General features: G+C 62.1%; 52 protein-coding genes, 2 pseudogenes and 1 riboswitch (2 of these 55 only partly in view). Of the genes and pseudogenes, 23 read left to right on the forward strand and 31 right to left on the reverse strand.

Features of this window, described 5'->3' with window-relative positions:
- Window positions 1–460: the 3' portion of a TRAP transporter substrate-binding protein gene (locus KI237_RS25110; RefSeq protein WP_212797506.1), read on the forward strand. Its footprint begins 536 nt before the window's first position; only the last 460 of its 996 coding nucleotides appear in the window; its start codon lies off the left edge, out of view; its stop codon occupies window positions 458–460.
- A 242-nt stretch (window positions 461–702) separates the two neighbouring features.
- A complete protein-coding gene (locus tag KI237_RS25115; protein WP_212797507.1) occupies window positions 703–2,607 on the forward strand; it encodes an alkaline phosphatase D family protein in 1,905 nt (634 codons plus the stop codon).
- 135 nt (window positions 2,608–2,742) lie between these two features.
- On the opposite strand, the gene KI237_RS25120 is transcribed toward KI237_RS25115, so the two are convergent.
- From KI237_RS25120 to KI237_RS25145, 6 genes are all read right to left on the reverse strand, one after another.
- Window positions 2,743–3,243 (reverse strand): methylated-DNA--[protein]-cysteine S-methyltransferase, encoded by a 501-nt coding sequence (locus tag KI237_RS25120; protein ID WP_212797508.1) that lies wholly within the window; start codon window positions 3,241–3,243, stop codon window positions 2,743–2,745.
- A gap of 195 nt (window positions 3,244–3,438) precedes the next feature.
- Entirely contained in the window at window positions 3,439–6,174 is a 2,736-nt protein-coding gene (locus KI237_RS25125) for a winged helix-turn-helix domain-containing protein (RefSeq protein ID WP_212797509.1), read from the reverse strand.
- Between the two features lie 385 nt (window positions 6,175–6,559).
- Window positions 6,560–7,924, reverse strand: coding sequence for a DUF1329 domain-containing protein (locus tag KI237_RS25130; RefSeq protein ID WP_212797510.1), 1,365 nt, complete (start codon window positions 7,922–7,924; stop codon window positions 6,560–6,562).
- Window positions 7,925–7,949: 25 nt separating this feature from the next.
- A complete protein-coding gene (locus tag KI237_RS25135; RefSeq protein WP_212797511.1) occupies window positions 7,950–9,806 on the reverse strand; it encodes a DUF1302 domain-containing protein in 1,857 nt (618 codons plus the stop codon).
- 331 nt (window positions 9,807–10,137) lie between these two features.
- The gene (locus tag KI237_RS25140; RefSeq protein WP_212797512.1) at window positions 10,138–11,820 is read right to left on the reverse strand and encodes a fatty acid--CoA ligase; all 1,683 of its coding nucleotides are present in this window, start codon (window positions 11,818–11,820) and stop codon (window positions 10,138–10,140) included.
- 156 nt (window positions 11,821–11,976) lie between these two features.
- Window positions 11,977–12,606 (reverse strand): LysE family translocator, encoded by a 630-nt coding sequence (locus KI237_RS25145; RefSeq protein ID WP_212797513.1) that lies wholly within the window; start codon window positions 12,604–12,606, stop codon window positions 11,977–11,979.
- Window positions 12,607–12,812: 206 nt separating this feature from the next.
- Here KI237_RS25145 and KI237_RS25150 point away from each other — a divergent pair, with 206 nt between their 5' ends.
- The 3 genes from KI237_RS25150 (at window position 12,813) to KI237_RS25160 (ending at window position 15,667) form a co-directional block, all read left to right on the forward strand.
- Complete coding sequence (locus KI237_RS25150; RefSeq protein WP_212797514.1) at window positions 12,813–13,778, forward strand: 2-hydroxyacid dehydrogenase; 966 nt, start codon at window positions 12,813–12,815, stop codon at window positions 13,776–13,778.
- Window positions 13,779–13,823: 45 nt separating this feature from the next.
- Window positions 13,824–14,822, forward strand: coding sequence for a methyltransferase (locus tag KI237_RS25155; protein ID WP_212797515.1), 999 nt, complete (start codon window positions 13,824–13,826; stop codon window positions 14,820–14,822).
- A 49-nt stretch (window positions 14,823–14,871) separates the two neighbouring features.
- A riboswitch (yybP-ykoY riboswitch) is annotated at window positions 14,872–14,994 on the forward strand.
- An 88-nt stretch (window positions 14,995–15,082) separates the two neighbouring features.
- Window positions 15,083–15,667: a TMEM165/GDT1 family protein gene (locus KI237_RS25160; protein ID WP_003197879.1), complete on the forward strand. Its 585-nt coding sequence runs from the start codon at window positions 15,083–15,085 to the stop codon at window positions 15,665–15,667.
- Window positions 15,668–15,793: 126 nt separating this feature from the next.
- Here KI237_RS25160 and KI237_RS25165 read toward each other — a convergent pair whose 3' ends face one another.
- On the reverse strand, window positions 15,794–16,609 hold the full coding sequence (locus KI237_RS25165; protein ID WP_212797516.1) for a M48 family metallopeptidase: 816 nt from the start codon (window positions 16,607–16,609) through the stop codon (window positions 15,794–15,796).
- Window positions 16,610–17,912: 1,303 nt separating this feature from the next.
- Between KI237_RS25165 and KI237_RS31130 the strand changes: the two are divergent.
- Together KI237_RS31130 and KI237_RS31135 are read left to right on the forward strand one after the other, a co-directional pair.
- Window positions 17,913–18,107: pseudogene (locus KI237_RS31130) on the forward strand (HAMP domain-containing protein); the annotation flags it as partial.
- Window positions 18,108–18,221: 114 nt separating this feature from the next.
- Window positions 18,222–18,965, forward strand: coding sequence for a methyl-accepting chemotaxis protein (locus KI237_RS31135; RefSeq protein ID WP_502937139.1), 744 nt, complete (start codon window positions 18,222–18,224; stop codon window positions 18,963–18,965).
- 330 nt (window positions 18,966–19,295) lie between these two features.
- Here the strand turns inward: KI237_RS31135 and hisC are convergent, their stop codons facing one another.
- The 10 genes from hisC to KI237_RS25220 all read right to left on the reverse strand — a co-directional run bounded on the left by hisC (window position 19,296) and on the right by KI237_RS25220 (window position 27,271).
- Complete coding sequence (gene hisC, locus KI237_RS25175) at window positions 19,296–20,348, reverse strand: histidinol-phosphate transaminase (RefSeq protein WP_212797518.1); 1,053 nt, start codon at window positions 20,346–20,348, stop codon at window positions 19,296–19,298.
- Between the two features lies 1 nt (window position 20,349).
- Window positions 20,350–21,687 carry a histidinol dehydrogenase gene (hisD, locus tag KI237_RS25180; protein ID WP_212797519.1) on the reverse strand — a complete coding sequence of 446 codons (1,338 nt, stop codon included), beginning with the start codon at window positions 21,685–21,687 and terminating at the stop codon, window positions 20,350–20,352.
- A 123-nt stretch (window positions 21,688–21,810) separates the two neighbouring features.
- A complete protein-coding gene (gene hisG / locus KI237_RS25185) occupies window positions 21,811–22,446 on the reverse strand; it encodes an ATP phosphoribosyltransferase (RefSeq protein WP_212797520.1) in 636 nt (211 codons plus the stop codon).
- A gap of 129 nt (window positions 22,447–22,575) precedes the next feature.
- Window positions 22,576–23,841: a UDP-N-acetylglucosamine 1-carboxyvinyltransferase gene (gene murA / locus KI237_RS25190; protein ID WP_212797521.1), complete on the reverse strand. Its 1,266-nt coding sequence runs from the start codon at window positions 23,839–23,841 to the stop codon at window positions 22,576–22,578.
- Between the two features lie 22 nt (window positions 23,842–23,863).
- Window positions 23,864–24,103, reverse strand: a complete 240-nt coding sequence (locus KI237_RS25195; protein WP_007953556.1) for a BolA family protein — start codon at window positions 24,101–24,103, stop codon at window positions 23,864–23,866.
- Window positions 24,104–24,218: 115 nt separating this feature from the next.
- Complete coding sequence (locus KI237_RS25200) at window positions 24,219–24,524, reverse strand: STAS domain-containing protein (protein ID WP_212797522.1); 306 nt, start codon at window positions 24,522–24,524, stop codon at window positions 24,219–24,221.
- 8 nt (window positions 24,525–24,532) lie between these two features.
- Window positions 24,533–25,186: an MlaC/ttg2D family ABC transporter substrate-binding protein gene (locus tag KI237_RS25205; protein WP_212797523.1), complete on the reverse strand. Its 654-nt coding sequence runs from the start codon at window positions 25,184–25,186 to the stop codon at window positions 24,533–24,535.
- Between the two features lie 11 nt (window positions 25,187–25,197).
- Window positions 25,198–25,665 (reverse strand): outer membrane lipid asymmetry maintenance protein MlaD, encoded by a 468-nt coding sequence (gene mlaD, locus KI237_RS25210; RefSeq protein ID WP_003178020.1) that lies wholly within the window; start codon window positions 25,663–25,665, stop codon window positions 25,198–25,200.
- Window positions 25,665–26,462 carry a lipid asymmetry maintenance ABC transporter permease subunit MlaE gene (gene mlaE / locus KI237_RS25215; RefSeq protein ID WP_186708834.1) on the reverse strand — a complete coding sequence of 266 codons (798 nt, stop codon included), beginning with the start codon at window positions 26,460–26,462 and terminating at the stop codon, window positions 25,665–25,667. Before mlaE ends, mlaD begins: the two co-directional genes overlap by 1 nt.
- Window positions 26,462–27,271 carry an ATP-binding cassette domain-containing protein gene (locus KI237_RS25220; protein ID WP_212797524.1) on the reverse strand — a complete coding sequence of 270 codons (810 nt, stop codon included), beginning with the start codon at window positions 27,269–27,271 and terminating at the stop codon, window positions 26,462–26,464. The genes mlaE and KI237_RS25220 overlap by 1 nt, the downstream gene beginning before the upstream one ends.
- Window positions 27,272–27,544: 273 nt before the next feature.
- Between KI237_RS25220 and KI237_RS25225 the strand changes: the two genes are divergently transcribed.
- From KI237_RS25225 to KI237_RS25270, 10 genes are all read left to right on the forward strand, one after another.
- The gene (locus KI237_RS25225) at window positions 27,545–28,519 is read left to right on the forward strand and encodes a KpsF/GutQ family sugar-phosphate isomerase (RefSeq protein WP_153387659.1); all 975 of its coding nucleotides are present in this window, start codon (window positions 27,545–27,547) and stop codon (window positions 28,517–28,519) included.
- Window positions 28,520–29,044, forward strand: a complete 525-nt coding sequence (locus KI237_RS25230) for a KdsC family phosphatase (RefSeq protein ID WP_014336638.1) — start codon at window positions 28,520–28,522, stop codon at window positions 29,042–29,044.
- Window positions 29,045–29,051: 7 nt separating this feature from the next.
- The gene (lptC, locus tag KI237_RS25235; RefSeq protein ID WP_212797525.1) at window positions 29,052–29,621 is read left to right on the forward strand and encodes an LPS export ABC transporter periplasmic protein LptC; all 570 of its coding nucleotides are present in this window, start codon (window positions 29,052–29,054) and stop codon (window positions 29,619–29,621) included.
- Entirely contained in the window at window positions 29,608–30,156 is a 549-nt protein-coding gene (gene lptA, locus KI237_RS25240; RefSeq protein ID WP_212797526.1) for a lipopolysaccharide transport periplasmic protein LptA, read from the forward strand. The genes lptC and lptA overlap by 14 nt, the downstream gene beginning before the upstream one ends.
- Window positions 30,156–30,881, forward strand: a complete 726-nt coding sequence (gene lptB / locus KI237_RS25245) for an LPS export ABC transporter ATP-binding protein (protein WP_018614004.1) — start codon at window positions 30,156–30,158, stop codon at window positions 30,879–30,881. The genes lptA and lptB overlap by 1 nt, the downstream gene beginning before the upstream one ends.
- A gap of 164 nt (window positions 30,882–31,045) precedes the next feature.
- Window positions 31,046–32,539: an RNA polymerase factor sigma-54 gene (locus KI237_RS25250; protein WP_212797527.1), complete on the forward strand. Its 1,494-nt coding sequence runs from the start codon at window positions 31,046–31,048 to the stop codon at window positions 32,537–32,539.
- A gap of 76 nt (window positions 32,540–32,615) precedes the next feature.
- Window positions 32,616–32,924 carry a ribosome hibernation-promoting factor, HPF/YfiA family gene (hpf, locus tag KI237_RS25255; protein ID WP_212797528.1) on the forward strand — a complete coding sequence of 103 codons (309 nt, stop codon included), beginning with the start codon at window positions 32,616–32,618 and terminating at the stop codon, window positions 32,922–32,924.
- A gap of 12 nt (window positions 32,925–32,936) precedes the next feature.
- Window positions 32,937–33,401, forward strand: a complete 465-nt coding sequence (ptsN, locus tag KI237_RS25260) for a PTS IIA-like nitrogen regulatory protein PtsN (protein WP_003197847.1) — start codon at window positions 32,937–32,939, stop codon at window positions 33,399–33,401.
- Between the two features lie 3 nt (window positions 33,402–33,404).
- On the forward strand, window positions 33,405–34,262 hold the full coding sequence (gene rapZ, locus KI237_RS25265; RefSeq protein ID WP_003197845.1) for an RNase adapter RapZ: 858 nt from the start codon (window positions 33,405–33,407) through the stop codon (window positions 34,260–34,262).
- A gap of 15 nt (window positions 34,263–34,277) precedes the next feature.
- A complete protein-coding gene (locus KI237_RS25270; protein ID WP_212797529.1) occupies window positions 34,278–34,553 on the forward strand; it encodes an HPr family phosphocarrier protein in 276 nt (91 codons plus the stop codon).
- A gap of 176 nt (window positions 34,554–34,729) precedes the next feature.
- Here KI237_RS25270 and KI237_RS25275 read toward each other — a convergent pair whose 3' ends face one another.
- From KI237_RS25275 to pmbA, 6 genes are all read right to left on the reverse strand, one after another.
- On the reverse strand, window positions 34,730–35,620 hold the full coding sequence (locus tag KI237_RS25275; protein ID WP_212797530.1) for a ZIP family metal transporter: 891 nt from the start codon (window positions 35,618–35,620) through the stop codon (window positions 34,730–34,732).
- Window positions 35,621–35,639: 19 nt separating this feature from the next.
- Window positions 35,640–36,263: a superoxide dismutase gene (locus tag KI237_RS25280; RefSeq protein ID WP_212797531.1), complete on the reverse strand. Its 624-nt coding sequence runs from the start codon at window positions 36,261–36,263 to the stop codon at window positions 35,640–35,642.
- A 2-nt stretch (window positions 36,264–36,265) separates the two neighbouring features.
- On the reverse strand, window positions 36,266–36,706 hold the full coding sequence (locus KI237_RS25285) for a DUF2753 family protein (protein WP_212797532.1): 441 nt from the start codon (window positions 36,704–36,706) through the stop codon (window positions 36,266–36,268).
- Window positions 36,707–36,733: 27 nt separating this feature from the next.
- Window positions 36,734–38,110, reverse strand: a complete 1,377-nt coding sequence (locus KI237_RS25290) for a class II fumarate hydratase (protein ID WP_212797533.1) — start codon at window positions 38,108–38,110, stop codon at window positions 36,734–36,736.
- A complete protein-coding gene (locus KI237_RS25295; protein ID WP_212797534.1) occupies window positions 38,103–38,498 on the reverse strand; it encodes a FagA protein in 396 nt (131 codons plus the stop codon). Before KI237_RS25295 ends, KI237_RS25290 begins: the two co-directional genes overlap by 8 nt.
- A gap of 178 nt (window positions 38,499–38,676) precedes the next feature.
- Window positions 38,677–40,023, reverse strand: a complete 1,347-nt coding sequence (pmbA, locus tag KI237_RS25300) for a metalloprotease PmbA (protein ID WP_212797535.1) — start codon at window positions 40,021–40,023, stop codon at window positions 38,677–38,679.
- A gap of 152 nt (window positions 40,024–40,175) precedes the next feature.
- Between pmbA and yjgA the strand changes: the two genes are divergently transcribed.
- Window positions 40,176–40,700, forward strand: a complete 525-nt coding sequence (gene yjgA, locus KI237_RS25305) for a ribosome biogenesis factor YjgA (protein ID WP_014336624.1) — start codon at window positions 40,176–40,178, stop codon at window positions 40,698–40,700.
- Between the two features lie 42 nt (window positions 40,701–40,742).
- Here yjgA and tldD read toward each other — a convergent pair whose 3' ends face one another.
- From tldD to mreB, 8 genes are all read right to left on the reverse strand, one after another.
- The gene (tldD, locus tag KI237_RS25310; protein ID WP_060739166.1) at window positions 40,743–42,185 is read right to left on the reverse strand and encodes a metalloprotease TldD; all 1,443 of its coding nucleotides are present in this window, start codon (window positions 42,183–42,185) and stop codon (window positions 40,743–40,745) included.
- A gap of 5 nt (window positions 42,186–42,190) precedes the next feature.
- Complete coding sequence (locus KI237_RS25315; RefSeq protein ID WP_212797536.1) at window positions 42,191–43,054, reverse strand: carbon-nitrogen hydrolase family protein; 864 nt, start codon at window positions 43,052–43,054, stop codon at window positions 42,191–42,193.
- A gap of 161 nt (window positions 43,055–43,215) precedes the next feature.
- A complete protein-coding gene (locus KI237_RS25320) occupies window positions 43,216–47,019 on the reverse strand; it encodes a YhdP family protein (RefSeq protein WP_212797537.1) in 3,804 nt (1,267 codons plus the stop codon).
- A 60-nt stretch (window positions 47,020–47,079) separates the two neighbouring features.
- Window positions 47,080–48,537: a ribonuclease G gene (gene rng / locus KI237_RS25325; RefSeq protein WP_018613976.1), complete on the reverse strand. Its 1,458-nt coding sequence runs from the start codon at window positions 48,535–48,537 to the stop codon at window positions 47,080–47,082.
- Window positions 48,538–48,592: 55 nt separating this feature from the next.
- Window positions 48,593–49,189, reverse strand: a complete 597-nt coding sequence (locus KI237_RS25330; protein ID WP_212797538.1) for a Maf family protein — start codon at window positions 49,187–49,189, stop codon at window positions 48,593–48,595.
- A gap of 37 nt (window positions 49,190–49,226) precedes the next feature.
- A complete protein-coding gene (gene mreD / locus KI237_RS25335) occupies window positions 49,227–49,715 on the reverse strand; it encodes a rod shape-determining protein MreD (protein ID WP_003197820.1) in 489 nt (162 codons plus the stop codon).
- Window positions 49,712–50,872 (reverse strand): rod shape-determining protein MreC, encoded by a 1,161-nt coding sequence (mreC, locus tag KI237_RS25340; RefSeq protein ID WP_212800694.1) that lies wholly within the window; start codon window positions 50,870–50,872, stop codon window positions 49,712–49,714. Before mreC ends, mreD begins: the two co-directional genes overlap by 4 nt.
- Before the next feature lie 140 nt (window positions 50,873–51,012).
- Window positions 51,013–52,050: a rod shape-determining protein MreB gene (gene mreB, locus KI237_RS25345; RefSeq protein ID WP_002555108.1), complete on the reverse strand. Its 1,038-nt coding sequence runs from the start codon at window positions 52,048–52,050 to the stop codon at window positions 51,013–51,015.
- Between the two features lie 214 nt (window positions 52,051–52,264).
- Here mreB and gatC point away from each other — a divergent pair, with 214 nt between their 5' ends.
- The 5 genes and pseudogenes from gatC to KI237_RS25370 form a co-directional block, all read left to right on the forward strand.
- Window positions 52,265–52,552: an Asp-tRNA(Asn)/Glu-tRNA(Gln) amidotransferase subunit GatC gene (gene gatC, locus KI237_RS25350; protein WP_003197816.1), complete on the forward strand. Its 288-nt coding sequence runs from the start codon at window positions 52,265–52,267 to the stop codon at window positions 52,550–52,552.
- 16 nt (window positions 52,553–52,568) lie between these two features.
- Window positions 52,569–54,020 (forward strand): Asp-tRNA(Asn)/Glu-tRNA(Gln) amidotransferase subunit GatA, encoded by a 1,452-nt coding sequence (gene gatA, locus KI237_RS25355; RefSeq protein WP_212797539.1) that lies wholly within the window; start codon window positions 52,569–52,571, stop codon window positions 54,018–54,020.
- A gap of 10 nt (window positions 54,021–54,030) precedes the next feature.
- Window positions 54,031–55,476 carry an Asp-tRNA(Asn)/Glu-tRNA(Gln) amidotransferase subunit GatB gene (gene gatB / locus KI237_RS25360; RefSeq protein ID WP_212797540.1) on the forward strand — a complete coding sequence of 482 codons (1,446 nt, stop codon included), beginning with the start codon at window positions 54,031–54,033 and terminating at the stop codon, window positions 55,474–55,476.
- A 194-nt stretch (window positions 55,477–55,670) separates the two neighbouring features.
- A complete protein-coding gene (locus tag KI237_RS25365) occupies window positions 55,671–56,048 on the forward strand; it encodes a septal ring lytic transglycosylase RlpA family protein (RefSeq protein WP_212797541.1) in 378 nt (125 codons plus the stop codon).
- 49 nt (window positions 56,049–56,097) lie between these two features.
- Window positions 56,098–56,744 (forward strand): annotated as a pseudogene (locus KI237_RS25370) (calcium/sodium antiporter); it runs 413 nt beyond the window's last position.

Here is a 56,744-nt window from a genome sequence, read left to right on the forward strand (position 1 = left end):
GTTCCAGGCAGTGGGCGCCAAAGCGCAACCGATGATTTTCTCGGTGGTGTACCAGGCTTTGCACACCGGTTTGGTCAACGGCACGGAAAACACCTATTCGAACTTCTACAACCAGAAACTCAATGAAGTGCAGAAATACGTCACTGAGTCCGACCACGGCATACTCGACTACATGCTGATCACCACCTCGGATTTCTGGAACGGCCTGCCGCCGGATATCCGCAGCGAACTGGACAAGATCGTGGTCGAGTCCACCGCCTATGCCAACCAGGAAGCGGAGCGATTCAACCAGCAGGACAAGCAGCATGTACTCGACGCCAAGACCACCGAAATCATTACCCTCACTCCGCAAGAGCGCAACGCATGGCGTGACAAGATGAAACCGGTGTGGGCCAAGTTTGAAAATCAAATCGGGCCGGATTTGATCAAGGCGGCGCAGGCTTCCAACAAGGCGCAATGATGTAACAAGGTTCAACACGGTCCCGCTGGGCCTGTAGGAGCTGCCGAAGGCTGCGATCTTTTGATCTTTCGCTTGAGACTCAAGTGTTTGGGGACAGATCGCAGCCTCGTTGCACTCGACAGCTCCTACAGGCACCTTGGGAGCACGCTTGCTCGCCACAAAGGCGGGAACCTACCTCCCCTGCGACAAAGCACATTGCGTTATGATCCCCGCCTCTCCCTGAACAGAGCTTTTACCCGCGAATGCTGCCGTCCGTTCCCGACACCTGCGCCCTGCCCCCCGTCCTGGTCGGCCCTCTGTTGCGACGGCTGGAGCCCACGCGACTGGTGATGTGGCTGGTGGGCACACAAGCATTGGCGTTGACGTTGCGCGTAGCCGGCGTGGGCGATCTTGCACTGGATGCGACGCGCTGCACCGTGGTGCCGGTGGGACAGCAGGCGTTTGTGCACCTGATCGATGTGCGGCTCGACAGCCCACTGCCCCAAGACGTGACAATCGACTACGACGTGCTGGTAGACGGGGCCCCCATGGCCGAATGGGCGCCGCATCTGCTGTATGACGGCGCACAGTGCCCCAACTTCATGCTGCACTCGCGCATCGAGCAACTGGTCCACGGCTCTTGCCGCAAACCCCACTACCCGGCCAACGACGGCCTGCTCTGCGTCGACCGGCTGTTGGCGCAAGCCCCGGAGCAGCGCCCGGCATTGCTGATGATGAGCGGCGACCAGGTCTATGCCGACGACGTCGCCGGCCCCATGTTGCGGGCGATTCATGCGTTGATCGAACGTTTGGGGCTGTTCGAGGAGTGCCTGGACGGTGCCGTGGTGCAAGACAGCGCCAAGCTTTATCAGCACCCGGCCAGTTACTACCATCGTGCCGATTTGTTGCCCGCACTTAAGAGTAACGAAACCCTGCGCGAGCGATTTTTCGGCGGGGCGCGCAAACCGATTTTCACCAGCAGCAGCGCCGACAATCACCTGGTGACTTTCGCCGAGGTGATGGCGATGTACCTGCTGGTGTGGTCGCCGGTGCCCTGGACCCTGATCGCCGTGCAGCCACCCGAACTGACCGTGGAACGGCGCCAGCGCTACGACCTGGAACAGCAACGCATCGATGCATTCAAGATCGGGCTGGGTGGCGTGGCGCGGGTGTTTGCGCACTTGTCGTGCCTGATGATTTTCGATGACCACGACATTACCGATGACTGGAATCTGTCCGCGCAATGGGAGGAAACGGCCTACGGCCATCCGTTCTCCAAACGCATCATCGGCAATGCGTTGATCGCCTACATGCTCTGCCAGGGTTGGGGCAACAACCCGGATGCCTTCGCTGACGTGCTCGCGCAAACCTTGGCCCTGAGCGACAGCGCCCGGGACCGTTACCTCGACAGCGAACCCCAGGACCAACTGATCGACACCCTGCTGGGTTTCCAGCAATGGCATTACGTACTGCCGAGCACCCCGGCCCTGGTGGTGCTCGACACTCGCACCCGCCGCTGGCGCAGCGAGAACAATCTCAAGCAACCTTCCGGCCTGCTGGATTGGGAAGCCCTGAGCGAGTTGCAGCAGGAGTTGTTGGATCACCCGTCGGCGATCATCGTTTCACCGGCGCCGATCTTCGGTGTGAAGCTGATCGAGACGGTGCAGCGCGTGTTCAGTTGGTGCGGTTATCCGCTGCTGGTGGATGCCGAAAACTGGATGGCCCATCGCGGCGCTGCCCAGGTGATCCTGAACATTTTCCGCCACTCGCGTACGCCTGGTAATTACGTGGTGCTGTCCGGGGACGTGCATTATTCCTTCGTTTACGAAGTATTGATCCCACACCGCAAGGGCGGTCCGCGCATCTGGCAGATCACCAGCAGCGGCATCAAGAATGAATTTCCCCCTGCGTTACTGGAATGGTTCGACCGCCTGAACCGCTGGCTCTATTCGCCGCGCTCGCCCCTGAACTGGTTCACCAAGCGCCGCAGCATGCGCATCGTCCCCCACACCCCGGAACACGCCGAAGCGGGCGAACGATTGTGGAACAGCGCAGGTATCGGCCAAGTGTTTTTCAATGAACAGGGCCAGCCCGCACAGATCTACCAGCACAATGCCAATGGCCAGCCACCGACGAGGATGCGGCCTCCCGAATCCCCATCAGCCTGATAGCCTCTGTGCTGTGACCTGTGGTCCTGTGTCCTCTGTGGGAGCGAGCTTGCTCGCGATAGGGCCAGGTCAGTCAACTCAGATGCTGGCAGATCCACCGCTATCGCGAGCAAGCTCGCTCCCACAGGTGGTAGGTCAGAACACCAATTGCAGGGACTGCTGACCTTCAAGGCCCAGGAGGAACTGTTTAGCCGCCAGGCCACCAGCGAAGCCAGTGAGGCTGCCGCTGCTGCCGATGACCCGATGGCACGGGGCAATGATCGAGATGGGGTTGCGGCCATTGGCGGCGCCGACGGCCCGGACCGCCGTCGGTTGGCCGATCTGGAGGGCGATGTCGCGGTAGCTGCGGGTTTCTCCGAAGGGGATGGTCAACAGGGCTTGCCAGACCCGGATCTGGAAATCAGTCCCCGCAAAGTCCAGCTCCAGCTCGAAATGACGACGCTGCCCGGCGAAGTACTCCAGCAACTGACGCTCGGTTTCCTTGAGGAGCGGATGCTGGGTGTCCTCCTCCAAAGGTCCCAGCCGCACCCGATTGAGCCGCTCGTTTTCCCAGAGGATGGCCGCCAATCGCGTCTGTCGGGCGACGAGGATCAGTTGGCCCACGGGGGATGGGATGGTTTTGTAGAGGGGCAACATCGGGGAATTCCTTATCACGGGTTGACCGCGCTTGCGGCACGACGCCTTTGTGGCGAGGGAGCTTGCTCCCGCTGGGCGGCGAAGCAGCCCCAACTGATCATCTGACACACCGCGGTGCCGGGCTACAGGGTCGCTTCGCAACCCGGCGGGAGCAAGCTCCCTCGCCACAGGGGCTCACCGGCCCGGGAGTTTTGCTCAGCCCAACAACCCCAACGCCTTGGCCCGCGCCACCGCTTGGGTGCGGCGCTCGACGCCGAGTTTGCTGTTGATGTGGCTGGCGTGGGTCTTGACGGTGTGCAGCGAGATAAACAATTGCTCGCTGATTTCCTGGTTCGAGCACCCTTGGGCGATCAACTGCAACACCGCCCGCTCGCGACTGCTGAGGGTTTCGATCGGCGCCGTTGGGTCGGCAGGCAGGACCACAGTCGAGGGCAGGCGTTCGAGCAGATGCTCGCGCAGGGTACTGGGCGGTACCTGCAGCAGCTGTTCGCGCAACCATTCACGGTGCTCGCCGAACAACCACTCGAAGGGCTGCAATACCCCGCCGCTGGCGGCTTCGAAAGCCTGGGCCAGGGTACGACGGGCTTCGGGTTCACGCCCGATGCTCAGCAGCAAGGCGACTTTCTGGTTGAGCGCCATCACGCTGAGCATTTGCCGGCCACTTTGCTGACCGTGTTCAAGCAAAGCATCGAGCCGCCCTTGCGCGAGTAGCGGTTGGCCCCGGATGGACTCCAGCACCGCCTGTTGCAACTCGACATGCAGCGGCAGTTGCGGGTGGAATTCCGGTGGCGCGGCGGCCCGTTCGCCCGTGTAGGTCTGGCCCAGCCGCGCCAGCCAGGCTTCGGCCAGGTCGGTGCGCCCCTGGGCCAACCAGAGTTCGCATTTGACCAGGGTGATCATTGCCAGGTAGTAGATCGGCGGAACGTCCCAGATGTGCATCAGCCGCTCGGCTTCCGCCAGCTCGGCGAAGGCCCGGGCGAACTCGCCGCCGTAGCCTTCGATACGCGCGATCACGCAATGGCCGATCAGCACGCTGATGTCGCGGCAGGCGCGGGCTTCGGTGAGGCCCGCCTGCAGCCGCGCAAGGCCGGCCTGGGGCTGCATGCGCAAGGTCAGCAAAAAACCTTCGTACATGATCAAGCGCGCCCGCACCGCATAAAGCCGCTGGGGCGACAGCTTGTGCAAACGTTGCAGGCCCTGGTGCACTTCATCCAGCGCCCGCAGGATCTCTCCCCGCGCCTGCAGGACCCGGGCACGATCGTAATGGGCCAGGGCCTCGAACAGTGGATTACCGACCCGCTGCGCCAGCTCCAGGGAATCACGGTTCAGGTTCCGCGCGCGCCACAGGTCGCCGTCGGCAATCGCCAGGTTCGACAGTGTGGACAGGCACATCAGGCGCTGGCCGTAGCGTTTTTGCGGCAGGCTCTCCAGCGCTTCGCTGCAATACCGCACGGTGGCCTCGCGATCCCCGCGGCCACGGGCGACGATCCCGCTCAGGGCCAGCCATTGGGCGAGCATGGATTTTTGCGCAGTGGCCGAGGGCGCCGGCAGGAAACGACTCAAGTGCGCCGCCAGCTCTTCGGCCGCGTCCAACTGGCAGGCCAGCCCCAACGCCCAGCTGTAGAGCACGATCAGCCGCGGGGTACTGATGAGCAGGCTGTCGGGCAAGTCCATTTTCCAGCGCAGCAACATGCCGACGTTCTGCTCGGCCAGCAGTTGCTCCTCCGAGAGGTTTTGCACCAGGTTCGCCGCCACGTCCAGGTGCCCGGCCCGCAGCGCCTGTTCCACCGCTTCGTCGATCAGGCCCTGGGCGTTGAACCAGCGGCAGGCTCGCAAGTGCAGGGTCGCGGCCGGGACCATGGCCGGTGCGCTGGGGCGACTGCGCAGCAGGTCGGAAAACAGGTGGTGGTATCGGTACCAATGGCCATGCTCGTCCAGCGGTACCAGAAACACTTGGTGGGCCGCCAGGTAACGCAGGATTTCGGCGCTGTCATGGCCCTCGCGCACGGCGTCGCACAGCTCGCTGCAAAAGCGCTCCTGAGGCGCCGTGTCGTAGAGAAAGGCCTGGACCTCGGCGGGCAGGCAGTCGATGACCTCTTCGAGCAGGTAATCGCGAATCAGCCCTTCGCCGCCGTGCAAGGCCTGGGGCAGCAGGCCTTCGGGGCCGGCTTCGGAAGCGGCGAGCAACCAGAAGCGCAACCCGGCCACCCAACCTTCGCTGCGCTGGATAAGATTTTCCAGCGCCTCACCGCGCAACGAACTGCTGTGATGCTGAAGCAGGGTCAAGGCTTCGTCATGGGTCAGGCGCAGGTCCTGTTCATTGAGTTCGAGCAGTTGCCGCGACAGGCGCAAGCGCGCCAAATGCCAATCCGGGCGCTGGCGGCTGGTGACAAGGACCAGCAACCCGTCGGGCAGGTGATTGAGGAAAAATTGCAGGCAGCGATCCAGCACTGGGCTTTGGGCCAGGTGGTAATCGTCGAGCACCAGCAGCAAGGGCTCATGGGGCGATAAGTGCGTGGACAGTTCGTCCAGCAGGCCGTCGAGCCATTCCTCGAAGGCAAAGGGTTGATGACGCTGGCGCATTTTCAGCAGCCCCAGGGCCCGACCGCCCAGTTGCGGAAAAAAGGCCTGGAGCCCTTCGAGCAACCGTTCCAGGAAGCGGCCTGGATCGTTGTCGCGGGCGCTGAGCCCCAGCCAGAGGCTCTGCCAATGGGCCGGCAGGCTCTGGCAGAACTCCACCGCCAGGGAGCTTTTACCGAAACCCGCCGGGGCACTGACCAACAGCAACCTGCCTGCGAGCCCTGCGCTCAAACGCTCGCACAACCGCGGCCGCAGAACATGGCCGTCGGGCAAGGGCGGGCGGTAGAAACGCCCGTCCTGTACCGCGATGGCTGCGCGGGCTGAATCCGGAAGTGAAGACAAATCAGTCATGGCCGGCTCTTGTTGGAATGCGGGTGGCGGCGTTGCAGATGTCCGCAGACTAGCGGTAAACGAGGAGGTATTGAAGGGAGTGCTACAAATGGCTACAAAAAGACTACAAGCCGATTCAACTTGAAAGCGGTGCCAGGGATCACTGTGGCGAGGGAGCTTGCTCGCGCTGGTTTCTTGTAGGAGCTGGCGAAGCCTGCGATCTTTTGATCTTTCGCTTGGGGTTCAAGCGTCTGGGGAAAGATCGCAGCCTCGTTTCACTCGACAGCTCCTACATAGCTCATACACAGTTCCTACACAGCTGCCATGGGGGATTTGTGTTGCTCAAAAACAACGCCCCGAACCAGTCGGGGCGTTGTTTCGAGGATGCGGCCTCGGGTAAAGCGGTTTAGCGGATGCCGTCCTGACGCAGCGCGTTCGGGGTGAAATCGGCGGTGGTGGCGGTGAAGCCGAAGTCATAGGCCTGTTTCTCTTCGTTCTTCATGCCCAGCGCCAGGTAGCGGCCGGACTGCAGGTCGTAGAGGGTTTCCAGGGCGTACCACGGCACTTGCTTGTCGTAGTAGTTCTCGGCATGGGCCTCGGCCACGCGCCACAGTTGGCCACGGCCGTCGTAATGGTCGATTACCGCGGCTTGCCAGGTGTCTTCATCGATGAAGAAGTCACGCTTGGCGTAGATGTGGCGCTGGCCTTCCTTCAGGGTCGCGGTCACATGCCAGACACGACGCAGCTCATAGCGGGTCAGATCCTGGTTGATGTGGCCGGCCTTGAGGATGTCGGCGTACTTGAGTTGCGGCGAATCGATCTTGTAGCTGTTGGCGGCAATGTACAGCTCTTTCTTGCCTTCCAGCTTCCAGTCGTAACGGTCCGGTGCGCCGTTGTACATGTCCAGGTTGTCGGAGGTACGCAAGCCGTCGGCGGCGGTACCCGGGCCGTCATAGGACACTTGCGGTGCACGGCGCACGCGGCGCTGGCCGGCGTTGTAGACCCACGCCGAACGCGGTTCCTTCACCTGGTCGAGGGTTTCGTGGACCAGCAGCACACCACCGGCCAGGCGTGCCGGCGCGGTCACTTGCTGCTTGAAGTAAAACAGGATGTTGCCAGGGTTGGCCGGATCGAAATCCTTCATCTTGTCGCGGAATACGAACTGGTCGCGGAAGTACACCAGGCTGTAGGAGCCGTTGGGCTGCGGCGTGGCCTGGGTCACCAGGCGCGTCACGCTGCCGCCGCGATAGCGGGTGATGTGGTTCCAGATCACTTCCACGCCGCTCTGCGGGATCGGGAACGGCACGGCGTTCTCGAAGTTCTCCAGGCCGTTGCCGCCGGACACAAGCTTGGTGTTGACCGCGTTTTTCTTGATGGAGGCGAACACCTCGTCCGGCACGGTGGCGCCACGATGGGTCGGATAGACCGGCATCTTGAAGGTGTCCGGATAACGCTTGAACATCGCGTACTGGCCCGGCGCGAGCTTGTCCTTGTACTGCTCGACGTTCTGCGCAGTGATGGTGAACAGCGGCTTTTCAGTCGGGAATGGATCGGCGAGGAAGCCCTTGCTGTCTACGGAACCGGCATTCTTGGCCATGGGTTTCCAGGCCGAGATCGAGCCGTCGGCATTGCCAGCCATCTCGGCGCCCATCGGCGTCAGGCTCTTTCCGAGCTTGTCGGCCTCGGCCGCGGGCACTGCCGCCATGACACTGGCGGCCAAAAGGGATAGCCCCAAAACACCGGCCTGCAACAAATTCTTTGTTATTTTCATAGTGTGTCGTCCTGAAATACGGTGCTTAGAAGGTCACGCCGACGCTGAGCGCCAGGAAGTCACGATCGTTCACGGTGCTGAAGTCGCCACCAAAGAAGTTGGTGTAGGCCAGGCTCGCGTTGTAGGTGTTCTGGTATTCGGCATCCAGCCCGAGGCTGACGGCCTTGCGGCCTTCCTCGAAGTTGCCGCCAGGGCCTGGCGAGTAGCCTTTGACGTCATGGGACCAGGCCACGTTGGGCTTGAGGTTCACGCCGGCGAAGACGTCCGGGTATTCCCAGATGGCGCGTGCGCGGTAGCCCCAGGAAGTGGCGGTGGTGAAGCCGTCGTTGTTGCAGTTGCTGTTCACGTCGTTGATGGTCTGGCCGCCCCCCGCCGCAGTAGAGGTATTGAGCGAGTTACAGAAACCGTTGGGTAGCTTGCCCGGCCCGAATACCGGGTCACGACCATAGCGGGCCTCGGATCTGCTTTCCAGGCCACCGACATGGGTCACCCCGACTTCGCCCACCAGGGTCAGGCGGCTGGCGCCCATGACCTGGTCCAGGAAGTGAGTGAATGTGGTCTGGAACTGAGTGATCTCTTTACGACGGTAGCCATGCAGGTCCTGGCCCGGCGTGCCCTGGAGCACCGACGCGTTGCCAAACCCGGGAAGCGGTGTTACGCCAGCGAAGAGAATGTCGGTGGTGCTCAGTTGTACCGGTGCATTTGGACGGTAGCTGAGCTCACCGCTCCACGCCGTACCGGTGGGCAGCGTCGTGGAGAAGCTCAAGCCATACAGGCGGATGTCTTCCGGGTACTCCACGAAGTAGTTGGAGTTACCCGCCACGATCAGAGGGCGAAGTGCCGCGATAGGCCCAGCGGTGTAAAACTGCTGCGCAGCACCCTGGGCGCTGAAAATCGGCGCACGGCTATGGTAGTTCATGAAGTAAGCACCGAACTCGGTGTCCAGCGGTTCAAACATGTACTTCAACGATGCGCCCCACTGGCCGCTATCGCGAGCGTCGCGGTCCGGACCACGACGTACCAGCACGCCTTCTTCGTTGATATCGACACCCTGGCCTTCCAGCAGTGGCAGAACTACGCCAGGAAGCGGGATGCTTGAACGCTTGTTCAACACCCGAAGGTTATTGTCACAACCATCGGCAATCACATCCGGCTGGGAGAAGAACGTACCGCAGTTATCCACCACGGTCTGGTCCCACTCCAACTGGTAGAACGCCTCGGCCGACAGGTTGTCGGTCAGGCTCTGGGACACGTAGAACATGTTGACCGGGATCAGGCCTTCCTTGATCTCGGCACCGGGGCGACGGAACGCGGACACGTCGACCGGGTTGATGGAGTTGATGCCGCCCTGGATGAAGGTACTTTCACCCCAGCTGACCACCTGCTTGCCCAGGCGGACCGAGCCCGGCTGATCGGCAATGGCGTAGTTGTGGTAGACGAATGCGTCGAGGATCTGCCCGCCGGAGGACTTGGCGCCTTCCTTGCGGTTGTTGTCGCTGATGTCCTTGTACAGGCGGTTTTCGTCCTTGAGTTCGAAGTCGTACCAGTACTTGCCACGCACGAACACGCCGGTATCGCCGTACTTCAGTTCCAGGTCATGGATGCCCTTGAAGATCTTCGAGAAGGTTTCCCCTCGCTTGAAGTTCAAGTGGCCGTCATCGGAGGTCTGCGACAAACCCTTGCCGCCATTGTTGACACCGATCAGGTCCTTGTTGGCGTTGGCCGTGGACCAGCTCGCGCCGACCGACAGGGACGAGTCGAACTGGCCTTCGATTTCACCGATGTTGAAGCTGACGCCGAAGGCTGGGCCGGCGAGCGAAGAGGCGAGACTGACCGCCAGAGGCAATTTTGCCCGGCGCCAGAACGTGGTTGCTGAGGTCATCGACGCTACTCCATGTGCATTATTGTTATGGCAGTGGACATTTCGAGAACACCTCGATGACTGGGAGCGGCAGCGTCCCGACATCCATCAAGGTCGCATCGCCCTTTCGTGCGTGCGCCCCGTTCTTGAGAATCCGTGAGCGGACTATAGCCAGCAGGTAGTACGGCTTGATCCCTCTAAAGTGTGATTTGCAGCCCTCAACCACTCTGGAACAGTCCTTTCGCCAGGCCGACAAATGCCGGCACGGCAAGGATGGCTGAAATTTTCGGTTTGACAAGGCAAGCGCTTGCTTGGTGGGGCTGCCGTGCCCTTTCGGGCACGGCAAAAAGGCCTAAAGCGTGGAGAGGAAGGTGCTGTTGTTGCTCTGCCATTCGGTGATGTCGACGCGGATGCGCTTCTTGTCGAGCTTGCCGACGCTGGTCTTGGGAATTTCAGTAACAAGGGCGATCTGGCTCGGGATCGCCCACTTGCTCAAGTGCCCCAACTCGACGAACGGTTTGAGGTGTTCCTTGAGTTCGCGAGCCCCGATCTGATGCCCTTCGCGAACCACCAGCAAGGCAAACGGCCGTTCACCCCATTGCGGATCGGGAATGCCGACCACTGCTACTTCGCGTACCGCCACGTGACGGCTGATGAGGTCTTCCAGGTCCAGGGAGGAGATCCATTCGCCACCGGTCTTGATCACATCCTTGATGCGATCACGGATGTCGATGAAGCCCATGTTGTCCAGCGTGGCGACGTCACCGGTGTGCAGCCAGCCGCCGGCCCAGAGCTCGGCGCCCTTGTGCGGCTCGTTGAAATAGCCCTCGGTGAGCCACGGCGCGCGCAGCACCAGTTCGCCCTGGGTCTCGCCGTCGGCCGGCAGGAAGCGCCCCTCGGCATCGACAATCGCCGCTTCCACCAGCGGGCCCGGCACGCCGGCCTTGATCCGGTAGGTGGTGCGTTCGTCTTCGCTGCCGGCCATCAGTTCATCGTTGAGGTGGGCACAGGACACCAGCGGGCCGGTTTCCGACATGCCATAGGCGGCAGTGAGCTGGATGCCCCGGGCCTTGGCCGCTTCGTACAGGCTGCGGTTCAGGGCGCTGCCACCGATGACGATTTTCCAACCGCCGAAATCGGTGTCCTGGGCGCCCTTGGCATTGAGGAGCATTTGCAGGATGGTCGGCACGCAATGGGAAAAGGTGACCTTTTCCTTGCGCCACAGCTGGACCAGGAATTCGGGATCGTAGCGACCCGGGTAAACCTGCTTGAGCCCGAGCATGGTCGCCACGTACGGCAAACCCCAGGCGTGGACATGGAACATCGGCGTGATGGGCATGTACACGTCGTTGGTGCCCAGCAGTCGCACGCTGTCGATGGAACCCATGATGGTGGCCACGCCCATGGTGTGCAGCACCAGTTGGCGATGGGTGAAGTACACGCCCTTGGGGTTGCCCGTGGTGCCGGTGGTATAGAACGTGGTGGCGACGGAGTTTTCGTCGAAATCCTGGAAGTCGTAGGTGGGGGCGGCGGCGGCCAGCAGTTGCTCGTATTCACCCACCAGGTTCGGCAGCTCAGCGGTTTTTTCCGGCAGGTCGGTCAACAGCAGGGTCTTGTCCACGGTGGTCAGGTGCCCGGCAATCGCCTGGTACAAGCCGACGAACTCGCTGTTGACCAGCACGAAGCGGTCCTCGGCGTGGTTCATGGTGTAGAGGATCTGCTCCGGTGACAGGCGCACATTGATGGTGTGGATCACCGCGCCGATCATCGGGATCGCGAACATGCATTCCAGGTAGCGATGGCTGTCCCAGTCCATCACCGCCACGGTATCACCGGCCTTGACCCCTGCCTCGGTCAACACGTTGGCCAGCCGCGCGACCCGCTCTATCAGCGTCGGATAGCTGTAGCGCAACTGGTCACGGTAGATGATCTCGCGGGTTTTCTCGTAACGCGTGCCGGACATCAGCAGCCGCTTGATCAGCAGCGGGTATTGATAAGCGCCTTCGGCGGGAGGAATAACGCGAGTCTGCAACATAGGAGTCCCTTTTCTGACTGCACGGTCTTGGCTGGAAGTACGCACTCTAGAGCGCTTATACACCGATCAAATCAGCCAAAGGAATGATTTGATCGGCGCGCCAATACTAGCCTTGAGCCATGTCCGGGACCGTAGGAGCTCCTACACAGAGCGGGATCAGTGCGCCTCGGTAAACGCCAGCTTCACGCCGATGGCGACGAGCACCGCGCCCATGGTCCGGTCGAACCAGTGGCCCATGCGTGCGAAACCGGCGCGCACTCGTTGCTGGCTGAACAACAGCGCCACCAGGCAGAACCAGGCGGCCGTCGCAATCGCCAGGTACACGCCGTAACCGGCCTGGACGGCCAACGGCGTGTGTGGGTTGATCACCACGGTGAACAGCGACAGGAAAAACAGCGTTGCCTTGGGGTTCAGGCCATTGGTGACGAAGCCCGAGGTGAATGCGCCGCGGGCGGTACGTTCACCGGCCTCCTTGTGCAGGTTGTCCTCGGTCGGCTTGGCCGGTTGCGCCCGCAGTGCCTTGAAGCCGATGTACAGCAGGTACGCGGCGGCGGCCCACTTCAGCGCGTTGAACAGCACGATCGATTGCGACACGATCAGGCCAATGCCCAGCAACGAATAGCCCACATGCAGGAAAATCGCCGTGCCGACGCCCAGCGCCGTCCAGGTCCCGGCACGCCGGCCATGGGTCACGCTTTCACGCACCACCACGGCAAAATCCGGCCCGGGGCTGGCAACGGCCAACAGGTGGATCAGGGCGACGGTGAGGAATTCGGTGAGGTACATGGTGGAGCTCCTTGGCTAACGCAATCTCAAAACAAACATCAACTGTGTAGTGAGGGGGCTGTGTGGGAGCAAAGCTTGCTCGCGAAACAGGCGACTCGATTCCTGGAAGACCGCATCGTCGGTGTCGCGAGCAAGCTTTGCTCCCACAGACATCTGATAGGCTCGCCACATTACGCCTTCGATTCTTGAGATAAAAGGTACAGCTGATGACGAACACCGCCCGCGCCGTTTTCCTCGACCACCCTTCCCTGGACCTCGGCGACCTGGACCTGGGCCCGCTGCGCAACTGCTTCAGTGACTTGCAACTGTTCGCCCGGACCACGCCGGACCAGGTGATCGAGCGGCTCAAGGGCGCCACCGTGGCGATCACCAATAAAATCGTGATCGATGCCCAGGCCATGGCGGCCAGCCCCGAACTGAAGCTGATCCTGATCAGTGCCACCGGCACCAACAACGTCGACCTGGACGCCGCCCGCAACCATGGCATCACAGTGTGCAATTGCCAGGGCTACGGCACACCGTCGGTGGCCCAGCACACGATCATGCTGTTGCTGAACCTGGCAACGCGCCTGGCCGATTATCAAAAAGCGGTGGGTGAAGGTCGCTGGCAGCAGGCTTCGCAGTTCTGCCTGCTGGACTATCCGATTGTCGAACTGCAAGGCAAGACCCTGGGCTTGCTGGGCCATGGCGAACTGGGCAGCGCCGTCGGGAGGCTGGCCGAAGCCTTTGGCATGCGTGTGCTGCTGGGGCAAATCCCCGGGCGCCCTGCCCGCCCCGACCGCTTGCCATTGGAGCAGTTGTTGCCGCAAGTCGACGCCCTGACCCTGCACTGCCCGCTCAACGAACACACCCGCAACTTCATCGGTGCCCGCGAACTGGCACTGCTCAAGCCCAGTGCATTCGTGGTTAACACCGCCCGTGGCGGCCTGATCGACGAACAGGCCCTGGCCGAGGCCCTGCGCAGCGGTCACTTGGGGGGCGCCGCCACCGACGTGCTCAGCGTGGAGCCACCAGCCCAAGGCAACCCGCTGCTGGCCGGCGATATTCCACGCTTGATCGTCACACCGCACAACGCCTGGGGCAGCCGCGAGGCACGGCAACGGATCGTCGGCCAAATGAGCGAGAACGCCCAGGGCTTTTTCAGCGGTACAGCACGGCGTGTCGTCAGTTGATAAACTGCCGCACTTTTTTTACCCGCTTTCTTCAAGGAACAGACCATGGATCCGCGCAGTGAAGTACTGCTTCGTCAGGCCGAGCTATTCCAGGGTTCGGTGTTGTTGGCCGGCCTGCCCGCCGACGATCTGCTCGGCCGTTTGCCAGAGGCCCATGGCTGGTGCTGGCATGCCGGCGACCAGGCGGCGCTGGACGCTCGTTTTCCCGAGCGCAGCTATTTTGGCGTGAACGTGCCCGAGGCTGGGTTCGACACCGCCGTGGTGTTCCTGCCCAAGGCCAAGGACCTGACCGACTACATCCTCAACGCCGTGGCGGCGCGCCTGGTCGGTCGCGAGGTGTACCTGGTGGGGGAAAAGCGCAGCGGCATCGAAGGGGCGTCCAAACAGCTCAACCCGTTCGGCAAGCCGCGCAAGCTCGACAGCGCGCGGCACTGCCAGCTGTGGCAAGTCACGGTCGCCAACGCGCCCGAGGCCAAGCCCCTGGAAAGCCTGGCCCAGACCTACGAATTGCCCCTGGCCGAAGGTTCGCTGAAGGTCATCAGCCTGCCGGGGGTGTTCAGCCACGGTCGCCTGGATCGCGGCAGTGCGCTGCTGTTGGAACATCTCGATAAGCTGCCCAGCGGACATTTGCTGGACTTCGGCTGCGGTGCCGGGGTGCTGGGGGCGGCGGTCAAGCGGCGCTATCCGCACAACACCGTCACCCTGTTGGACGTGGACGCCTTCGCCGCCGCCAGCAGTCGCCTGACCTTGGCCGCCAACGGCCTGGAGGCCGAGGTGCTGACCGGTGACGGCATCGACGCCGCACCGATGGGCTTGAGCGCGATCCTGAGCAACCCACCGTTCCATGTCGGCGTGCACACCGATTACCACGCCACGGAAAATCTGTTGCGAAAAGCAGCCAAACATCTGAAAAACGGCGGCGAACTGCGGCTGGTTGCCAATAGCTTCCTCAAGTACCAGCCACTGATCGAGGAGCATTTGGGCGTCTGCGCCATCAAGGCCGAAGGCCAGGGCTTTCGCATCTACCGGGCCAAGCGCGGTTGAGGCCTTTGGGCAAACAGTACTTGCTCAATCGGGTTTGCCTAGGCAGAATCCGCTCCGTCCTAGGGGAGTAGTCTCCAGCGAGCGCCATGCTCGCCCGGCATACGTCAACATACTTGGTCAGCAGACCATGGCGTATGCGGCCCAAGCGTCCACGCAGATGGTCGCTGGGTTTGACAAGACCTATGACACGCACACCTTACCCGGGGCGGGAAGGCTGTACGTGTCATAGCCGTGTCGACCCGCCCCTTTAGGAATTCCTGATGCTGGACTCACTCCTCGTACCTACCGCTATCGTTGCGCTGGCCGAAATCGGCGACAAGACGCAATTGCTCGCACTTATCCTGGCCGCTCGCTTTCGCAAACCCTGGCCGATCATCGCCGGCATCATTGCCGCAACACTCGCCAACCACGCAGCCGCAGGGGCGGTAGGGGCCTGGGTCAGCGGATTTTTCTCCAATGCGGTGTTGCACTGGATATTGGCGGCAAGCTTCACCGCCACGGCACTGTGGACCCTGGTCCCGGACAAACTGGACGATGAGGAAGCGAACACGGCCCGCAAGTTCGGCCCGTTCCTGACCACGCTGATTGCGTTCTTCCTGGCGGAAATCGGCGACAAGACACAGATCGCCACGGTGATGCTCGCCGCGCAATACCCGGAGTTGTGGCTGGTGATCATCGGCACCACCGTGGGCATGTTGATTGCCAACGTGCCGGTGGTCCTGGCTGGCAATTTCGCTGCCGAGAAGCTGCCCCTGACCCTGATCCGCCGCCTGGCCGCCTCGGCATTCTTCGTCCTGGCGATCGTGGCGGTGTACAAGGCGATGCAGAGCAGTGGGTGGGTTTGACCCTGTGTCACACCTTGGGCAGAGGATAACTGTGGGAGCATAGCTTGCTCGCGATAAACGATGACGCGGTCTGATTGACGTCTGCGTCGCCCCTGTCGCGAGCAAGCTTTGCTCCCACAACGATGCTTACTTCTTGGCCTGCTGATACAGCGGCATCACCTTTGGAATCGCCGCCTGCAGCGAAGCGATACGACTGCTCGACGATGGGTGGGTGCTCATGAACTCCGGCGGTGCGCCTTCCGAGGCCTTGGCCATCTTGTTCCACAAGGTGATCGCGGCGTTCGGGTCGTAGCCGGCGCGGGCGGCCAGTTCGAGGCCGATCAGGTCGGCTTCGTTTTCGTTGCCGCGGCTGTTGGGCAAGGTCATGCCGTAGTTGGCGACGGTGTCAGCCAACGCCAGGCTGTCCTGGCCCAGGCCGAACAAGGCGCCAGCGCCCTGCTTGGCCATCTCGATGCCATAGGCCTTGGACATCGCTTCGCGCCCGTGCTCGCGCAGGGCGTGGGCGATTTCGTGGCCCATGATCGCAGCGATTTCAGCGTCGGTCAGCTTCAACTGGTCGATCAGGCCGGTGTAGAACATGATCTTGCCGCCAGGACCGCAATTGGCGTTGAGCTCATCGCTCTTGATCAGGTTCACTTCCCAGTTCCACTGCGCCGAATCCGGGCGGAACACGGGCGCCTGGGCAATCAAGCGGTCGGCAATGACCTGGATGCGCTTGGCATCTTTGCTGGTCTTGTCCAGCGCGCCCTGGGCGCTCGCCTCACCCATCGTCTTTTGATAGGACTGGGCGTACATCTGGTTGACCTCGTCGGTCGACAGCATGCTGAACATGTACTGCTTGCGCTCCACGCCCACGGCTCCGCCGCTGGTGGTATTGACCGACTGGCAACCGGTGAGCAGCAGAGCCGCGCTCAGAGCACTCACCATCAATGTCTTGTTCATGTAAAAGAAGCTCCCTGGAAACGTGGGCGTATCCTAGGCCTTGATTTGTATCGGCGCCAGATACATTACCAAGGATTACAGGTTTTTCGGACAGCCCTACACAGTCCATTTGCGACACCCACGCAGCTAAAACAGTCACCCGACGAACAGCGCCTCATGCCGCGCCACAGAAACGCCGATAACGGCTCAAGACGTCATTTACGCGTCCGGAGCCGTTATGAAATTCAGATCGATCCAGTTTTCCGTGGCCGCCCTGGCCGGTGCCATTGTGCTCAGCGTGGTGGGCGCCCTTGTGCTGTACGCGCTGTTTGCCGGCGCGCGCACCCAGGACATGGTGCAACAGCGGACCAAGGCGCAGTTCGAACAACTTATCGAACAACGCCTAAGTGCCTTGGCGCGCACCCAGGCCAGCCTGATCCAGCGGGAACTGGAAGCACCGCTGTTGCTCGCCCGCGGCCTGGCCACCACGAATGCCTTGATGGGCATGAACGGCGCGGACGGCAACCCGCAACTGAAGGTGCCCCGCGAGCAAATGATCAGCCTGCTGCGCGAAACCGTGGTTCGCAACCCAAAGATCCTCGGTGCCTACATCGCCTGGGAGCCGAACGCCATCGACCACGATGACGCCAATTATGTGAACAGCCAGGTGTTGGGCATGGAAACCAACGGGCGTTTCCTGCCGTGGTGGTTTCGCAACCAGGACGGCTCCCTGGGCCTGGAAAAACTCGCCGACGTGACCGACCAGAAACTGCTCTCCACCGGTATCCGCGCCAGCGAGTACTACCTGTGCTCCCAGGACAGCAAGAAAGCCTGCGTGATCGACCCGGCGCCCTACCGCGTTGGCAGCACGATGACCATGCTCGCCTCGTTCATCGAACCGATCACGATCGATGGCAAGTTCCAGGGCATCGTCGGCGCCGACCTGTCGGTGAACTTCATCCAGGACATGCTCGTGGCCGCCGATGGCAAGTTGTACGACGGCGCCGGGGAAATGGCCTTGCTCTCCAGCAACAATCGACTGGTGGCCTTCACCAAGGACCCGAGCAAACTCGGGGAAAAGGCCAGCGACCTGCTGGATACCAGCGAACTGGATAACCTGGCCAAGCTGGGCGTCGGTGAAGTGCGCTATGACATCGACGAAGAACACGGGCATATCGAGGTGTACATGCCGTTTGGCATCGGCGAGACCAACGCTCGCTGGACGCTGATGTTGCAGCTGCCGCTGAATGCGGTCATGGCCGATCTGCAAGCGTTGCAGAAAGACCTCGACCATCAGCGCCAGGCCGATATCTTCGGCATGGCGATGGTGGGCCTGGTGATTGCTGGCATCGGTCTGCTGGTGATCTGGCTGGTGGGCCACGGCATTGCCCGGCCACTCAAGCAAATGGTGGCGATGCTCGATGACATCGCCCAGGGCGAAGGCGACCTGACCCGTCGCCTGGTCAGCGACCGCGCCGATGAACTGGGGGCTATCGCCAGGGGCTTCAACACTTTCCTGAGCAAGTTGCAGGGCATGATCACCCAGGTGGTGACCTCGGTGCAGAGCGTCAGCGATTCATCGGAGCACACCGCCGATATCGCGATCCGCACCAACCAGGGCGTGCACAAGCAGATGTCGGAGATCGATCAAGTCGCCACTGCCGTGCACGAAATGACCGCCACCGCCCAGGACGTGGCCCGCAACGCGACCCAAGCCGCCCAGGCCGCCAGCCATGCAGACCAGGCTGCCAGCCAGGGCATGCAGATTGTGCGGGACACTTCCTCCTCCATTGGTGCCCTGGCCGTGGAAATCGGCAAGGCAGTGGGTGTCGTGCAGACCCTGGCCAAGGACAGCGAGAACATCAACGCGATCCTCACCGCCATCCGCGGAATCGCCGAGCAGACCAACCTGCTGGCCCTCAACGCGGCCATCGAAGCCGCCCGGGCCGGTGAACAGGGTCGTGGTTTCGCGGTGGTCGCCGACGAAGTGCGCAACCTGGCGCAGAAGACGCAACAGGCGACCGAAGAAATCCAGACGATGATCCAACAGTTGCAACAAGGCACCCGGGACGTGGTGCGGGTGATGGAAGACAGCCAGAACCGCACCGATGAAAGCGTGAAACATGCGGCGAAAGCGGCCCAGGCCCTGGAGACCATCACCCAGGCCGTGTCGGTGATCAACGACATGAACACCCAGATCGCCAGCGCCGCCGAGGAACAAAGCGCCGTGGCCGATGACATCAACCGTAACGTGATCAACATCGGGCAAGTGGCGAACGAAGTCGCCAGCGGTGCCGACGAATCCAGCGCGGCCAGCGCCGGGTTGACCAAACTGGCGGAGCAGCAACGGCGGTTGATCAATCAGTTCAGGGTCTGATCCGAAGACCCCATCGCGAGCAAGCTCGCTCCCACAGGGTGATTTGCGGTGGCATGCCGATCGCGCAAACACCCCAAAACAACTGTGGGAGCGAGCTTGCTCGCGATGGCGTGCGTTCAGCCAACATTGAAGTGACTGACACCACGCCGTCGCGAGCAAGCCCGCTCCCACAGGGGATTGGCGGTGGCAAGCCGATCTTGTGAACACCCCCAAAACAACTGTGGGAGCGAGCCTGCTCGCGATGGCGTCAGCTCAGCCAACATGGAAGTGACTGACACAACGCCTTCGCGGGCAAGCCCGCTCCCACATTTAGCCTGCAATGCCGCGGCTTTAGAGTTCGCCGAGAGCTTGGATCAGGGCCAGGTTCTGCTCCGGTGTGCCGATGCTGATCCGCAGGAACTGGGCAATCCGCTCCTGCTTGAAGTGCCGCACGATCACACCCTGTTCCCGCAGTTTCGCCGCCAGCCCTGCCGCATCGTGCCGGGGGTGGCGGGCGAAGATGAAGTTGGCCGCCGAGGGCAGGACTTCAAAGCCCTTGGCTTGCAGTTGGGCCACGACCCATTCGCGGTGCTCGATGACCCACTGGCAAGTCCGTTCGAAATGCTCGCGATCATCGAACGCCGCCGCGCCACCGACATTCGCCAGGCGATCCAGCGGGTAGGAGTTGAAGCTGTTCTTGATCCGCTCCAGCGCTTCGATCAAGTCCGGATGGCCCACCGCCAGGCCCACGCGCAGCCCTGCCAGGGAGCGGGACTTGGACAGGGTCTGGGTCACCAGCAGGTTCGGATAGCGATCCACCAGGCTGATGGCCGTCTCGCCGCCGAAGTCGATATAGGCCTCGTCGACCACCACTACCGAATCCGGGCTGGCCTTGAGGATCTGCTCGACCGCTTCCAGTGCCAACAGGCAGCCGGTCGGCGCGTTCGGGTTGGGAAAAATGATCCCGCCATTGGGTTTAGCGTAGTCCGCCGGATCGATCTGGAATTGCGCATCCAGCGGCACCGCATCGAACTGAATGCCGTACAGCCCGCAATACACCGGATAGAAGCTGTAGCTGATGTCCGGGAACAACAGCGGCTGGTCGTGTTGCAACAAACCGTGAAAAATGTGCGCCAGCACTTCATCCGAGCCATTACCCAGGAACACCTGGTTGCTCTGCACGCCGTAATAGCGGGCCACGGCGCCTTTGAGCAGGTCGCTGTTGGGATCCGGATACAGGCGCAGGTTATCGTTCAGCTCGGCCTGCATCGCCGCCAAGGCCTTGGGCGATGGGCCGTAGGGGTTCTCGTTGGTGTTGAGCTTGACCAGCCGGGTCAGCTTCGGCTGTTCGCCCGGCACGTAGGGCACGAGGTTCTTGACGAACGGGCTCCAGAATTTACTCATTTCAGTTCCCCTGCCCTTCAATGGATGGTTCATCAAGAATGCGGTACTCGGCACTGCGCGCGTGGGCGCTCAGCGATTCGCCACGGGCCAGCACCGAAGCGGTCTTGCCCAGTTCGGAGGCGCCCTGCTCGGAGCAGAAGATGATCGACGAGCGTTTCTGGAAGTCATACACCCCCAGCGGCGACGAGAAGCGCGCGGTGCCGGAAGTCGGCAGCACGTGGTTGGGGCCTGCGCAATAGTCACCCAGGGCCTCACTGGTGTGGCGCCCCATGAAGATCGCTCCGGCGTGACGGATCTGCGGCAACCAGGCCTGCGGGTCGGCGACCGACAATTCCAGGTGTTCCGGCGCGATACGGTTGGCGACTTCGATGGCCTGTTCCATGTCGCGGACCTTGATCAGCGCGCCACGGCCATTGATCGAGGTGTTGATGATCTCGGCGCGGTCCATGGTCGGCAGCAGCTTGTCGATGCTGGCGGCGACCTTGTCGAGGAACTCGGCGTCCGGGCTGACCAGGATCGCCTGGGCGTCTTCGTCGTGCTCGGCCTGGGAAAACAGGTCCATGGCGATCCAGTCCGGGTCGGTCTGGCCATCGCACACCACGAGGATTTCCGAAGGGCCGGCGATCATGTCGATGCCGACCTGGCCAAACACGTGGCGCTTGGCGGTGGCGACATAGATGTTGCCCGGCCCGACCACCTTGTCGACCCGCGGCACGCTTTCGGTGCCATAGGCCAGCGCAGCCACGGCCTGGGCACCGCCGATGGTGAACACTCGGTCCACGCCAGCGATGCAGGCGGCGGCCAGCACCAGTTCGTTGATTTCACCGCGAGGGGTCGGGACGACCATGACCACTTCGGTCACGCCAGCGACCTTGGCTGGAATGGCGTTCATCAACACCGAGGATGGATAGGAGGCCTTGCCACCCGGCACGTACAGGCCGGCGCGGTCCAGCGGCGTGACCTTCTGGCCCAGCACCGTGCCGTCGGCTTCGGTGTAGCTCCAGGAGTCCTGTTTCTGCCTTTCGTGATAGTCACGCACCCGGGACGCGGCCTTTTCCAAGGCTTCGCGCTGGGGCACGGTGATCCGGGTCAGGGCCAGTTCCAGGCGCTCGCGCGGCAGGATCAAATCGGCCATGGACGCCACTTGCAGGCCGTCGAACTTCTGGGTGAATTCCACCAGGGCGGCATCGCCGCGTTCGCGCACAGCCTTGATGATATCCAGCACCCGCTGATTGACCGAGTCGTCAGACACGCTTTCCCAGCTCAGCAGATGATCCAGATGATGTGCGAAATCCGGGTCGGCAGCGTTGAGTCGGCGAATCGAAGTGGGAGCGGTCATAGCGAGGGCCTCATTAATGGCAAATGCTCAGGCGCCCTAAGCTACCAGTCCATTCGCGTGGGCACCTGAGAAAATTGGCTATGACACGGATAGACGGGCGCGACTCAAGGTCGCGCAGGTGAATCAGCCGCGGTGTCGCGATTCCACTGCCTTGCGCAGGGTATCGATCAGAGCCTGGATACGGGCGTGCTGCATTTTCATCGAAGCCTTGTTGACGACCAGCCGGGAGGTGATGTCGGCGATGAAATCCTGGGGTTCCAGGCCATTGGCCCGCAGGGTGTTGCCAGTGTCGACCACGTCGATGATCTTGTCCGCCAGGCCGATCAGCGGCGCCAGCTCCATCGAACCGTACAACTTGATGATATCGACCTGACGGCCCTGCTCGGCGTAATAACGCTTGGCAATGTTGACGAACTTGGTCGCCACGCGCAAACGCCCCTTGGGCTCCGGCGCGCCGACTTTGCCGGCGGTCATCAGCTTGCAGCGGGCGATCTGCAGGTCCAGGGGCTCGTACAGGCCCTGGCCGCCATATTCCATCAGCACGTCCTTGCCGGCAACGCCCAGGTCGGCGGCGCCATGTTCCACGTACGTTGGCACATCGGTGGCACGCACGATCAGCAAGCGCACATCGGCCTGGGTCGTGGGGATGATCAGCTTGCGGCTCTTGTCCGGATTCTCGGTCGGCACGATGCCCGCTTCAGCCAGAAGCGGCAGGGTGTCGTCAAGGATGCGGCCCTTGGACAGTGCGATGGTCAACATGGGAAACGTCAGTCCTTATCAAGGTACTCATGCCCGGTCGCAAACGGCGCCGGACACACATCGAGGGTGTAAACACCCCCGACCTGAAACGAAATCAACGAGCACGTCCTTGTGCCCATGCAGCCGGAACTAGCCCGGCACGCGGCGGATCTTGGCGCCGAGCATCTGCAGTTTTTCTTCGATGCACTCATAGCCACGGTCGATGTGGTAGATGCGGTCGATCAGGGTATCGCCTTCGGCAACCAGGGCCGAGATCACCAGGCTGGCCGAAGCCCGCAGGTCGGTGGCCATCACTGGCGCGCCCTTGAGCTTCTCGGTGCCAGTGACGATGGCAGTGTTGCCTTCGACCTGGATCTTGGCGCCCATGCGGTGCAGTTCGTAGACGTGCATGAAGCGGTTTTCGAAGATCGTCTCGATCACAGCACCCGTGCCTTCGGCAATGGCGTTGAGGGAGATGAACTGCGCCTGCATGTCAGTCGGGAACGCCGGGTACGGAGCGGTCCGCACGTTGACGGCTTTTGGCCGCTTGCCGTGCATGTTCACTTCGATCCAGTCTTCGCCGCAGGTGACTTCAGCACCGGCTTCCTTGAGTTTCTCCAGGACGGCTTCGAGGATGGTCGGATCGGTGTCCTTGACCTTGACGCGGCCACCGGTGACGGCAGCAGCCACCAGGTAGGTACCGGTTTCGATCCGGTCCGGCATCACTTTGTAAGTGGCCGAATGCAGACGCGCGACGCCATCGATGGTGATGGTGTCGGTGCCAGCACCGCTGATCTTGGCGCCCATGGCGATCAGGAAGTTCGCCAGGTCGACCACTTCAGGCTCGCGCGCGGCGTTTTGCAACACGCTGCGACCCTTGGCCAGTGCCGCAGCCATCATGATGTTCTCGGTACCGGTCACGCTGACGGTATCGAAGAAGAAGTTCGCGCCACGCAAGCCGCCTTCCGGCGCCTTGGCCTTGATGTAGCCGCCTTCGACGTCGATGACCGCACCCATGGCCTCCAGGCCGCGAATGTGCAGGTCCACCGGACGCGAACCGATGGCGCAACCGCCAGGCAGTGCAACTTCAGCCTCACCGAAGCGAGCGACCATCGGACCCAGTACCAGGATCGACGCACGCATGGTTTTCACCAGCTCGTACGGGGCGATCAGGGTCTTGATGGTACGCGGATCGATCTCGACGCTGAGCTTCTCGTCGATCACCGGCTCAATGCCCATGCGGCCGAACAGCTCGATCATCGTGGTGATGTCGTGCAGGTGCGGCAGGTTGGCCACGGTCACCGGGCCATCGCACAGCAGGGTCGCGGCCAGGATCGGCAGGGCGGAGTTCTTTGCCCCGGAAATACGGATTTCGCCATCAAGACGAACACCGCCGGTAATAATCAGTTTATCCATAAGAATCTCGAGGCCCTTGGGCTCAGGTGCGCTCGGCCCAAGCCGCGCTGCTGAAAAATTTCATCGTGACCGCGTGGATGCTGCCATCGGCAATCCATGGGTTCAAATGGGCATAGATGCTCTGCTGACGCTTCACTGGGCTCAACGCCGCCAGTTCATCGCTGATCACGTTCAGCTGGAAGTTGCAGCCTTCGCCTTCAACTTCCACCTGCGTACCAGGCAGCTTTCCTTCAAGGAAGCTCTTCACTTCTACAGCCTGCATGCTCAACCTCAATCGGCGCCCTGTGCGCGCGGGTCGCACATCATACAAAAAAGCCCCGCGCCTGCGAACCCCGCGAAGCAGGACTCTGACGGGGGGACTTTTCCAACGATGTGGGTCAGGGGTGCGCCAACAACTCGGTCAGCTCGCTGACCTGGGCTATTTCGCGCATGTCTTCGGGCATCCCACGGATGCTCCACGTTTTGCCGGCAGCCTTGGCGTCGCGCATGAAGCACAGCAGCAGCGACAGGCCGACACTGCTGGACTTCTGCACCGCCGAGCAGTCAATGACCACCTCGGCGGCACTGACCGACTTGATCAGCGCCTGGCCCTGCTTGCGCAGGGCCGGGCCGGAGCGGTAATCCAGCACGCCACTGAGCATCAGCACGCCAGCCTCACCCAGACGAACGGCCGATTCACTCACCGACTCGATCATTGTGCCTGCTTCTCTTTGGCGTCTTCGGCCACTTCCTTGGCCTTGGCGACTTCACCGGCCCAACCGTTGATGGTCTTGTCCAGGTCATTGCCATTGCGCTGCATCGCGTCGGCGAACTGATCGCGGAACAGCTTGCCGATGTTGATGCCATTGATGATCACGTTGCGCACCTTCCACTCGTCGTTGATTTTCTCGAGTGTGTAGGACACGGGATAGATCGCGCCGTTGTTGCCCTTGACCTGCATGTCGACGCTGGTGCGGGTACCGCTTTCGTCCTTGGCCGGCGAAACGGTGATGCCCTGGTTGTTGTATTCCAGCAAGGCGTTGCCATAGAACTGCATCAGGCTGCGCTTGAAGTTTTCCTGGAAACGGGTCATCTGCGCAGGACTGGCCTTGCGCGAGTACTTGACGGTCATGATGCTCTTGGAGATGCCGTCGGCGTCGACCACGGGGCCGACGATGCCGTTCAGTGCCTCATAAAACGCGCCGGGGTCCTGCTTGTATTTCTCTTTGTTGGCGGAAAGGTCCGCCAACAGCCGGGTCGTCGTGTCCTGGATGATTTCATGGGCCGAAGGAGCAGCCACAGCGTTAGCCATCAACGGCAGCGCCGCGAGCAACACCAACAGGCTACGTCGCAAGATAGAGATCATTCAAAAGCTCCTCATTTGGCGTCTTTGCTAACGGTATTGAGCAGGAATTTACCGATCAGGTCCTCGAGCACCAGGGACGACTGCGTGTCGTGGATGACGCCACCGTCCTTGAGCACGGTGTCTTCCCCACCCACGCTGATGCCGATGTATTTCTCACCCAGCAGACCAGCCGTGAGGATAGATGCAGTGGAATCAGTCGGCAGGTTATCCACGCGCTTTTCCAACTGCAGCGTCACCCGACCGGTAAAATCCTCGCGATTCAGATCGATTGCCGTGACCTTGCCGATCGTGACACCGGCCATGGTTACCTTGGCTCTGACCGTCAAACCGGCGATATTGTCAAAGTTTGCGTAAAGTTTATAAGTATCGGTGCTTGCCGTCGGCGCCAGTCCACTGACCCGCAGGGCCAGCAGCAGCAAAGCCAGGATGCCAGCCAGCAAGAAAAGGCCGACACCGATTTCCAGGGTGCGGTTTTGCATCAGAAATCTCCAAACATCAAGGCGGTCAGAATAAAGTCGAGGCCCAGGACCGCCAGCGAGGCGTACACCACGGTCTTGGTTGTGGCACGGCTGATCCCCTCTGACGTGGGCTCACAGTCATAGCCTTGAAACACGGCGATCCAGGTCACGACGAAAGCGAATACGGCACTTTTGATCACGCCATTGAGGACATCGTCGAGGAAGTCGACGCTGTTTTGCATGTTCGACCAGTAGGAACCTTCATAGACCCCCAGCCAGTCGACGGCCACCCACGAGCCGCCCCAGATCCCCACGACGCTGAAAATCATCGCCAGCACCGGCAGGGAAATGAAACCGGCCCACAAGCGCGGGGCGACGATGTACTTGAGCGGGTCGACACCGATCATTTCCAGGCTGGACAATTGCTCGGTGGACTTCATGTTACCGATTTCAGCCGTCAGCGCCGAACCGGCCCGCCCGGCGAACAGCAGCGCGGTGACCACGGGGCCGAGTTCACGCAGCAACGTCAACGCAACCATCTGCCCAACCGCCTGCTCCGAACCGTAGCTGGACAAAATGCTGAAGCCTTGCAGCGCCAGCACCATGCCAATGAAGATCCCGGAGACCACGATGATCACCAGGGACATCACGCCCACCGAGTGCAACTGCTTGACCAGCAGGCCAAAACCGCCGCCAGTCGAGTTGCGACCGAGCAATGCATGCATCAGGAACAGCGAGGAACGGCCCAGTACCGCCACCACATCGATGCCGGAGCGGCCGAACAGGCGAATTCTTTCCAACAGTGATTTCTTGCGCATCAGCGCTTCCCCAGCAGATCGGTACGGTAGTCCGTGGCCGGAAAGTGGAACGCCACCGGCCCGTCCGGATCACCCTTCATGAATTGGCGGATACGCGGGTTGTCCGAATCTGCCAACTCTTGCGGTGTGCCCTGCCCCAGCACCTGGCCATCGCCGACCACATAGATGTAGTCGGCAATGCTCGCGGTTTCGGCCAAGTCGTGGGACACCACGATACTGGTGATGCCCAGGGCATCGTTGAGCAGGCGGATCAGGCGCACGAGCACACCCATGGCGATCGGGTCCTGACCCACGAAGGGTTCGTCGTACATGAGGATCTTCGGATCGAGGGCAATCGCCCGCGCCAGCGCGACCCGACGCTTCATGCCGCCGGACAGCTCGTCGGGCATCAGGTCGAGGGCGCCCCGCAGCCCGACAGCCTGCAACTTGAGCAGGACGATGTCACGGATCATCTCTTCCGGCAGGTCGGTATGGACCCGCAGCGGAAACGCCACGTTCTCGAACACATCGAGATCGGTAAACAGCGCGCCACTCTGGAACAGCACGCCCATGTGCTTGCGCGCATCGAACAGGTCGCCGCGAGACAATTCGGGAAGATTCTGGCCATTGACCCACACTTCGCCGGCGCTGGGACGCAGCTGCGCGCCCATCAGCCGCAGCAGCGTGGTCTTGCCACACCCGGAAGGCCCCATGATGCCGGTGACCTTGCCGCGTGGTATGCGAATATCGATGTCATTGAAAATGCTGCGCGTCCCGCGCTTGAAGGACAGTCCCTTCAGCTCGACCGCGTAGGCGTTGTCGGCACTCATCTAAACTCCTTGCGATGCAGCCTCACATTCGAATGCCCTGGGCAGCCGACAAGCGCCGGTACCGCCGGGCACGCGAACCGGCGGCGAACTATATCACTGCAACAGCCCAGCGCCCAAGGCCAACACCCCCCTGTTAAACCTGGCTTAAGGTAAAAAGCTACATTTTATGTCGAACCTTGTGGCCGTTCGAACAAAGCATGACGAACTTACGTGAGGGAATTGTTCATTGCCGCTATAATCGCCGCCTTTTCATCGGGCTATACGATTTCTGACATGAGCCAATCCAGCGACCTGATTCAATCGGCACAACGTACCATCCGCCTCGAACTCGAAGCCGTGCAAGGCTTGGTGCCCCATATCGACGCTGATTTCGTACGCGCCTGCGAGATGATTCTGGCCAGCAAAGGCCGCGTGGTCGTGGTCGGCATGGGCAAGTCCGGGCACATCGGCAACAAGATCGCAGCCACCCTCGCCAGCACCGGCACCACGGCTTTTTTTGTCCATCCGGCCGAAGCCAGCCACGGGGACATGGGCATGATCACCCGGGACGACGTCATCCTGGCCCTGTCCAACTCCGGCTCCACCAATGAGATCATCACGCTGCTGCCGCTGATCAAGCGCCTGGGCATCCAGTTGATCAGCATGACCGGCAACCCGGACTCGCCGCTGGCCAAGGCCGCCGAAGTGAACCTCAATGTTCATGTCGAACACGAAGCCTGCCCGCTGAACCTGGCACCGACCTCCTCCACCACCGCCGCATTGGTCATGGGCGACGCCCTGGCCGTGGCGCTGCTGGAGGCCCGCGGCTTCACCGCGGAAGATTTCGCCTTTTCCCACCCCGGTGGCGCCCTCGGCCGTCGCCTGCTGCTGAAAGTCGAAAATGTGATGCACGCAGGCCAGGAGTTGCCGCAAGTGCTGCGCGGCACGCTGCTCAAGGACGCGCTCATGGAGATGACCCGCAAGGGGCTGGGCATGACGGTGGTCCTGGAGGCCGACGGCAAGCTCGCGGGAATCTTCACCGACGGCGACCTGCGCCGCACCCTGGACCGCACCATCGACATCCACAGTGCGACCATCGAGCAAGTCATGACGCCTCACGGCAAGACCGCCCGCGCCGAGATGCTCGCCGCCGAGGCCCTGAAAATCATGGAAGACCACAAGATCAGCGCCCTGGTGGTCGTCGACGACGAAGACCGTCCGGTGGGCGCCCTGAACATGCACGATTTGCTGCGTGCGGGAGTCATGTAAATGAACACAGACCTGTTGCAACGCGGCCAAGCCATCAAGCTGGCGGTGTTCGATGTCGACGGCGTACTGACCGACGGTCGCCTGTACTTCCTTGAAGACGGCAGCGAGTTCAAGACGTTCAACACCCTCGACGGCCAAGGCATCAAGATGTTGATGGCTGCCGGCGTGCAGACCGCTATCATCAGCGGCCGCAAGACCCCAGTGGTCGAGCGACGCGCCAAGAACCTCGGCATCCCACACCTTTACCAGGGGCGCGAAGACAAACTGGTGGTGCTGGACGAGCTTCTGGGTCAACTCAACCTAAGCTATGAACAGGTGGCCTACCTGGGTGACGACCTGCCAGACCTGCCCGTGATTCGCCGGGTCGGCCTGGGCATGGCGGTCGCCAACGCGGCCAGCTTCGTCCGCGAGCACGCCCACGGCGTCACCACAGCGCGAGGCGGTGAAGGTGCGGCCCGCGAATTCTGTGAACTGATCCTGCGCGCCCAGGGCCGCCTCGAAGCGGCCAACGCCGCGTACCTGTGAGCCATTTATGCTGAGCAAGAAGATTCGCACCATTGTGGTGTTCGGTTGTATCGCGGCGATTTTTGCTGCGGTGGGCTACTGGAACATCAGCCCTGAACGGTTTCTCGACCAGCCTGCGGCCCAGGTCGAGGAAAAGATCGACTGGTACGCGACCAACACGCATACCCTGCAGTACCTGCCCGACGGTAAAGTGCAATACGAGATGACGTCCGACAAGGTCGACCACGTAAAGGCCACTGACATTACGCTGGTCACCAAGCCCGACCTGAACATGTTCCGCGGCACCGAATTTCCGTGGCATGTGCAGAGCGAGCACGCCGAGGTCAATTCCGGCGGCACCGAAGTGGAACTGATCGACTCGGTGCGCGTTGCCCGAACCGACGAGAAAAACCGTACGACCATCATCACCAGCACGCGCATGACCGTGTTCCCACAGCAACAATATGCGCAGACCGAGCAACCCGTTAGAATCGACGGCGCTGGGGGTGTATCGACCGGCACGGGAATGAAAGCGTATTTGAAGGAAAGCAGGATACACCTGCTATCGAACGTAAGAGGACAGTATGAAGCTCGCTAAAACCCTCCCTATTTTGCTCAGTCTGGGCGCAGCACTGGGAAGCGCGAGCGCCTGGGCTCTTCCCGACGACCGCAACCAGCCTATCCGCATCCAGGCTGACGATGCCCAGCTCGACGACAAGAATGGCGTCGCCACCTATAAAGGCGACGTGATCATCACCCAGGGCTCGATGAAGGTCACCGGCAATACCGTGACCATCACCCGCACCCCGTCCGGCGACATCGACGTAGTCACCTCGGTGGGCAACCTGGCCTATTTCGAGCAGCTGCAAACCGCAGGCGATACCAAGCCTGTGCAGGGCTACGGGATCACCATCCAGTACCACGCCTCCCAGGATCGCGTGGTCCTGATCGACCGCGCCAAGGTCGTCGACAAGGACAACAACGTGACCCAAGGCGAGAAAATCGTCTACGACACCAACAAGAAACTCGCCAGCGCCGGTCGCGCCACCGGCAGCAAGGTGACCGAGTCGCGTCCGCGGATCGACATGGTGATCCAACCGAAAAAGAAAACCGACGAGCAGAAGGCCCAGTAATGGCAACTCTGAAAGCTCAGCATCTGGCCAAGAGCTACAAGAGCCGTCAAGTCGTGCGCGATGTCAGCCTGTCCATCGACAGCGGCCAGATCGTCGGCCTGCTCGGCCCCAACGGCGCGGGCAAGACCACCTGCTTCTACATGATCGTCGGCCTGGTCCAGGCCGATCAGGGTCGCGTGCTGATCGACGACCTGGATGTCAGCCACCAGCCAATGCACGGTCGGGCGAAGGCAGGTATCGGCTATTTGCCGCAAGAAGCGTCGATTTTCCGCAAACTGTCGGTTGCCGACAACATCATGGCAATCCTCGAGACCCGCAAGGAACTCGACAAGGCCGGTCGTCGCCAGGAGCTGGAAAGCCTGCTACAGGAATTCCACATCAGTCATATTCGCGACAACCTGGGCATGAGCCTGTCCGGTGGCGAGCGCCGTCGCGTGGAAATCGCCCGCGCCCTGGCCACCGCACCGAAGTTCATCCTGCTCGACGAACCGTTCGCCGGCGTGGACCCCATCTCGGTGGGCGACATCAAGCAGATCATCCATCACCTCAAGGCCAAGGGGATCGGCGTGCTGATCACCGACCACAACGTGCGCGAGACGCTGGATATCTGCGAAACCGCCTACATTGTCAACGACGGCCAACTGATCGCCGAAGGCGATTCGGCAGCCATCCTGGCCAATGACCTGGTCAAGGAAGTGTATCTGGGCCATGAGTTCCGCCTGTAAGCACAAGTGTCTGGCGAATTGCCCGAGCGTCGTTTAATTTTATTATGGCGACGCTCTAGGCAAACACTTCAGTTTCAGGCATATAATTTGCTTAAGTTTGGCGCCTCGGCGCCCTGTAGTGGATGGCGCATGTGCGCCGGCGAATAAGGTGTTAAGCCCCTGCCATGAAACCATCGCTAGTCTTGAGAATGGGCCAGCAGCTGACGATGACACCGCAGCTGCAACAGGCCATCCGCCTGCTCCAATTGTCGACCCTGGACCTGCAACAGGAAATCCAGGAGGCCCTGGAGTCCAATCCGATGCTCGAACGCCAGGAAGAAGGCGACGACTTCGACAACACCGACCCGCTGGCCGACAACGTCGAGCAGAAGACCAACACCGAAATCCCTGAACCGGCCTACCAGGAAACCGCCCCGACGGTGGACAACCTCGAGGATGGCGAATGGAACGAACGCATCCCCAACGAACTGCCGGTGGACACGGCCTGGGACGACGTCTACCAGACCAGCGCCAGCAGCCTGCCGAGCAGCGATGACGACGAGTGGGACTTCACCACCCGCACCTCTGCTGGCGAAAGCCTGCAAAGCCATCTGCTGTGGCAGTTGAACCTGGCGCCGATGTCCGATACCGATCGCCTGATCGCCGTGACCCTGATCGATTGCATCAACAACCAGGGCTACCTGGACGAGACCCTCGAGGAAATCCTCGAGGCCTTCGACCCCGAGCTCGACATCGAGCTGGACGAGATCGAAGCCGTCCTTCATCGCATCCAGCAGTTCGAACCAGCCGGCATCGGCGCCCGCAACCTGGGCGAATGCCTGTTGCTGCAACTGCGCCAGTTGTCCGCCAAGACACCCTGGTTGGCCGAAGCCAAGCGCCTGGTCACCGATTACATCGACCTGTTGGGTGGCCGCGACTACAGCCAACTGATGCGTCGCATGAAGCTCAAGGAAGATGAGCTGCGCCAGGTCATCGAACTGGTGCAGAGCCTCAATCCGCGCCCCGGCTCGCAGATCGAATCCACCGAGCCCGAATATGTGGTCCCCGACGTGATCGTGCGCAAGCACAATGATCGCTGGCTGGTGGAGCTCAACCAGGAGTCGATGCCCAAGCTGCGGGTCAACGCCCAGTACGCCGGCTTTGTGAAGCGCGCCGACACCAGCGCCGACAACACCTTCATGCGCAACCAGTTGCAGGAAGCGCGCTGGTTCATCAAGAGCCTGCAAAGCCGCAACGAAACCCTGATGAAAGTGGCCACCCAGATCGTCGAGCATCAGCGCGGCTTCCTGGAGTACGGCGATGAAGCGATGAAACCGTTGGTCCTGCATGACATTGCCGAGGCGGTGGGCATGCACGAGTCGACGATTTCCCGGGTAACCACCCAGAAATTCATGCATACCCCTCGGGGCATCTATGAATTGAAATACTTTTTCTCCAGCCACGTCAGCACCTCCGAAGGCGGCGAATGCTCGTCCACGGCCATCCGCGCGATCATCAAAAAACTGGTGGCTGCGGAAAATCAGAAAAAGCCGTTGAGTGACAGCAAGATCGCTGGTTTACTGGAGGCACAAGGCATTCAGGTGGCCCGCCGTACCGTCGCCAAATACCGCGAATCCCTCGGGATCGCGCCTTCGAGCGAACGCAAGCGGTTGATGTAACAGGCCACGCCACAGCGTTCCAGTGGCAGGCATTTCTGCCTGCCGCTTTATGCACTGGCAACGAAGGAGAAGCTGTATGCAAGTCAAGATCAGTGGACACCAACTGGAAGTGACCGAACCCCTGCGCATCTACGTCGGCGAAAAGCTCGACCGATTGGAGAGGCATTTCGACAAGATCACCAACGTGCAAGTCACGATGACCGTCGAGAAGCTGCTGCAGAAAATCGAAGCCACGCTGCATATTCCCGGCGGACAAGTGGTCGCCAACGCAGAGCACACAGACATGTATGCCGCGATTGACCTGCTGACCGACAAGCTGGATCGCCAACTCAAAAAGCATAAGGAAAAGACCCAGAGCCTCCTCCAGGGCGCAACCGGTCGTTAACCCCCCCAATCCATGATCCGACTAGAAACCATCCTGACCCCCGGCCGTTCCCAAGTGAACGCGCCGGGCGGCAGTAAAAAGAAAGCCCTCGAACACATTGCCAACCTGATCCACCGCGAGGTGCCGGATCTGGAAATGCAGGACGTCTTCGAGGCCCTCGTTGCCCGTGAAAAACTCGGTTCCACCGGTTTTGGCAACGGCATCGCCATTCCCCACTGCCGTCTCAAGGGTTGTGCCGCGCCGATCAGCGCGCTGTTGCACCTTGAAACCGCTATAGATTTCGACGCCATCGACGGCGCCCCGGTCGACCTGCTTTTTGTATTGCTGGTACCGGAGGCAGCGACCGATGCGCACCTTGAGCTGCTGCGCCAGATTGCCAGCATGCTGGACCGCAAGGAAGTGCGCGAAAAACTGCGCAGCGCACCGAGTAACGAAGCTTTGTACCAGGTTGTCCTGGACGAGCAGAACGGTCATTAAAAAATGCGCATGATCATTGTCAGTGGCCGCTCCGGCTCCGGTAAAAGCACGGCCCTCAACGTGCTTGAGGACAGCGGCTACTATTGCATCGACAACCTGCCCGCCGGCCTGCTGCCGGAACTGGCCGAGCGCGCCCTGATCCACACCGAGTTGGCGCAGCCGCTGGTGGCGGTGTCCATCGATGCGCGTAACCTGCCAAGCCACCTGTCGCGTTTTCCTGAACTGCTCGAGGAAGTGCGCAGCCGGCATATCCAGTGCGACGTGCTGTACCTGGATGCCGATGAAGAGACACTGCTCAAGCGCTTTTCCGAAACCCGCCGGCGCCACCCGCTGAGCAATGCCAACCGCTCCCTGGCCGAAGCCATCGAGGATGAAAGCCAGCTACTGGGGCCGATCGCCGATCTGGCAGACCTGAAGGTCAACACCACGCACCTGAACCTGTATCAGTTGCGTGACACGATCAAGCTGCGCCTGCTCAACCAACCCGAGCCGGGCACGGCGTTCCTGGTGGAGTCGTTCGGTTTCAAGCGTGGCATGCCCGTAGACGCCGACCTGGTGTTCGATGTGCGTTGCCTGCCCAACCCTTATTGGAAACCGGAATTGCGCGCGCAGTCCGGGCTCGACCAACCGGTGATCGACTACCTGGCCGCCCAGCCGGATGTCGAGGAAATGTACCAGGACATCTCCAGCTACCTGCTCAAATGGCTGCCCCGCTTTGCGGCGAGCAACCGTGCCTATGTCACGATCGCCATCGGCTGTACCGGCGGCCATCACCGCTCCGTCTACCTGACCGAACGCCTGGGTCAGCTCCTGCAACAATCCCTGAAGAACGTCCAGGTTCGCCACCGCGACCTCAGCTAAAGGATTCACATCGCGATGCCTGCTCAGGAAATTGAAATCATCAACAAGCTGGGTTTGCATGCCCGAGCGTCGGCCAAGTTCGTCGGAGTCGCGGGCCAGTTCAAGGACACCACCATCAGGGTTGGCCGCACACCCGAGACCGCGGTCGACGGTAAAAGCATCATGGCGATGATGATGCTCGCCGCCGGCAAGGGCACCAAGATTCACCTGAGCACTGAAGGGGAGCAAGCGCAGGAAGCGATGGATGCCCTGGTGGACCTGATCAACCGATACTTCGACGAAGGCGAATAACGGATTCAGGACTCGAGTCGAACTTGTTGTGGCCAGAAGATTTTTGTGGGAGCAAAGCTTGCTCGCGCTGAACGATAACTCGGCTAACCTGCTCAATCGCGGCGCCTGCATCGCGGGCAAGCCTCGCTCCCACGGATAAATCTCACCACAGGGTATGGATTCGCGCTCCTTCGCTGTCACGCCAGCGCCGTATCCAACACCATCATCAGACAAAACCCCACCAACAGCCCCAGGCTCGCCAGTTTCTCGTGACCCTTGCGGCGGGATTCGGGAATGACCTCGTGAGTCACCACCAGCAACATCGCCCCGGCCGCCAACGCGAGCCCCAGGGGCAAGAGCATCTCGGCCAGGCTCACCAACCAGGCGCACAGCAGCGCAAACACGGGCTCGACCAGCCCTGACGCCGCGCCAATCAGGAACGCCTTGACCCGCGACATCCCCGCCGTAGCCAGCACCAGCGCGATCACCAGCCCTTCGGGTACATCCTGCAAAGCGATGCCCATCGCCAGGCTGTCGGCATCCGGCATGCCGCCGCCCGCCGACACACCCACCGCCATGCCTTCGGGAATGTTGTGAGCAATGATGGCAAACACGAACAACCAGATCCGCGGCGCAATGATCGGACGGCCAGGCGTCGCGACCAGACTTTCGGGGCTGGCCGAGACCCTGCGGTCCACCAGATACAGCCCGAACGCGCCCAATAGAATACCGAAACTGATAAGGCCGCTGGCCGCCCAAGGCGTCAGTCCCAATTGCTCGGCTGCGGCAACGCCCGGCACGATCAGCGAAAACGCCGTGGCCGCGAGCATCACCCCGGCACCGAAGCCCAGCAGCGAATCGCTGACGGCCTGGGGCATGCGCCGGATAACCAGCACCGGCACGGCCCCCAGCGCGGTGCCCAAGGCACAGAGCCCGCCGCCCTCGAGCGCACGCAACAACCTGGGTTCCAGGTCCAGCCATGCCAGGCCCTGGGCCGCCAACAACGTCATCCCGGCCAACAGCAACAACGACCCCAAGGCATAGCGGAACATCCGTCCGCTTCCAATCGCCAGTGTTTGAGTATCCATAGTCAGCCTTGGGTTGCTTTCATGAAGAACTCGCAGCCAGCGTAGCCTGGTAGCGCCGGGCGACCTCAGGCCAATTGATCACGTTGTAGAAGGCGCTGATGTATTCCGGACGGCGGTTCTGGTAACGCAGGTAATAGGCGTGCTCCCAGACGTCCAGGCCAAGAATCGGTGTGTTGCCCTTCATCAGCGGGCTGTCCTGGTTGCCGCTGCTTTCCACCACGAGGGTCTTTTGCGCGGTCACGCTCAACCAGGCCCAGCCGCTGCCGAAACGAGTCAGCGCCGCTTTGGTGAAGGCTTCCTTGAAACCCTCGATACCGCCCAGCTGCGCTTCGATCGCCGCCGCCAGGGCGCCATCGGGCTGGCCGCCGCCCCGGGGCGTCATCACTTCCCAGAACAGCGAATGGTTGGCATGACCACCGCCCTGGTTGATCACCGCGGCCTGCAGGCTCGGCGGCAACTGTTCAACGCTGGACAGCAGTTTTTCGACGGGCCACCCGGCATATTCGGTGCCGTCCACCGCTGCGTTGAGGTTATTAATGTAGGTCTGGTGATGCTTGGTGTAGTGGATCTCCATGGTTTGCGCATCGATGTACGGTTCCAGGGCGTCGTAGGCGTAGGGCAATGCAGGCAAGGTAAAAGCCATGTTCAATGAACTCCATGATGAAGAGGGGCATTGCGCTGCCGGGGCTTAGCGGCATTGCAGTGCAGCAGGCGCTGGGTGCGTGGGTACTCACCGTGCTCGCTGATGAAATTCAGCAGTTCGACATAGGTCTTGTGGCTCTGACGCAGCGCGGCGGTGCGCAGGGCCGGTGCCAGGCGTTCGTCCTGGATCGTCTGCAACAACCGTTGGTGGATCGCACACAAATACTCGGCGCTCTCCTCCGGCTGGTTCAGGCGCAAGTGCAGGTCCGCCAGGTTGTGATGGGAGACGACGCAGGCGGCCACGGCTTCGTCAGCATCCGCCCAGCGCTCGAACAACACTTGCGCCAGGGCCAGGGCTTGCAGATAGGCTTCGCGGGCGTCTACCAGCTCGCCCTGCATGAAACAGCGATTGGCTCGTTCGATCGTACGTTTCCAGTGTTCCATGATGAGTCCTCCACACAGGTGTCGGGGTTACACGCCGCCGGCGGTGAGCTTCTCCGGGTCCAGCAGGACTTCGAGTTCGCTGCGTGTCAGGTCGGTGTGCTCCAGGGCGACATCGATGACCGGCCGGCCTTGCTGATAAGCCTTCTTGGCGATTTCAGCGGCCTTCTGGTAACCAATGATCGGATTCAGCGCGGTCACCAGGATCGGGTTGCGCGACAACGCCTCCTTGAGCCGGGCCTCGTTGACCTTGAAGGTGGCGATGGCCTTGTCCGCCACCAAGCGGCTGGCGGTGGACATCAAGGCGATGCTGCTCAGCAGGTTCTGGGCGATGATCGGCAGCATCACGTTCAATTCGAAGTTGCCCGACTGACCGGCGATGGTGATCACCGTGTCGTTGCCAATCACTTGGGCCGCCACCATCGCGGTGGCTTCGGGAATGACCGGGTTGACCTTGCCGGGCATGATCGAGGAGCCCGGTTGCAAGCCTTCGAGCTCGATCTCGCCCAGGCCTGCCAACGGCCCGGAATTCATCCAGCGCAGGTCGTTGGCGATTTTCATCAGCGACACGGCGGTGGTCTTGAGCTGCCCGGAAACCGCTACGGCGGTGTCCTGGGAGCCGATCAGCGCGAACAGATTCTTGCCCGGGGTGAATTGCACCTGGGTCAATTGCGTCAGCTGCTGGCTGAACAGCTCGGCGAAACGGGGATGGGCATTGACCCCGGTGCCCACCGCCGTACCGCCCTGGGCCAGGGATTGCAGGCTCGGCAGCACATCCTGCAAGTGGCCGATATTGGCCTTGAGCTGCTGCGCCCAACCATTGAGCACCTGGCTCAGGCGCACCGGCATGGCATCCATCAAATGGGTGCGGCCCGTCTTGATGAACGGGTGGACCTCCTCGGCCTTGCGCTCGATCACCTGCACCAGGTGCAACAGCGCCGGCAGCAGTTGCTCGTGCAAGGCCAGCGCAGCGCTGACATGAATGCTGGTGGGAATGATGTCGTTGCTGCTCTGGCCGCAATTGACGTGGTCGTTCGGATTGACCGTTTCCCCCAGCAGGCGACTGGCGAGGGTGGCGATCACTTCGTTGGCGTTCATGTTGGAGCTGGTGCCGGAGCCAGTCTGAAAGATATCCACTGGGAAATGGTCCATGAAACGCCCTTCGAGCAGCCCCAGGGACGCATCGACGATGGCCTTGCCCTGGGCCGCGCTGATTTGTTCCAGCTCTACGTTGGCCCGGGCGGCGGCGGCCTTGGCCAGGATCAGGGCGCGGATGAACTGCGCTGGCATACGCTGGCCGCTGACCGGAAAGTTATCCACTGCGCGCTGGGTCTGGGCGCCGTAGAGGGCCTCCACCGGGACTTGCAGCTCGCCCATGCTGTCGCGTTCGATACGGGTATTACTCATCGGGAGATCCTTGCACCAGTTCAATAAGGGGAATCGACGGCTCCAAGGCGCAGGTCGCCAGCGCCCAGGCATGGCTCTGCCAGCGCTTGAGACGGCAGCGGCACAGTGAGAGTTGTTCGAGCTCACGCAAAGGGCGCCAGGCCTGATCGAGGCAGAGATTGCGCCAATGCCAGGGCAGCGCGACATCCGAGGCGGTATCGAGCAGCAGACGAAAGGCGGTTTCAGCAATCAGCCACGGCGAAGTGGCGGTGCAGCAGGCCAGATAGCGGCCCTCGGCCAGGTAGTGCTCGATCAGCCGCGGCTCGTCCGGGTTCATCGCGCAACGGATCTGGCGGCTCATCCAGCGCCAGCTTTCAAGGTAGGGTTGTTCGTGCAGGGCAGGACTCATGACCGGGGCTCACTCGGCGAATGAGATTCATTATTAGATGATAATAAGAAGCAACACAAGTCCGGCAAATATCACATGTGGCGAGGAGGGTTTATCCCCTCGCCACAAAGGCGTTCTGCGGGTACAAAAAAGGCGCGTCATCCTCAGCGGATGACGCGCCTTTTTTAAGCGGTGAGCGTTAGCTACCCGCCACGGTCATACGCTCGATCAACACTGAACCGGTGCGGATGTTGCTGCGCAGCTCCAGATCGTTGCCTACCGCCAGGATCTGCTTGAACATGTCGCGCATGTTCCCGGCGATGGTCACTTCCTGGACCGGGAACTGGATCTCGCCGTTCTCGACCCAGAAACCCGCCGCGCCACGGGAATAGTCCCCGGTGACCATGTTCAGGCCGTGCCCCATCAGTTCGGTCACCAGCAGGCCCCGGCCCATGCGCCGCAGCAAGGCCGCTTGGTCTTCTTCGCCATGGGTCACGAACAGGTTATGCACGCCACCGGCATTGGCGGTGCTCGGCATGCCGAGCTTGCGCCCCGAATAGGTGCCGAGGATGTAGGACACCAACTCGCCGTTTTCCACGAACGGCTTGGCGTAGGTGGCCAGGCCGTCGCCGTCGAACGCCGAGCTGCCCATGGCCTGCATCAGGTGCGGACGCTCGTCGATGGTCATCCACTCCGGGAACAGTTTCTGGCCCAGCGCGCCCTCAAGGAACGACGACTTGCGGTACAGGTTGCCACCGGACACCGCCGACAGGAAACTGCCAAACAGGCCGCCGGCCAGCTCGGCGGAAAACAGCACCGGCACCTCGCAGGTCGGCACCGGCCGCGCGCCCAGGCGACTGGCCGCCCGTTGCGCGGCTTTCTGGCCGATGCTCACCGGATCCGCCAGCAAGGTGCCCTGGCGATTCACGTCGTACCAGTAATCACGCTGCATCTGGCCGTTGGCCTCGGCGATCATCACGCAACTGAGACTGTGGCGGGTCGATGCATAAGCACCGATGAAACCGTGGCTGTTGCCGTAGACCCGGCAGCCCTGGTGGGTATTGAGCGTCGTGCCGTCGGCGTTCTTGATCCGACTGTCGGCCTCGAATGCCGCCGCTTCGCAACGCAGTGCCTGCTCGATGGCCTGCTCGGGGGTGATGTCCCAGGCGTGGAACAGGTCGAAGTCGCGCAGCTCCTTGCACATCAACGCGGCATCGGCCAGGCCCGAGGCTTCGTCTTCGGAGGTGTGCTTGGCAATCGCCAGTGCCGCGGCAACGGTTTCGCGAATAGCCTCCGGGCCGCTCGCCGAAGTGCTGGCAGAGCCCTTGCGCTGACCCACGTACAGGGTGATGCCAAAGCCCTGGTCGCGGTTGAATTCGACGGTTTCCACCTCGCGCTGGCGCACCGAGGTCGACAGGCCCTGTTCCAGGGACACCGCCACCTCACAGGCACTGGCGCCCTGGCGCTTGGCTTCGGCGAGGATCTGCTCGACTTGTTCCTGCAGTGCCGGCAATGCTTGCGGGCCGACGCTTTGAACTGCACTCATGGTGTTCTCCACTCAAATTCTGTTTTCGGTCAGGGTGTGTACGAACAGTGCCTGCGCAACTTTGCGTACAAACCCGAGGCCTTCGAGCGACCGGGCCGGACAAGCGGCCCCCGACTGGTTATCATGGCGGCGTTTCTTTGCGGACTGCCACCATGGTTGATTCTTACGACGACTCCCTCTACGAGGGTGAAAAAAGCAAATCCCAGGTCAAACGCGAGCTGCATGCTCTGGTTGACCTCGGCGAGCGCCTGACAACACTCAAGCCTGACTTGCTGGCCAAACTGCCTTTGACCGACGCCTTGCGCCGGGCCCTGGCCGATGCGCCCAAGCACACCGCGAATATCGCGCGTAAACGGCACCTGCAATTCATCGGCAAACTGATGCGCGATCAAGACACTGACGCCATTCTGGTCCTGCTCGATCAACTCGATGCCTCCACCCGGCAGTACAACGAACGCTTCCACAACCTGGAGCGCTGGCGCGATCGCTTGATCGCAGGCGACGACGGCACCCTGGAAAAATTCGTCATCGACTACCCGGAGGCTGACCGTCAGCAATTGCGCTCCCTGATCCGTCAGGCCCAGCACGAACTGGCGCAGAACAAGCCACCGGCCTCGAGCCGTAAAATCTTCAAGTACATTCGTGAGCTGGACGAAACCCAACGCGGCTTGCGCTGAGTAACGCCCACGGGTGGAGGCCTTCTCCACCCGAAGCTCCGGTCATGCGCCCGTGCCACCCACGGTAATCGCATCAATCTTCAGGGTCGGCTGGCCGACGCCCACCGGCACCGATTGTCCATCCTTGCCACACGTGCCCACGCCGCTGTCCAGCGCCAGGTCGTTACCGACCATCGACACCTTGCTCATCGCCTCCGGCCCATTGCCGATCAGGGTCGCGCCCTTGACCGGCGCGGTGATCTTGCCATCTTCGATCAAGTAGGCCTCGCTGGTGGAGAACACGAACTTGCCGCTGGTGATGTCCACCTGGCCACCGCCGAGGTTGGCGCAATAGATACCCTTTTTCACCGAGGCGATGATTTCCGCCGGATCGCTTTGACCACCCAGCATGTAGGTGTTGGTCATGCGCGGCATCGGCAGGTGCGCGTAGGATTCACGGCGACCGTTGCCAGTGCGGGCCACGCCCATCAGCCTGGCATTGAGTTTGTCCTGCATGTAGCCCTTGAGCACACCGTTCTCGATCAGCGTGGTGCATTCGGTCGGGGTACCTTCATCGTCGACGCTCAGGGAGCCGCGACGCCCGGCCAGGGTGCCGTCATCGACAATGGTGCAGAGTTTCGAGGCGACCATTTCCCCCATCCGTCCGCTGTAGGCCGAGCTGCCCTTGCGGTTGAAATCGCCTTCCAGGCCGTGGCCGACGGCTTCGTGCAGTAGCACGCCGGACCAGCCGGAGCCCAGCACCACCGGCAGCGTGCCTGCCGGAGCGGGGATGGCTTCGAGGTTGACCAGCGCCTGGCGCAGCGCTTCGCGGGCATAGCCCATGGCGCGGTCTTCGCTGAGGAAATAACGATAGTCGGTGCGCCCACCGCCACCATGGCCGCCGCGCTCACGGCGCCCGTTCTGCTCGACGATCACGCTGACGTTGAACCGCACCAGCGGCCGCACGTCCGCCGCCAGGCCACCGTCGGTGGAAGCCACCAGGATCCGCTCCCAGACCCCGGCCATGCTGACCGACACTTGCTGGATGCGCGGGTCGAGGGCACGGGTGGCGACGTCGATACGCTTGAGCAGCTCGACTTTTTCGGCGCGGCTCATGACTTCAAGGGGGTTATCCGGCGCATACAACTGCGCCACGTCCTGACTGGTGAACGCCTGGACCGTGCCATTCTGCCCGGCACGGGAGATCGAGCGAGCCGCACGGGCAGCGGCGCCGAGGGCCTCAAGGGTGATGGCGTTGCTGTAGGCAAAACCGGTCTTTTCCCCGGATTGGGCACGCACGCCCACGCCCTGGTCGAGGTTGAAACTGCCTTCCTTGACGATGCCGTCTTCCAGCGACCAGGACTCGGAGATCTGCCCCTGGAAATACAGGTCGGCTGCATCGATGCCCGGGCCGGCCAGGTCGCCCAGCACGCCTTGCAGGCTTTCGAGGGTCACGCCACCGGGGGCTAAAAGGTGTTCACTGACTGAGGACAACAACCCGCTCATATGTTTTACGCCTTGAATTCGTCGTCTTGGACAGGGCGCTGTCGAGCGCCCTGCGAGAAAAAGCGCCGATGGCTCGCCACCGGCATGCGCGCCCGGATGGACGCCTGTTCACTGCTGTCGCGCTCGGCCAGCAGCACGGCCTCACCTTGATCCTGTTGTGCCAGCACACGGCCCCAGGGGTCGACAATCGCGGCATGGCCGAAGGTTTCCCGCGGCCCCGGATGCACGCCGCCCTGGGCGGCCGCCAGCACATAGCACTGGGTCTCGATGGCCCGGGCGCGAATCAGCACCTCCCAATGGGCCGCGCCAGTCACCGCGGTAAACGCCGACGGCGCCGTGATCAGTTCGGCCCCGGCAGCCCGCAGCTCGCTGTAGAGCTCCGGGAACCGCAAGTCATAACAGACCGTCAAGCCCAGCCGGCCCACGGGGGTATCGGCAACCACCACGTTAGCGCCATAAGCATAGTCATCCGACTCGCGATAGCGCCCGCGATTGTCCGCCACATCCACATCGAACAGGTGCAGCTTGTCGTAGCGCGCCACGATCTGGCCCTGATCGTCGACCAGCAACGAACAGGCATGGGACCTGGCCTGCGGCTGGTCCACCGGTGGCAACGGCAACGTGCCAGCCACAATCCATAACTTGAGGTCGCGGGCGACCTGTTTCAACCAGGGCAGGATCGGTCCCTGACCAAAGGCTTCGGCACGACCGATATCGGCAATGTCCCGCCGCCCCATCGCCGCGAAATTCTCCGGCAGCACGGCCAGCCTGGCGCCGCCTGCGGCAGCCTGCTCCAGCAGCACACGGGCACGGGCCAGGTTGGCGAGCACATCGCTTTGGCTGACCATTTGAATCACAGCGACTGGCATGGTGCTTCCCTCTTTTTATCCTCGCCCAAGGCGGCTGTGGGAGCAGAGCTTGCTCGCGATGAGGCAGGTACATCCAACATATAGGCTGACTGATACACCGCAATCGCGAGCAAGCTTTGCTCCCACAGGCCCGCTCCCACAAGGGGGTTGGCGTCGAACTGTCAAAACGGCTTGTCGAAAGTGATCTTCGGCTCTTTCCACGGCCCCTTGACGTCGTATCTTACGCTGGCAAAGCGCGCCACGCGGTCACCGATCAGTTTGTCGATCAGAAACAGCGCCCCACCCACCGCCGGTGCGCCAACGATCAGCGCGGCGATTGGCAGGTTGTTGGTCACCGGCAGCGTTACCAGCAGCTTGGCATCGACCCGGTCGGCCACCATGTCCAGCGTGCCGTTGAGTTCCAGGTTGCTCGACGGCCCGGTCAGGGTAATGGGTTCGCGGGTCACGTACACACCGTCGCTCGCCACCAACAGCCCCTTGACCCGGTCGTAGCTCAGCCCCTTGCCGAACAGGTCGGAGAAGTCCAGGCGCAAGCGTCGGCCGATGGAGTTGAAGTTCAGCAGGCCAAACACCCGCAACGCCTGGGCGCTGCCTTCCACTTCGACAAACTGGCCCTTGCTCAGCGACGCGTCGAGGCTGCCGGAAAAGCGCTTGGTGGCGACCCACGCCGGCGAGCCGGGCCAGCGGCCGTCGACATCCAGGCGGAATGTCTGGCTGGTCACGCTCGGGGCATAACCCCAGCCCTTGAGCACGTCGCCCAAATTCTTGCCGCCGATACGGCCCTTGTACCAACTGTTGGTGGAACCGGGCGCGCCTTCCCAACCGCCACTGCCGTTCAACACCATGCCCTTGAGGCCCATGTCCAGGTCGTTCAGCGCGATGCCCTTGGCGGTCGGTCGCACTTTCAGCGACCACGCACCGATGAGATCGGGGCCCTGGAACAGTTGGTCGATGGCAATATCCATGGCCGGGATTTTACCGGGATCGACCGACGCCAACGGGTCCGGTGAGTTTTCATCCGTCTGGACCGTCGGGTCTGTGGCCGGCAGGCGCACATAATCAAGCTTGATACCGATCGGGGCGGCCTTTGCGTCCGGCAGGTTGACATTGCCCTTGGCTTGCTGGCTATCAAGCCGCAAGGCCCAGGCGTCCGGCTTGCGGTCCAGTTGCACCGATGCCTGGTCCAGGGTGGTGCCCATGGCCGTGAGCTTGCCGACGGTCAAGTCGACGCTGCTGAGCAATTGCTTGGCACTGCCGCCTGGATCCTGGCCGGCGTACTTGTTCACCAGGTCCTGCCAGGGGCTCACGTCCAGTTCCGACAGTTTGCCGCGCAGTCGCAGCCCCTTGGCCCCGGGCAGAACGGCATCGCCGTCACCCAGCAACAATTCGCCGCGACCGTCGGCGACTTTCCCGCTCGGCGCAGCGTAAGTGAAACTGGCCAGGTCGCCATAATCGAGCCAATAGCGCCGCTCCGGCCCTTGCAGGGTCATGCGAAACACCGTGTCGCGCCCGACATCGGCAGCCATGCCAAAGGGTGCCGGCAGGTCCACCGCCACGCCCTTGAGGTTGGAACTGACCGACAGCTGGCTGTCGGCACCGTCGAGGATGACTTGCAACTGGTAGGGCACGACACCGGATACCGGCAGCGGCTGGGTGACATTCAGCCAACTGGTGAGTTTCTTGATCTCCACCTGCCCGGACGCAGCGACCCGTGTGTTGAGCGCTCCGGCGCGGCCCTCGGCGAAAATCTGCGCGGTCACGGGCCGGTCGAATGCCCGGGCACTGATGCCCTTGCCGCTCAAGCCCTTGTTGCTGTCGAAGCGGAAATCGCCCTTGAGTTGGGTCAGTTCCAATGCCGGCTCGCTGAGCTTGAGACGGGCCTTGTCGGTGACGAAGTCCACCAGGATCTTCGGTTGCTCGCCTTTGACCAGCGGGATATCGAGCTTGACGCTGCCTTGCAGGTCCCCCTCGCCTTCCCAGCCGGCGAACGTCTCGGCGGTCCCGATCGGCGCGCTCTGGAGGATTTTCAGACCGTCGCCCAGCCCTCCGGCGAAGCCACCGTCCAGCAGCAGATGAGAACTCTGCCCGGTCGGTACATGGGGAATGTTCACCGACACATCCTTGACCTGGGTATCGAGCAATTGTCCTTGGCTGGCGAAGATGCGCACGCCGCTGTCTTCGACGAAGACATCGCCGCTGACCTTGCTGACCGAAGGCCAGCCCGGCTGGAACGCCAGTTCGGCGTCGTGCACCTTGAAAAACAGGCTGATACTGCGTGCCGCGTCTTCGGCACCGTGATTGAGCGAGCCTTGATACTGGAAAAAGCCCTCGTCCACCGCGCCCTTGACGATGGCCGTGCGCAACCACTCATCCAGCGCCGGGCTGAGGACCGCCGGCAGGTACTTGGCGGTGTAGCGTCCGTCACCATCCACCAGGCCGACCCGCAGGTCCATGTAGTCTTCCTGGCTGTGGTCGAAATGCAGGCGGATCAGGAAGTCGCCGGCAATCCGGCCCTCCTCGCCCAGCACCTTCAAATAGGGCGCGATCAGCGTGAAGCCTTGCTTGTCGAGCTTCCAGGTCAGCCGCGCGTTGGCCTGCAGGTACTGCCAGGGCTTGGCGAAAATCGGGTCCAGGTGCAGGGAAAAATCCTTGCTGTCCATGCGCAGCTCGCCACCACCGAGGTCGCCGCTCAGGCTCCCCGATACATTGCGCGCAGCCGGGGCGCCGCGATAGGCATCGAAGCCCACCGTGTCCAGGTTGGTGGCGAAGCTGATTTTCTGGTCCCCGGTGTTCTGCGGCCGGTAGTCCAGCAGCACGTTACGCAGGCCACCGGTCACCTTGAGACGGTCGATGGTGGTCGCCAGGCCTTCGGGCAACGGTGCCAGGGCATTGAGCAAAGGCGTCAGCGGGGTCAAGTCGAGGCGGTCGGCCTGCAGGTGCCAGCGCTCCTCGGCCTTTTCGGTGGCGGCACTCTGTTGCAATTGCAGGCGCGATTCCCAGCGGGTGTCGCCCAGGTTCATCGCCAGGGAATCGAAGGTCGCGGTAAATCCCTGGTCGCCACGCTGGAAATATCCATTGAGCGCCAGGTTATGGATCTGTACCGGCTTGCGCTCGGCGTAGGCACCCTGGATGTCAGGAGCGTTCAAGCGCATGGCCGCGCTTTGCACCGTACCGCCGCCCCAACTCAGCCAGAACTCGCCACCGGCCTTGATCCGGGAAAAATTCCATTGCTGCGTCAGGCGTTTGGGCAGCCATTTGGACCAGTCGCTTTGCGGCAGGCTCAGGTACGCATCGGCCTGGCCATTTTTCCAATCACTGGCGCGGATACGGGTGCGCAGGTTGATCGCCACCGGCTGACCGTCAGGCAGGGTCAAGCGCGCATCCAGCCGTTGGCGGGTGGCGCCGGTGCGCAGGCTCAAACCAACGTAAGTGAGGGTCAGTGGTGGTTGCTCGACAGGTTGCAAGGTCACCTGGCTGTCGAGCAGCGAGAACTTGGAAACCACCTGCATGCGTTCGAGCAATTGCTGCGGATCGAGGGGCTGGTCGTCCTTCACCGGCAGGCCTTCCAGGGCCCACTTGCCGTCGGCGCCCTCCTTGAGGCTGATCTTCAGGCCGCTGACTTCCAGGTGGGCAATACGCACCTGACGTGCCAGCAGGCTGTCCCATAGATCAGGCACGGCTCGCACCTGATCCAGGTGCAAGGCGTTGGGGCCTTCGCCGACCACCACGTCCCGCGCCGCCAGAATCGGCGCCAGGGCGCTCCAGCTACCGTCGAGGCTTGCGATGTGCACCGGCATGCCCAAGGCGACGCTGGCCTGGGTCTCGACCTCGGCGCGGTATTCGGCCACCAGCGGGACCAGCTCGCGACCGAGACTGACGTACAACGCCAGCACCACCAGCAGCAGCGCACACAATCCCAGCCCCCAGCGAGTCAGCGCCGCCAAAATGCGTGTCAGACGCTCCATGTCAGTGGGCTCCCCTGGCAAAGACAATCAAATCCGCGGGCCCGCCGCTTCCCAAGCTCTTCAGAGCAACACCACGTCGTATTGTTCCTGGGAATACATGGTTTCCACCTGGAAGCGAATCGTGCGGCCGATAAACGCTTCCAGCTCCGCGACATTGCCTGACTCTTCGTCGAGCAGGCGATCCACCACTTTCTGGTTCGCCAACACTCTATAGCCAGTGGCCTGGTAGGCGCGCGCCTCCCGGAGGATTTCCCGGAAGATTTCGTAACACACGGTTTCCGGGGTCTTGAGCTTGCCGCGTCCCTGGCAACTGCTGCACGGCTCGCACAGCACCTGTTCGAGGCTTTCGCGGGTACGCTTGCGGGTCATCTGCACAAGGCCCAGTTCGGTGATACCGATGATGTTGGTCTTGGCGTGGTCGCGTTCGAGTTGTTTTTCCAGGGTCCGCAGCACCTGGCGCTGATGCTCTTCATCTTCCATGTCGATGAAGTCGATGATGATGATCCCACCCAGGTTGCGCAGGCGCAGTTGCCGGGCGATGGCCGTGGCGGCTTCCAGGTTGGTCTTGAAGATGGTTTCTTCCAGGTTGCGATGGCCGACGAACGCCCCGGTGTTGACATCGATGGTGCTCATGGCCTCGGCCGGATCCACCACCAGGTAGCCGCCGGACTTGAGCGGCACCTTGCGTTCAAGGGCTTTCTGGATTTCGTCCTCGACACCGTACAGGTCGAAAATCGGCCGTTCACCCGGGTAATGCTCGAGGCGGTCGGCGATTTCCGGCATCAGTTCGGCGACGAACTGGGTGGTTTTCTGGAAGGTTTCCCGGGAGTCGATACGGATTTTCTCGATCTTGGGGCTGACCAGGTCGCGCAAGGTCCGCAGCGCCAGGCCCAGGTCTTCGTAGATCACGCTGGGGGTGGCGATGGTCTTGATCTGCGCGGCGATCTGGTCCCAAAGCCTGCGCAGGTAGCGGATGTCCATGAGGATTTCATCGGCCCCGGCCCCTTCGGCGGCGGTGCGCAGGATGAACCCACCGGCTTCCTTGATACCTTCTTTTTCCACGCAGTCGCTGACCACCTGCTTGAGGCGCTCGCGCTCGGCTTCGTCTTCGATCTTCAGCGAAATACCGACATGGGCAGTACGCGGCATGTACACCAGGTAGCGCGACGGAATCGACAGTTGCGTGGTCAGGCGCGCGCCCTTGGAGCCGATGGGGTCCTTGGTGACCTGCACCACCAGGCTCTGGCCTTCATGCACCAGCGCGCTGATGCTCTCCACGGCCGGTCCTTCGCGCATGGAAATTTCCGACGCGTGAATGAATGCCGCGCGGTCCAGGCCAATGTCGACGAAGGCCGCCTGCATGCCCGGCAGCACCCGCACCACCTTGCCTTTGTAGATATTGCCGACGATGCCACGCTTTTGCGTGCGCTCGACGTGGACCTCTTGCAGCACACCGTTTTCAACCACCGCCACGCGCGATTCCATCGGCGTGATGTTGATCAGGATCTCTTCACTCATGGCAGGGTCTCGTTCAGGCATATTCACGATTATGGCCGCATCAGTCAGACGGCGCTCAGCGCGCGCTCAAGGTTTGCCAACAGGGTATGCCGAAATGGCCCAGTAGTTCTGCGGTTTCGCACAGCGGTAGGCCGACCACGGCCGAATAACTGCCGTCCAACCCGGCGACAAACACCGCGCCCAGGCCCTGGATACCATAGCCGCCGGCCTTGTCCCGAGGTTCACCGCTGGCCCAATAGGCCGTCGCTTCCTGTTCCGTGATCGACCGAAAGCGCACCAGGCTGCGCACAACGAGGGATTCGCAACGCTGTCCATCCAGTATGGCAATGGCAGTCAATACTTCATGTTCGCGACCGGACAGGCTCAAGAGCATCGTCATGGAATCGGCCTGGTCCAATGGCTTGCCGAGAATCCGTCCGTCCAGCACCACGGCGGTGTCGGCTCCGAGCACGCAGCCATCCATGCCGTCGCCCAGAGCACGTCGCCCAGCCTCGGCCTTGCCGCGCGCCAGGCGTACGACATAGGCCGAAGGGCTTTCGTGATCCAAGGGGGTTTCGTCGATGTCCGCGCTGACGGCGGTAAACGGCACGCCGATCTGCGTGAGCAGCTCACGCCGGCGCGGCGAGCCTGAGGCGAGGTAAAGCGGTTTCATCAAGACATCTCCCTATCAAGGCCAATGCCTGACCGAATCAGTTGATTTTGAAACGCAGGCGCAGGCCACGCAAACCGAAGCTGACCCAGGGCCAGAGCAAGGCGCTGACCAGGGCTGGCAAGACCAGCGCCAGGGTCGGCTGGCGATTGCCGGTCAGCGCGCTGAGCCACAACTGCACCAGTTGCGCCAGGCCGAAGATCACCAGGATCACCAAGCACTGCTGCCACATAGGGAACATCCGCAGGCGTTGTTGCAGCGACAGCACCAGGAAGGTGATCAGCGTCAGGATCAACGCGTTCTGCCCCAGCAAAGTGCCATAAAGCACATCCTCGGCCAGGCCCAGGCACCAGGCGGTGACCATGCCGACCTTGTGCGGCAAGGCCAGCGCCCAGAAGGCCAGCAACAGGGCCAGCCACAGTGGGCGCAGGATTTCCATGAACTGCGGCAGCGGCGAAACGCTGAGCAACAGGCCGATGGCGAAGGTCAGCCAGACCATCCAGCCGTTACCGGATTGGGTACTGCTCATTCTTCTCGTGCTCCCCTGGGGGCTGGCGTGGTGGCCGGCGTGGAGACTGGTGGTTTGGCGGCGGGCCGGGCCGATTGAGCAGGCTGCGCGGCGGGCACGTGGGTGGCCGAGCGGGTCGGTTTCGCAGCAGGCGTGGCGGGTGCAGTGGCCGGGGTGGCCGGGGTGGCCGCCGGCGGGGTGGCCCGAGCCGCCGTCGCGGGTGCGGGCACGGATGGTTTGGGCACCGTGGCAGGGACAGGCGCCGGCGCTGCTGTCGCCGGGGCAGCCGACTCACCACCCTGGCGGTCCTGGGCTTCCTGGGCCACGGCGGCATCGTTGGCACGCTCTTCGGGCGTACGGTTGTCGCTGAATACCAGCAGCAGGTAGCGGCTGCGATTCAATGCAGCCGTCGGCACCGCGCGAACGATGGCAAACGGCTGGCCGGAGTCATGGATGACTTCCTTGACCGTTGCCACCGGATAACCGGCCGGGAAGCGCTGGCCAAGGCCGGAGCTGACGAGCAGGTCGCCTTCCTTGATATCGGCGGTATCGGCCACGTGCCGCAGTTCCAGGCGTTCCGGGTTGCCGGTGCCGCTGGCAATCGCGCGCAAGCCGTTGCGATTGACCTGCACGGGAATGCTGTGGGTGGTATCGGTCAGTAGCAGCACTCGGGAGGTGTAGGGCATCAACTCCACCACCTGGCCCATCAGGCCCCGGGCGTCGAGCACCGGCTGGCCAAGGACCACGCCGTCGCGCTCGCCCTTGTTGATGATGATGCGATGGGTGAAGGGGTTGGGGTCCATGCCGATCAACTCGGCCACTTCGACCTTCTCGTTGACCAGCGCCGAAGAATTGAGCAACTCGCGCAGCCGCACGTTCTGCTCGGTGAGGGCCGCCAGCTTCTGCATGCGCCCCTGCAGCAGCAGGTTTTCGGTCTTGAGTTTTTCGTTTTCAGCGACCAGTTCGGTCCGGCTGCCAAACTGGCTGGCCACACCCTGCCACAAGCGCTGCGGCAGGTCGGTAATCCAGTAGGACTCCATCAACACCAGCGACATCTGGCTGCGCACAGGCTTGAGCAGCGTGAAGCGGGCATCGACCACCATCAGCGCGACCGAGAGCACGGTCAGCACCAGCAGGCGCACACCCAATGAGGGGCCTTTGGCGAAAAGCGGTTTAATAGGCCGCTCCTCCCAGGCAAATGTTTTCTTTATTCATACGGCATCAAACCGGCCTGGATACGAATGACAGAAGATAAACGCCAACGGGCAGCACTGCAAAGTGCTGCCCGGGAGCGAACAACATAGACGATCCAGCCAACTTATTCGCTGGAGAGCAGGTCCATGGTGTGCTTGTCCATCATTTCCAATGCACGGCCACCGCCGCGGGCAACACAGGTCAACGGGTCTTCGGCAACGATCACCGGCAGGCCGGTTTCCTGGGCCAGCAGCTTGTCGAGGTCACGCAGCAGCGCGCCACCACCGGTCAGCACCAGGCCGCGCTCGGCGATGTCCGACGCCAGCTCCGGCGGCGACTGCTCCAGGGCGCTCTTGACGGCCTGGACGATGGTCGCCAGCGACTCTTGCAGCGCTTCGAGCACTTCGTTGGAGTTGAGGGTAAAGGCTCGTGGAACGCCTTCGGCCAGGTTACGACCGCGTACGTCGACTTCACGCACTTCACCGCCCGGGTAGGCCGTGCCGATTTCCTGCTTGATGCGCTCGGCGGTGGATTCGCCGATCAGGCTGCCGTAGTTGCGACGCACATAAGTGATGATCGCTTCGTCGAAACGGTCGCCGCCCACACGTACGGATTCGGCGTAGACCACACCGTTGAGGGAGATCAGCGCGATTTCAGTGGTACCGCCACCGATGTCGACGACCATCGAGCCGCGGGCTTCTTCCACCGGCAGGCCGGCACCGATGGCAGCGGCCATTGGCTCTTCGATCAGGAACACTTCACGGGCACCGGCACCGAGGGCCGATTCACGGATAGCGCGACGCTCTACCTGGGTGGACTTGCATGGCACGCAGATCAGCACACGAGGGCTGGGCTGCAGGAAACTGTTTTCGTGAACCTTGTTGATGAAGTACTGCAGCATCTTTTCGCAGACGCTGAAATCGGCGATCACGCCGTCCTTCATTGGGCGAATGGCCGCGATGTTGCCCGGTGTACGGCCCAGCATGCGCTTGGCTTCCGTACCGACAGCCACGACACTTTTCTGGTTACCGTGCGTGCGGATGGCCACGACCGAGGGTTCATTCAGGACGATACCGCGCTCGCGCACGTAAATAAGGGTGTTGGCAGTGCCCAGGTCAATGGAAAGATCGCTGGAAAACATGCCACGCAGTTTCTTGAACATGGGAAAGGGACCCTAGGCAACGCGTGGGTAAAAAAGTGCGGCAAACTCTAACAACGACAGGGATTTTGGGCAAGGCGCCAATATGTTAAATTGGCCGCTTTTCTGTGCACCAAACCCTACAATCGCGGCCGTAAGACCGTAGAACTGCGGTAGTGTTCCGACAATCTAACACACGGACAGACTACGTCCGTTTTGTTTTCCACTGGAGAATCCCATGGCGCTTGAACGCTCCGACGTGGAAAAAATCGCTCATCTGGCCTGTTTGGGCCTCAATGAAGCCGATCTTCCACACATCACTTCTGCCCTGAACAGCATTCTGGGGCTGGTCGACGAGATGCAGGCGGTCAATACCGACGGCATCGAACCACTGGCTCACCCACTGGAAGCCAGCCAGCGCCTGCGCGCCGACGTCGTGACCGAGTCCAATCACCGCGAGGCCTACCAGTCCATCGCACCAGCGGTCGAAAACGGCCTGTACCTGGTTCCGAAAGTCATCGACTAAAGGGAAAGAGCCTCTCATGCATCACATGACCCTGGCCGAGATCGCCCGCGGACTCGCCGATAAAAAGTTTTCTTCCGAAGAGCTGACCCAGGTCCTGCTGGCGCGCATCGCCCAGCTCGACCCGCAGCTCAACAGCTTCATCAGCCTCACCCAAGAGCTGGCCCTGAGCCAGGCCAAGGCCGCCGACGCCCGGCGCGCCAACGGTGAAACCGGCGCCCTGCTCGGTGCGCCGATTGCCCACAAGGACTTGTTCTGCACCCAGGGCATCCGCACCAGCTGCGGCTCGAAGATGCTCGACAACTTCAAGGCCCCGTACGATGCCACCGTGGTCGCCAAGCTGGCCGCCGCCGGCACCGTGACCCTGGGCAAGACCAACATGGACGAATTCGCCATGGGCTCGGCCAACGAGTCGAGCTACTACGGCGCGGTGAAAAACCCGTGGAACCTGGACCACGTACCGGGCGGCTCGTCCGGGGGTTCCGCCGCCGCCGTGGCTGCGCGCCTGTTGCCGGCCGCCACCGCCACCGACACCGGCGGCTCGATTCGCCAACCGGCAGCATTTACCAACCTCACCGGCCTGAAGCCGACCTACGGCCGCGTCTCGCGCTGGGGCATGATCGCCTACGCCTCCAGCCTCGACCAGGGTGGCCCGCTGGCCCGCACCGCCGAAGACTGCGCGATCCTGCTGCAAGGCATGGCCGGCTTCGACCCGAACGACTCCACCAGCATCGATGAGCCTGTGCCGGACTACAGCGCCAGCCTCAATGGCTCGCTACAGGGCCTGCGCATCGGCGTGCCGAAGGAGTACTTCAGCGCCGGCCTCGATCCACGCATCGCCGAGCTGGTCCATAACAGCGTCAAGGAGCTGGAGAAGCTCGGCGCGATCATCAAGGAAATCAGCCTGCCGAACATGCAGCACGCGATTCCCGCGTACTACGTGATCGCCCCGGCGGAAGCGTCCTCGAACCTGTCGCGTTTCGACGGCGTGCGCTTCGGCTATCGCTGCGAGAACCCGCAAAACCTGATCGACCTGTACAAGCGCTCCCGTGGCGAAGGCTTCGGTGCCGAAGTGCAGCGCCGGATCATGGTCGGCGCCTACGCGTTGTCCGCCGGCTACTACGATGCTTATTACCTCAAGGCGCAGAAAATCCGTCGCCTGGTGAAGAACGACTTCATGGCCGCCTTCAACGAGGTGGACATCATCCTCGGCCCGACCACGCCAAACCCGGCCTGGAAACTCGGCGCCAAGACCAGTGATCCAGTCGCCGAATACCTGGAAGACGTCTACACCATCACCGCCAACCTCGCCGGCTTGCCGGGCCTGTCCATGCCGGCCGGTTTCGTCGATGGCCTGCCAGTGGGCGTGCAGTTGCTCGCGCCGTATTTCCAGGAAGGCCGCCTGTTGAACGTTGCCCACCAGTATCAGTTGAACACTGACTGGCACACCCGCACCCCAACCGGCTTCTGAGGAGAAACACATGCAATGGGAAGTCGTGATCGGGCTGGAGATTCATACCCAGCTCACCACCCGGTCGAAAATCTTTTCCGGTAGCTCCACCACGTTCGGCTCCGAGCCCAACACCCAGGCCAGCCTGGTCGACCTGGGCATGCCCGGCGTGCTGCCGGTGCTCAACGCCGAAGCAGTGCGCATGGCGGTGATGTTCGGCCTGGCGATTGACGCCGAGATCGGCCAGCACAACGTGTTCGCCCGCAAGAACTACTTCTACCCGGACCTGCCCAAGGGCTACCAGATCAGCCAGATGGAACTGCCGATCGTTGGCAAGGGCCACCTGGACATCGCCCTCGAAGACGGCACGGTCAAGCGCGTCGGCATCACCCGCGCGCACCTGGAAGAAGACGCCGGCAAGAGCCTGCACGAAGAATTCAACGGTGCCACCGGCATCGACCTGAACCGTGCCGGCACACCGCTGCTGGAAATCGTTTCCGAGCCGGACATGCGCAGCGCCAAGGAGGCCGTGGCCTACGTCAAGGCGATCCACGCGATGGTGCGTTACCTGGGCATCTGCGACGGCAACATGGCCGAAGGTTCGCTGCGCTGCGACTGCAACGTGTCGATCCGCCCCGTGGGCCAGGTTGAATTCGGCACCCGTTGCGAGATCAAGAACGTCAACTCGTTCCGCTTCATCGAGAAGGCGATCAACAGCGAGATCCAGCGCCAGATCGAACTGATCGAGGACGGTGGCAAGGTCATCCAGCAGACCCGCCTGTACGACCCGAACAAGGACGAGACCCGTCCGATGCGCAGCAAGGAAGAAGCCAACGACTACCGTTACTTCCCCGACCCGGACCTGCTGCCAGTAGTCATCGAGAACTCGTTCCTCGACGAGGTGCGCGCCACCCTGCCGGAACTGCCACCGCAGAAACGCGAGCGCTTCCAGGCGCAGTTCGGGCTGTCGAGCTATGACGCCAACGTCCTGGCCACCAGCCGCGAACAGGCCGATTACTTCGAGAAAGTCGTGAGCATCGGTGGCGACGCCAAGCTGGCGGCCAACTGGGTGATGGTCGAACTGGGCAGCCTGTTGAACAAGCAGGGCCTGGAAATCGACCAGTCGCCGGTCTCGGCCGAGCAACTGGGCGGCATGCTGGTGCGGATCAAGGACAACACCATCTCCGGCAAGATCGCCAAGATGGTGTTCGAAGCCATGGCCAATGGTGAAGGCAGCGCCGACGAGATCATCGACAAGCGCGGCTTGAAGCAGGTCACCGACACCGGCGCCATTTCCGCCGTACTCGATGAAATGCTCGCGGCCAACGCCGAGCAGGTCGAACAGTACCGCGCCGCAGACGAAGCCAAGCGCGGCAAGATGTTCGGCTTCTTCGTCGGCCAGGCCATGAAAGCCTCCAAGGGCAAGGCCAACCCGCAACAAGTCAACGAACTGCTCAAAAGCAAGCTCGAAGGCTGATTGCAATGGAGCCAGATTTCAAGCCTGGCTCCCTTCGCCCTTGCGAGAGTGAGCCAGTGGGAGCAAAGCTTGCTCGCGATGAAGGCACCTCGGTCTATCAGAGGAGCGCGTTATCGTTCGTCGCGAGCAAGCTTTGCTCCCACAGGCTTCACACCCACTGGCCAGCCCCCCTATCTGTAGTTGGAAACCCCTACATGAAGCGTCTCCTTGGCGCCTGCGCCCTGCTGTCCCTGCTGGCCGGTTGCGCCAGCCAGAGCGGGACGGTCGATCCACACGGCTACGACCAGACCGGCGTCGCCTCCTATTACGGTGCCAGGCACCATGGCAAGCGCACCGCCAGCGGCGAGCGTTTCGACCAGCACGGCCTGACCGCCGCCCATCGCCAGTTGCCGTTCGGCACGCGGGTGAAGATCACCAACCTGGGCAACAATGACAGCGTGGTGGTGCGCATCAACGACCGTGGCCCATACTCCCGAGGCCGTTTGATCGACGTGTCCCGCGAAGCCGCCGAGCAACTGGGCATGTTGCGCACCGGCACCGCACGGGTGCGCGTGCAAGCCCTCGACGATTGATAGACGGAGCCCGGCCATTTCCCTACTCACCGCCCTACCGCTGCTGAGCCTGATCGAATTGTTCGGCGCCCTGCTATTGCTCATCGGCGGTGCCGAACTGCTGGTACGCGCCGCCGTGGGCCTGGCGGCACGCTTGCAGGTCCGGCCGCTGATCATCGGCCTGACCGTCGTCGCGTTCGGCAGCAGCGCCCCACAAATGGCCATCAGCCTGCAGGCGACCCTGGCGCAAAACGCCGACATCGCGGTGGGCAGCGTGATCGGCAGCAGCATCTTCAACATCCTCGTCACCCTTGGGCTGTCGGCGCTGATCATTCCGTTGCGCGTCTCGCGCCAACTGGTGCGCCTGGACATTCCGTTGATGATCGGTGCCAGCCTGCTGGTGTTCGTGCTGGCCTGGAATGAAGAACTGACCCGGTTGGACGGCGTATGGCTGCTGGCGGCCCTGGCGGTGTACCTGGGCCTGTTGCTGCGCCAGTCGCGGCATTCGGGACGGCCGCACACGCTGGGTATCGAGGTGCCCGGGGGTCCTGGCCCAAGAGCCTGGTGATGATCGTGCTGGGTCTGGCAATGCTGGTTTTCGCCGGACACCTGCTGCTGGGCGCGGCGGTGGAAGTGGCGATGGACTTGGGGCTTTCGGAGCGCATCATCGGCCTGACCATTGTCGCCGTCAGCACCTCGCTGCCGGAGCTCGCCACC

Source organism: Pseudomonas sp. St316, assembly GCF_018325905.1.
Classification (GTDB): Bacteria; Pseudomonadota; Gammaproteobacteria; order Pseudomonadales; family Pseudomonadaceae; genus Aquipseudomonas.

Bases quoted from the DNA above. Each gene is read 5' to 3' on its own strand.
- KI237_RS25225 (WP_153387659.1), top strand. From the start codon at position 27,545: ATGAGCCAATCCAGCGACCTGATTCAATCGGCACAACGTACCATCCGC.
- KI237_RS25155 (WP_212797515.1), top strand. From the start codon at position 13,824: ATGGATCCGCGCAGTGAAGTACTGCTTCGTCAGGCCGAGCTATTCCAG.
- yjgA (WP_014336624.1), top strand. From the start codon at position 40,176: ATGGTTGATTCTTACGACGACTCCCTCTACGAGGGTGAAAAAAGCAAA.
- rng (WP_018613976.1), bottom strand. From the start codon at position 48,537: ATGAGTGAAGAGATCCTGATCAACATCACGCCGATGGAATCGCGCGTG.
- KI237_RS25230 (WP_014336638.1), top strand. From the start codon at position 28,520: ATGAACACAGACCTGTTGCAACGCGGCCAAGCCATCAAGCTGGCGGTG.
- KI237_RS25270 (WP_212797529.1), top strand. From the start codon at position 34,278: ATGCCTGCTCAGGAAATTGAAATCATCAACAAGCTGGGTTTGCATGCC.
- KI237_RS25145 (WP_212797513.1), bottom strand. From the start codon at position 12,606: ATGTACCTCACCGAATTCCTCACCGTCGCCCTGATCCACCTGTTGGCC.
- gatB (WP_212797540.1), top strand. From the start codon at position 54,031: ATGCAATGGGAAGTCGTGATCGGGCTGGAGATTCATACCCAGCTCACC.
- murA (WP_212797521.1), bottom strand. From the start codon at position 23,841: ATGGATAAACTGATTATTACCGGCGGTGTTCGTCTTGATGGCGAAATC.
- KI237_RS25285 (WP_212797532.1), bottom strand. From the start codon at position 36,706: ATGGAACACTGGAAACGTACGATCGAACGAGCCAATCGCTGTTTCATG.
- KI237_RS25125 (WP_212797509.1), bottom strand. From the start codon at position 6,174: ATGACTGATTTGTCTTCACTTCCGGATTCAGCCCGCGCAGCCATCGCG.
- lptC (WP_212797525.1), top strand. From the start codon at position 29,052: ATGCTGAGCAAGAAGATTCGCACCATTGTGGTGTTCGGTTGTATCGCG.
- KI237_RS25135 (WP_212797511.1), bottom strand. From the start codon at position 9,806: ATGACCTCAGCAACCACGTTCTGGCGCCGGGCAAAATTGCCTCTGGCG.
- KI237_RS25205 (WP_212797523.1), bottom strand. From the start codon at position 25,186: ATGATCTCTATCTTGCGACGTAGCCTGTTGGTGTTGCTCGCGGCGCTG.
- gatC (WP_003197816.1), top strand. From the start codon at position 52,265: ATGGCGCTTGAACGCTCCGACGTGGAAAAAATCGCTCATCTGGCCTGT.
- KI237_RS25290 (WP_212797533.1), bottom strand. From the start codon at position 38,110: ATGAGTAATACCCGTATCGAACGCGACAGCATGGGCGAGCTGCAAGTC.
- hisC (WP_212797518.1), bottom strand. From the start codon at position 20,348: ATGAGTAAATTCTGGAGCCCGTTCGTCAAGAACCTCGTGCCCTACGTG.
- tldD (WP_060739166.1), bottom strand. From the start codon at position 42,185: ATGAGCGGGTTGTTGTCCTCAGTCAGTGAACACCTTTTAGCCCCCGGT.
- KI237_RS25195 (WP_007953556.1), bottom strand. From the start codon at position 24,103: ATGCAGGCTGTAGAAGTGAAGAGCTTCCTTGAAGGAAAGCTGCCTGGT.
- mreB (WP_002555108.1), bottom strand. From the start codon at position 52,050: ATGTTCAAGAAACTGCGTGGCATGTTTTCCAGCGATCTTTCCATTGAC.
- KI237_RS25295 (WP_212797534.1), bottom strand. From the start codon at position 38,498: ATGAGTCCTGCCCTGCACGAACAACCCTACCTTGAAAGCTGGCGCTGG.
- KI237_RS25320 (WP_212797537.1), bottom strand. From the start codon at position 47,019: ATGGAGCGTCTGACACGCATTTTGGCGGCGCTGACTCGCTGGGGGCTG.
- KI237_RS25120 (WP_212797508.1), bottom strand. From the start codon at position 3,243: ATGTTGCCCCTCTACAAAACCATCCCATCCCCCGTGGGCCAACTGATC.
- pmbA (WP_212797535.1), bottom strand. From the start codon at position 40,023: ATGAGTGCAGTTCAAAGCGTCGGCCCGCAAGCATTGCCGGCACTGCAG.
- KI237_RS25275 (WP_212797530.1), bottom strand. From the start codon at position 35,620: ATGGATACTCAAACACTGGCGATTGGAAGCGGACGGATGTTCCGCTAT.
- lptA (WP_212797526.1), top strand. From the start codon at position 29,608: ATGAAGCTCGCTAAAACCCTCCCTATTTTGCTCAGTCTGGGCGCAGCA.
- KI237_RS31135 (WP_502937139.1), top strand. From the start codon at position 18,222: ATGTCGGAGATCGATCAAGTCGCCACTGCCGTGCACGAAATGACCGCC.
- KI237_RS25150 (WP_212797514.1), top strand. From the start codon at position 12,813: ATGACGAACACCGCCCGCGCCGTTTTCCTCGACCACCCTTCCCTGGAC.
- KI237_RS25160 (WP_003197879.1), top strand. From the start codon at position 15,083: ATGCTGGACTCACTCCTCGTACCTACCGCTATCGTTGCGCTGGCCGAA.
- KI237_RS25220 (WP_212797524.1), bottom strand. From the start codon at position 27,271: ATGAGTGCCGACAACGCCTACGCGGTCGAGCTGAAGGGACTGTCCTTC.
- KI237_RS25140 (WP_212797512.1), bottom strand. From the start codon at position 11,820: ATGTTGCAGACTCGCGTTATTCCTCCCGCCGAAGGCGCTTATCAATAC.
- KI237_RS25365 (WP_212797541.1), top strand. From the start codon at position 55,671: ATGAAGCGTCTCCTTGGCGCCTGCGCCCTGCTGTCCCTGCTGGCCGGT.
- KI237_RS25330 (WP_212797538.1), bottom strand. From the start codon at position 49,189: ATGAAACCGCTTTACCTCGCCTCAGGCTCGCCGCGCCGGCGTGAGCTG.
- mreD (WP_003197820.1), bottom strand. From the start codon at position 49,715: ATGAGCAGTACCCAATCCGGTAACGGCTGGATGGTCTGGCTGACCTTC.
- KI237_RS25280 (WP_212797531.1), bottom strand. From the start codon at position 36,263: ATGGCTTTTACCTTGCCTGCATTGCCCTACGCCTACGACGCCCTGGAA.
- KI237_RS25165 (WP_212797516.1), bottom strand. From the start codon at position 16,609: ATGAACAAGACATTGATGGTGAGTGCTCTGAGCGCGGCTCTGCTGCTC.
- KI237_RS25250 (WP_212797527.1), top strand. From the start codon at position 31,046: ATGAAACCATCGCTAGTCTTGAGAATGGGCCAGCAGCTGACGATGACA.
- mlaE (WP_186708834.1), bottom strand. From the start codon at position 26,462: ATGCGCAAGAAATCACTGTTGGAAAGAATTCGCCTGTTCGGCCGCTCC.
- hisD (WP_212797519.1), bottom strand. From the start codon at position 21,687: ATGACCGCTCCCACTTCGATTCGCCGACTCAACGCTGCCGACCCGGAT.
- KI237_RS25315 (WP_212797536.1), bottom strand. From the start codon at position 43,054: ATGCCAGTCGCTGTGATTCAAATGGTCAGCCAAAGCGATGTGCTCGCC.
- KI237_RS25115 (WP_212797507.1), top strand. From the start codon at position 703: ATGCTGCCGTCCGTTCCCGACACCTGCGCCCTGCCCCCCGTCCTGGTC.
- mlaD (WP_003178020.1), bottom strand. From the start codon at position 25,665: ATGCAAAACCGCACCCTGGAAATCGGTGTCGGCCTTTTCTTGCTGGCT.
- hisG (WP_212797520.1), bottom strand. From the start codon at position 22,446: ATGTTGACCATCGCACTGTCCAAGGGCCGCATCCTTGACGACACCCTG.
- KI237_RS25130 (WP_212797510.1), bottom strand. From the start codon at position 7,924: ATGAAAATAACAAAGAATTTGTTGCAGGCCGGTGTTTTGGGGCTATCC.
- rapZ (WP_003197845.1), top strand. From the start codon at position 33,405: ATGCGCATGATCATTGTCAGTGGCCGCTCCGGCTCCGGTAAAAGCACG.
- lptB (WP_018614004.1), top strand. From the start codon at position 30,156: ATGGCAACTCTGAAAGCTCAGCATCTGGCCAAGAGCTACAAGAGCCGT.
- gatA (WP_212797539.1), top strand. From the start codon at position 52,569: ATGCATCACATGACCCTGGCCGAGATCGCCCGCGGACTCGCCGATAAA.
- ptsN (WP_003197847.1), top strand. From the start codon at position 32,937: ATGATCCGACTAGAAACCATCCTGACCCCCGGCCGTTCCCAAGTGAAC.
- hpf (WP_212797528.1), top strand. From the start codon at position 32,616: ATGCAAGTCAAGATCAGTGGACACCAACTGGAAGTGACCGAACCCCTG.